The 56,664-nt window shown below is 66.5% G+C and carries 47 protein-coding genes, 1 tRNA gene and 9 pseudogenes (2 of these 57 only partly in view); 34 read left to right on the top strand and 23 right to left on the bottom strand.

Annotated features, from left to right (window positions below; translation table 11 throughout):
- The 7 genes from FHU13_RS18530 to FHU13_RS18500 form a co-directional block, all read left to right on the top strand.
- A protein-coding gene (locus FHU13_RS18530) for an IucA/IucC family protein (protein WP_183437325.1) crosses the window boundary here: on the top strand, window positions 1–771 show its 3' end. 1,017 nt of this gene lie to the left of the window's left edge; the window shows 771 of its 1,788 coding nt (coding positions 1,018–1,788); its start codon lies beyond the left edge, outside the window; it ends in the stop codon at window positions 769–771.
- A gap of 4 nt (window positions 772–775) precedes the next feature.
- A complete protein-coding gene (locus tag FHU13_RS18525; protein WP_183437411.1) occupies window positions 776–3,736 on the top strand; it encodes an IucA/IucC family protein in 2,961 nt (986 codons plus the stop codon).
- 20 nt (window positions 3,737–3,756) lie between these two features.
- Complete coding sequence (locus tag FHU13_RS18520) at window positions 3,757–5,082, top strand: DUF6005 family protein (RefSeq protein WP_183437324.1); 1,326 nt, start codon at window positions 3,757–3,759, stop codon at window positions 5,080–5,082.
- The gene (locus FHU13_RS18515; protein WP_183437323.1) at window positions 5,079–5,915 is read left to right on the top strand and encodes a sugar phosphate isomerase/epimerase family protein; all 837 of its coding nucleotides are present in this window, start codon (window positions 5,079–5,081) and stop codon (window positions 5,913–5,915) included. The genes FHU13_RS18520 and FHU13_RS18515 overlap by 4 nt, the downstream gene beginning before the upstream one ends.
- Window positions 5,916–5,945: 30 nt before the next feature.
- A complete protein-coding gene (locus FHU13_RS18510; protein ID WP_183437322.1) occupies window positions 5,946–6,224 on the top strand; it encodes a DUF2218 domain-containing protein in 279 nt (92 codons plus the stop codon).
- Window positions 6,225–6,274: 50 nt separating this feature from the next.
- Window positions 6,275–6,802, top strand: coding sequence for a GNAT family N-acetyltransferase (locus FHU13_RS18505; RefSeq protein ID WP_183437321.1), 528 nt, complete (start codon window positions 6,275–6,277; stop codon window positions 6,800–6,802).
- 160 nt (window positions 6,803–6,962) lie between these two features.
- Complete coding sequence (locus FHU13_RS18500) at window positions 6,963–7,640, top strand: DUF4142 domain-containing protein (RefSeq protein WP_183437320.1); 678 nt, start codon at window positions 6,963–6,965, stop codon at window positions 7,638–7,640.
- A gap of 930 nt (window positions 7,641–8,570) precedes the next feature.
- Here the strand turns inward: FHU13_RS18500 and FHU13_RS18495 are convergent.
- From FHU13_RS18495 to FHU13_RS18480, 4 genes are all read right to left on the bottom strand, one after another.
- Complete coding sequence (locus FHU13_RS18495) at window positions 8,571–9,350, bottom strand: TetR/AcrR family transcriptional regulator (protein ID WP_183437319.1); 780 nt, start codon at window positions 9,348–9,350, stop codon at window positions 8,571–8,573.
- Between the two features lie 71 nt (window positions 9,351–9,421).
- A complete protein-coding gene (gene proC, locus FHU13_RS18490) occupies window positions 9,422–10,252 on the bottom strand; it encodes a pyrroline-5-carboxylate reductase (protein ID WP_183437318.1) in 831 nt (276 codons plus the stop codon).
- Window positions 10,253–10,315: 63 nt separating this feature from the next.
- Entirely contained in the window at window positions 10,316–10,822 is a 507-nt protein-coding gene (locus FHU13_RS18485; RefSeq protein WP_003607101.1) for a YbjN domain-containing protein, read from the bottom strand.
- Between the two features lie 348 nt (window positions 10,823–11,170).
- Window positions 11,171–11,452 carry an accessory factor UbiK family protein gene (locus FHU13_RS18480; protein WP_183437317.1) on the bottom strand — a complete coding sequence of 94 codons (282 nt, stop codon included), beginning with the start codon at window positions 11,450–11,452 and terminating at the stop codon, window positions 11,171–11,173.
- Window positions 11,453–11,695: 243 nt separating this feature from the next.
- Here FHU13_RS18480 and FHU13_RS18475 point away from each other — a divergent pair, with 243 nt between their 5' ends.
- A complete protein-coding gene (locus tag FHU13_RS18475) occupies window positions 11,696–12,418 on the top strand; it encodes a response regulator (protein WP_183437316.1) in 723 nt (240 codons plus the stop codon).
- Complete coding sequence (locus FHU13_RS18470) at window positions 12,415–13,932, top strand: ATP-binding protein (protein ID WP_183437315.1); 1,518 nt, start codon at window positions 12,415–12,417, stop codon at window positions 13,930–13,932. The genes FHU13_RS18475 and FHU13_RS18470 overlap by 4 nt, the downstream gene beginning before the upstream one ends.
- Window positions 13,933–13,969: 37 nt before the next feature.
- Here FHU13_RS18470 and FHU13_RS18465 read toward each other — a convergent pair whose 3' ends face one another.
- Entirely contained in the window at window positions 13,970–14,626 is a 657-nt protein-coding gene (locus FHU13_RS18465) for a glutathione S-transferase family protein (RefSeq protein ID WP_183437314.1), read from the bottom strand.
- Window positions 14,627–15,005: 379 nt separating this feature from the next.
- Here FHU13_RS18465 and FHU13_RS18460 point away from each other — a divergent pair, with 379 nt between their 5' ends.
- Window positions 15,006–16,220 carry a polyhydroxyalkanoate depolymerase gene (locus FHU13_RS18460; RefSeq protein ID WP_183437313.1) on the top strand — a complete coding sequence of 405 codons (1,215 nt, stop codon included), beginning with the start codon at window positions 15,006–15,008 and terminating at the stop codon, window positions 16,218–16,220.
- Between the two features lie 325 nt (window positions 16,221–16,545).
- Window positions 16,546–16,854 carry a 30S ribosomal protein S21 gene (gene rpsU / locus FHU13_RS18455; protein WP_108941567.1) on the top strand — a complete coding sequence of 103 codons (309 nt, stop codon included), beginning with the start codon at window positions 16,546–16,548 and terminating at the stop codon, window positions 16,852–16,854.
- A gap of 109 nt (window positions 16,855–16,963) precedes the next feature.
- Here rpsU and FHU13_RS18450 read toward each other — a convergent pair whose 3' ends face one another.
- Window positions 16,964–17,353, bottom strand: coding sequence for a response regulator (locus tag FHU13_RS18450; protein WP_183437312.1), 390 nt, complete (start codon window positions 17,351–17,353; stop codon window positions 16,964–16,966).
- A gap of 283 nt (window positions 17,354–17,636) precedes the next feature.
- On the opposite strand from FHU13_RS18450, the gene FHU13_RS18445 reads away from it, so the two are divergent.
- Together FHU13_RS18445 and FHU13_RS18440 are read left to right on the top strand one after the other, a co-directional pair.
- On the top strand, window positions 17,637–18,422 hold the full coding sequence (locus FHU13_RS18445; RefSeq protein WP_183437311.1) for a class II glutamine amidotransferase: 786 nt from the start codon (window positions 17,637–17,639) through the stop codon (window positions 18,420–18,422).
- Between the two features lie 149 nt (window positions 18,423–18,571).
- Window positions 18,572–19,363: a TSUP family transporter gene (locus FHU13_RS18440; RefSeq protein ID WP_183437310.1), complete on the top strand. Its 792-nt coding sequence runs from the start codon at window positions 18,572–18,574 to the stop codon at window positions 19,361–19,363.
- Between the two features lie 28 nt (window positions 19,364–19,391).
- On the opposite strand, the gene FHU13_RS18435 is transcribed toward FHU13_RS18440, so the two are convergent.
- Window positions 19,392–20,438: a MaoC family dehydratase gene (locus FHU13_RS18435; RefSeq protein WP_183437309.1), complete on the bottom strand. Its 1,047-nt coding sequence runs from the start codon at window positions 20,436–20,438 to the stop codon at window positions 19,392–19,394.
- A gap of 198 nt (window positions 20,439–20,636) precedes the next feature.
- A complete protein-coding gene (locus FHU13_RS18430; protein WP_003604312.1) occupies window positions 20,637–20,927 on the bottom strand; it encodes a YggT family protein in 291 nt (96 codons plus the stop codon).
- A 123-nt stretch (window positions 20,928–21,050) separates the two neighbouring features.
- On the opposite strand from FHU13_RS18430, the gene FHU13_RS18425 reads away from it, so the two are divergent.
- Window positions 21,051–21,126 (top strand) — tRNA-Ala (locus FHU13_RS18425).
- Window positions 21,127–21,298: 172 nt separating this feature from the next.
- Here the strand turns inward: FHU13_RS18425 and FHU13_RS18420 are convergent.
- Together FHU13_RS18420 and FHU13_RS18415 are read right to left on the bottom strand one after the other, a co-directional pair.
- Window positions 21,299–21,555 (bottom strand): annotated as a pseudogene (locus tag FHU13_RS18420) (transposase); the annotation flags it as partial.
- 715 nt (window positions 21,556–22,270) lie between these two features.
- Complete coding sequence (locus FHU13_RS18415; RefSeq protein WP_183437308.1) at window positions 22,271–22,999, bottom strand: hypothetical protein; 729 nt, start codon at window positions 22,997–22,999, stop codon at window positions 22,271–22,273.
- Between the two features lie 322 nt (window positions 23,000–23,321).
- On the opposite strand from FHU13_RS18415, the gene FHU13_RS18410 reads away from it, so the two are divergent.
- Together FHU13_RS18410 and FHU13_RS18405 are read left to right on the top strand one after the other, a co-directional pair.
- On the top strand, window positions 23,322–23,636 hold the full coding sequence (locus FHU13_RS18410; protein ID WP_183437307.1) for a hypothetical protein: 315 nt from the start codon (window positions 23,322–23,324) through the stop codon (window positions 23,634–23,636).
- 4 nt (window positions 23,637–23,640) lie between these two features.
- On the top strand, window positions 23,641–25,518 hold the full coding sequence (locus FHU13_RS18405; RefSeq protein WP_183437306.1) for an SUMF1/EgtB/PvdO family nonheme iron enzyme: 1,878 nt from the start codon (window positions 23,641–23,643) through the stop codon (window positions 25,516–25,518).
- Between the two features lie 160 nt (window positions 25,519–25,678).
- On the opposite strand, the pseudogene FHU13_RS18400 reads toward FHU13_RS18405, so the two are convergent.
- A pseudogene (locus tag FHU13_RS18400) lies at window positions 25,679–26,005 on the bottom strand (transposase); the annotation flags it as partial.
- Here FHU13_RS18400 and FHU13_RS18395 point away from each other — a divergent pair.
- Together FHU13_RS18395 and FHU13_RS18390 are read left to right on the top strand one after the other, a co-directional pair.
- A pseudogene (locus FHU13_RS18395) lies at window positions 26,005–26,189 on the top strand (IS630 family transposase); the annotation flags it as partial. The pseudogenes FHU13_RS18400 and FHU13_RS18395 overlap by 1 nt on opposite strands.
- A 9-nt stretch (window positions 26,190–26,198) precedes the next feature.
- A pseudogene (locus FHU13_RS18390) lies at window positions 26,199–26,381 on the top strand (IS3 family transposase); the annotation flags it as partial.
- A gap of 4 nt (window positions 26,382–26,385) precedes the next feature.
- Here the strand turns inward: FHU13_RS18390 and FHU13_RS27860 are convergent.
- Window positions 26,386–26,964 (bottom strand): annotated as a pseudogene (locus FHU13_RS27860) (WD40 repeat domain-containing protein); the annotation flags it as partial.
- A 258-nt stretch (window positions 26,965–27,222) separates the two neighbouring features.
- On the opposite strand from FHU13_RS27860, the pseudogene FHU13_RS18380 reads away from it, so the two are divergent.
- A pseudogene (locus FHU13_RS18380) lies at window positions 27,223–28,202 on the top strand (IS630 family transposase).
- Window positions 28,203–28,218: 16 nt separating this feature from the next.
- Here FHU13_RS18380 and FHU13_RS18375 read toward each other — a convergent pair.
- Both FHU13_RS18375 and FHU13_RS18370 read right to left on the bottom strand, forming a co-directional pair.
- A complete protein-coding gene (locus FHU13_RS18375) occupies window positions 28,219–29,262 on the bottom strand; it encodes a GTP-binding protein (RefSeq protein ID WP_183437409.1) in 1,044 nt (347 codons plus the stop codon).
- Window positions 29,263–29,425: 163 nt separating this feature from the next.
- Window positions 29,426–29,611 (bottom strand): DUF1289 domain-containing protein, encoded by a 186-nt coding sequence (locus tag FHU13_RS18370; protein WP_183437304.1) that lies wholly within the window; start codon window positions 29,609–29,611, stop codon window positions 29,426–29,428.
- A gap of 90 nt (window positions 29,612–29,701) precedes the next feature.
- Between FHU13_RS18370 and FHU13_RS18365 the strand changes: the two genes are divergently transcribed.
- From FHU13_RS18365 to FHU13_RS18335, 7 genes and pseudogenes are all read left to right on the top strand, one after another.
- Window positions 29,702–29,980, top strand: coding sequence for a metal/formaldehyde-sensitive transcriptional repressor (locus FHU13_RS18365; protein ID WP_183437303.1), 279 nt, complete (start codon window positions 29,702–29,704; stop codon window positions 29,978–29,980).
- A 264-nt stretch (window positions 29,981–30,244) separates the two neighbouring features.
- Window positions 30,245–32,482 carry a TonB-dependent siderophore receptor gene (locus FHU13_RS18360; RefSeq protein WP_183437302.1) on the top strand — a complete coding sequence of 746 codons (2,238 nt, stop codon included), beginning with the start codon at window positions 30,245–30,247 and terminating at the stop codon, window positions 32,480–32,482.
- 12 nt (window positions 32,483–32,494) lie between these two features.
- Window positions 32,495–33,253, top strand: coding sequence for an ABC transporter ATP-binding protein (locus FHU13_RS18355; RefSeq protein WP_183437301.1), 759 nt, complete (start codon window positions 32,495–32,497; stop codon window positions 33,251–33,253).
- Window positions 33,250–34,644 (top strand): DUF3526 domain-containing protein, encoded by a 1,395-nt coding sequence (locus tag FHU13_RS18350; protein WP_183437300.1) that lies wholly within the window; start codon window positions 33,250–33,252, stop codon window positions 34,642–34,644. Before FHU13_RS18355 ends, FHU13_RS18350 begins: the two co-directional genes overlap by 4 nt.
- A complete protein-coding gene (locus tag FHU13_RS18345) occupies window positions 34,641–36,146 on the top strand; it encodes a DUF3526 domain-containing protein (protein ID WP_183437299.1) in 1,506 nt (501 codons plus the stop codon). The genes FHU13_RS18350 and FHU13_RS18345 overlap by 4 nt, the downstream gene beginning before the upstream one ends.
- 248 nt (window positions 36,147–36,394) lie before the next feature.
- Window positions 36,395–36,574, top strand: a pseudogene (locus FHU13_RS18340) (transposase); the annotation flags it as partial.
- Between the two features lie 197 nt (window positions 36,575–36,771).
- The gene (locus tag FHU13_RS18335; RefSeq protein WP_312889612.1) at window positions 36,772–36,993 is read left to right on the top strand and encodes a DUF2934 domain-containing protein; all 222 of its coding nucleotides are present in this window, start codon (window positions 36,772–36,774) and stop codon (window positions 36,991–36,993) included.
- A 243-nt stretch (window positions 36,994–37,236) separates the two neighbouring features.
- Here FHU13_RS18335 and FHU13_RS18330 read toward each other — a convergent pair whose 3' ends face one another.
- The 7 genes and pseudogenes from FHU13_RS18330 to FHU13_RS28415 all read right to left on the bottom strand — a co-directional run bounded on the left by FHU13_RS18330 (window position 37,237) and on the right by FHU13_RS28415 (window position 45,783).
- Window positions 37,237–39,405 (bottom strand): TonB-dependent receptor, encoded by a 2,169-nt coding sequence (locus FHU13_RS18330; RefSeq protein ID WP_183437298.1) that lies wholly within the window; start codon window positions 39,403–39,405, stop codon window positions 37,237–37,239.
- Between the two features lie 172 nt (window positions 39,406–39,577).
- Entirely contained in the window at window positions 39,578–40,030 is a 453-nt protein-coding gene (locus tag FHU13_RS18325) for a Fur family transcriptional regulator (protein WP_183437297.1), read from the bottom strand.
- 772 nt (window positions 40,031–40,802) lie between these two features.
- Window positions 40,803–41,192, bottom strand: coding sequence for a TIGR02300 family protein (locus FHU13_RS18320; protein ID WP_183437296.1), 390 nt, complete (start codon window positions 41,190–41,192; stop codon window positions 40,803–40,805).
- Between the two features lie 288 nt (window positions 41,193–41,480).
- Window positions 41,481–42,026, bottom strand: a complete 546-nt coding sequence (locus tag FHU13_RS18315; protein WP_183437295.1) for a hypothetical protein — start codon at window positions 42,024–42,026, stop codon at window positions 41,481–41,483.
- 226 nt (window positions 42,027–42,252) lie between these two features.
- Complete coding sequence (locus FHU13_RS18310; protein WP_183437294.1) at window positions 42,253–44,598, bottom strand: TonB-dependent siderophore receptor; 2,346 nt, start codon at window positions 44,596–44,598, stop codon at window positions 42,253–42,255.
- A gap of 665 nt (window positions 44,599–45,263) precedes the next feature.
- Window positions 45,264–45,413, bottom strand: a pseudogene (locus FHU13_RS18305) (transposase); the annotation flags it as partial.
- Window positions 45,388–45,783, bottom strand: coding sequence for a hypothetical protein (locus tag FHU13_RS28415; protein ID WP_312889618.1), 396 nt, complete (start codon window positions 45,781–45,783; stop codon window positions 45,388–45,390). The gene FHU13_RS28415 and the pseudogene FHU13_RS18305, both read right to left, overlap by 26 nt.
- Between FHU13_RS28415 and FHU13_RS18300 the strand changes: the two genes are divergently transcribed.
- Window positions 45,676–45,954 (top strand): DUF930 domain-containing protein, encoded by a 279-nt coding sequence (locus FHU13_RS18300; protein ID WP_312889617.1) that lies wholly within the window; start codon window positions 45,676–45,678, stop codon window positions 45,952–45,954. The two genes, FHU13_RS28415 and FHU13_RS18300, sit on opposite strands and share 108 nt — an antisense overlap.
- A 292-nt stretch (window positions 45,955–46,246) precedes the next feature.
- Here the strand turns inward: FHU13_RS18300 and FHU13_RS18295 are convergent, their stop codons facing one another.
- On the bottom strand, window positions 46,247–47,260 hold the full coding sequence (locus FHU13_RS18295) for an IS110 family transposase (protein WP_183437292.1): 1,014 nt from the start codon (window positions 47,258–47,260) through the stop codon (window positions 46,247–46,249).
- A gap of 626 nt (window positions 47,261–47,886) precedes the next feature.
- Here FHU13_RS18295 and FHU13_RS18290 point away from each other — a divergent pair.
- The 7 genes from FHU13_RS18290 (at window position 47,887) to FHU13_RS18260 (ending at window position 56,218) form a co-directional block, all read left to right on the top strand.
- The gene (locus FHU13_RS18290) at window positions 47,887–48,546 is read left to right on the top strand and encodes a sensor histidine kinase (RefSeq protein WP_183437291.1); all 660 of its coding nucleotides are present in this window, start codon (window positions 47,887–47,889) and stop codon (window positions 48,544–48,546) included.
- Between the two features lie 456 nt (window positions 48,547–49,002).
- Window positions 49,003–49,884, top strand: a complete 882-nt coding sequence (locus FHU13_RS18285) for an AraC family transcriptional regulator (RefSeq protein ID WP_183437290.1) — start codon at window positions 49,003–49,005, stop codon at window positions 49,882–49,884.
- A 163-nt stretch (window positions 49,885–50,047) separates the two neighbouring features.
- Window positions 50,048–52,345, top strand: coding sequence for a TonB-dependent siderophore receptor (locus FHU13_RS18280; RefSeq protein ID WP_183437289.1), 2,298 nt, complete (start codon window positions 50,048–50,050; stop codon window positions 52,343–52,345).
- Between the two features lie 4 nt (window positions 52,346–52,349).
- Window positions 52,350–53,225, top strand: coding sequence for an alpha/beta hydrolase (locus FHU13_RS18275; protein WP_281411623.1), 876 nt, complete (start codon window positions 52,350–52,352; stop codon window positions 53,223–53,225).
- Window positions 53,225–54,331 carry an ABC transporter substrate-binding protein gene (locus FHU13_RS18270; protein ID WP_183437287.1) on the top strand — a complete coding sequence of 369 codons (1,107 nt, stop codon included), beginning with the start codon at window positions 53,225–53,227 and terminating at the stop codon, window positions 54,329–54,331. The genes FHU13_RS18275 and FHU13_RS18270 overlap by 1 nt, the downstream gene beginning before the upstream one ends.
- Window positions 54,328–55,407 carry an iron ABC transporter permease gene (locus FHU13_RS18265; protein ID WP_183437286.1) on the top strand — a complete coding sequence of 360 codons (1,080 nt, stop codon included), beginning with the start codon at window positions 54,328–54,330 and terminating at the stop codon, window positions 55,405–55,407. Before FHU13_RS18270 ends, FHU13_RS18265 begins: the two co-directional genes overlap by 4 nt.
- A complete protein-coding gene (locus tag FHU13_RS18260; RefSeq protein WP_312889611.1) occupies window positions 55,397–56,218 on the top strand; it encodes an ABC transporter ATP-binding protein in 822 nt (273 codons plus the stop codon). Before FHU13_RS18265 ends, FHU13_RS18260 begins: the two co-directional genes overlap by 11 nt.
- A gap of 228 nt (window positions 56,219–56,446) precedes the next feature.
- On the opposite strand, the pseudogene FHU13_RS18255 reads toward FHU13_RS18260, so the two are convergent.
- Window positions 56,447–56,664: pseudogene (locus FHU13_RS18255) on the bottom strand (transposase) (its annotated part continues 79 nt past the right edge of the window); the annotation flags it as partial.

Raw genomic sequence — 56,664 nt, 5'->3', positions numbered from 1 at the left:
CCCGACCGCGAGGAGAGCGGATTCGAGACGGTGCTGCGCGAGAACCCGTTTCGCGGTGGCGCGGAGCGCGGGATCGCCACGCTGGCGGCGCTGACCGCCGAGCCGCTGCCCGGCCACCCGTCGCGGCTGGAGTCGCTCCTGCGGAAAGTCTGTCCGGAGGGTGCGGCCCCGCGCGCGCAGGCCGCCCGTACTTGGTTCAGACGCTATCTCGACTGCATGCTGGAGCCCGTGGTCGCGCTCTACGACGCGCAGGGCATCGCGCTGGAAGCCCACCAGCAGAACGCGCTGCTCGACGTCGCCACCGGCTGGCCGCAGCGGGGTTTCTACCGCGACAACCAGGGCTTCTACCTCTCGGAATCCGCCCGCCCCCGTCTCCTGCGCGACGCGCCCGAGACCGGCGCCATCGCCTCGCTCTACTTCCCGGACGGCGAGATCCGCCGACGGCTGGCCTACTATCTCGTGGTCAACCAGATCTTCTCCGTCATCGCCCGGATGGGCCATGACGGGCTGGCACGCGAGGAAACGCTCCTCGACGATCTCGGCCGCCGCCTGGAGGCGATGGTGCGCCGACTGACCGGCGCCGGCCGCGCCTTCGCCCGCTCGGTGCTGGAGGGGCCAACGCTCTGCACCAAGGCCAACCTGCGGGTGCGCCTGTCCGACCGCGACGAGCTCGCCTCGGGCGATGGCACCGGCAACTACATCGACATGCCGAACCCGCTCACACTTCGTGCGGCGGCGCGGGGCGAGGCCGGCCGTGCCCTCGCGTCTTGAAGCCATGGAGCAACCGGAAGCGCGCGTCCTGCGCCAGCTGGCGGAAGCGGTCCTGTTCGAGGGGCTGGCCGACTGCGAGCCGGCCTACGACGGCTCTCGCCGGATCGCATGGCGCCTCGGCTCCCGCCGCTTCCGCGCAACCGGCGCCGTCGGCGCCTTCGGCCGTCCTCGCCTCGACCCGTCGTCGGTGGAGATGGCGAGCGGGGAGGGTGCCTGGATGCCTGCCGATCTCGCCGCCCTGGTAGAGGTCCTTCCCGCTGCCGGCGAACACACGGTGCGGCTGCGGGCCGAGCTTCGGCAGACGATCGAACTCTGCCGCTGGAACGTCCAAAATCTGTCGCCGCCGGAGCGCCGCGCCCTGCCTTTCGCCACGCTCGATGCGGCTTTGTGGGAGGGCCATCCCTACCATCCGAGCTTCAAGGCGCGCACCGGCTTCACCCTGGAGGATCACCGCCGCTACGGGCCCGAGGCCGCTGCGCCGTTCCGCCTGGAGTGGCTCGCCGTGCGCCGGGACACGATCGCCCTCGCGCTGCCGGGCCCGGAGGCCGCGTTCTGGCGGGCCGAACTCGGCGGGGAATGGAACCTCCTCGCTCACCGCCTCGGCGAGGCCGGACATTCCCTCGACACGCACGCGCTGCTGCCGGTCCATCCCTGGCAGATGCGCCGGCTCGAAAGCGAGGCTTTGCGCCCCTGGCTGGCGGAGGGCCGCGCGGTCGCGCTCGGGATCGCCGGCCCGCGCTACGTCGCCAGCCAGTCCCTGCGCACGCTGCACAACCTCGACGATCCGTCGGCTGCGAGCGTGAAGCTGGCGCTCGGCGTCGTTTCGACCTCGAGCCTGCGCATCCTCGATCCGCATTTCGTGCTGACCGGCCCAGCGCTGTCCAACTGGCTCGCCGGCCTCGTCGCGGACGACCCCAAGTTGCGCGACCGGGTCACGGTGCTGCGCGAATACGCCGCCGCGCTCGCCGACCGGGACGGGCCGCTCGCCGGACAGCTCGCCGCGATCTGGCGGGAGAGCCCGCGTCTCGCGCCCGGCGAGGCGGCCGTGCCCTTCAATGCCCTCGCCGTGTGCGAGGCGGACGGAAGCAGCTTCGTCGCACCCTGGCTCGAACGCCACGGCCGCGACGCCTGGCTCGACCGTCTGGTTGAGGTCGCGGTGCTGCCGGTCTGGCACCTGCTCGCGGGCCACGGCGTCGCCCTGGAGGCGCACGGCCAGAACATGATTCTGGTCCACCGCGGCGGCTGGCCGGAACGGGTGATCCTGCGCGACTTCCACGAGAGCGCGGAATACGCGCCCGACTTCGTGACAAACCCGGAGCGCGTGCCGGATTTCGGGGCGATCGACCCCGCCCATGCCGGCCCGGTGGATGACCGCTTCCACGCCATGCGCTCGGCCGCGACGCTCGCCGAACTCGTCACCGACAGCCTGTTCGTCTTCAACCTCAGCGAAATCACCGCCCTGCTCGCGCGTCGGCACGGCCTCGACGAGACGGCGTTCTGGCGCCGCCTCGGCCGGCAGTTGCGGCGCCACGCGATCGCACATGGGCTGGAGGAGTGCTTCGCCCGGCTTCAGGTCGAGGCGCCCCGGCTGCGGGTCGAGGCGCTTCTGTCCCGCAAGCTCGGGCTCGGTGAGGTGCGCGGCAGCCTCCACGCGCCCAACACCCTGTTCCATTCCCCTGACGCCCTTTTCGGAGACCGCATGATCGAGATCGACGGCCGCACCATCACCGCGGACGCGATGGAGGCCGCCATCCGGCGCGTCGAGGACGCGGCCGGGCTGAGCGGCGGCAGCGGCGAGCGCGTCGCCGCGCGCTTCCGCGACACCGCCCAGGGTCTCGCCTTCATCCTCGCCGCCCGCCGGTGCGGCGCGAGCCTGCTGCCGATCCATCCGGCCCTGCCCGACGAGGGTGCGCGCCGGCTCGCGGAACGCGCCGGCTGCCACCGCCTGTTCCTCGACAGCCTGGAGGGCGCGGCGCTGGACGGCGCCGCCCCGCCGGTTCCGGGCGAGGGCGAGCTTCTCCAGATGAGTTCCGGCACTACCGGCGAGCCGAAATGCATCGCCCGCCCCTGGAGCGCGGTGGAGCGCGAGATCGAGAGCTATGTCGGCGCCTTCACCGAGCCGGACGGCATGACCCCGGTCATCGCCTGTCCGATCACCCATTCCTACGGGCTGATCTGCGGCCTGTTCGTGGGACTGCGCCGCGGCCGCGTGCCGGTGATTGTCGACACCACCAACCCGAAATACCTCCTGCGCCGCCTGCGCGAGATCGAGCGGCCGGTGCTCTACACCGCACCGGCCATGCTGCACACGCTGGCCCGGCTCCTGCCCGGGGATGAGACCATCCACGCGGCGATGGTCTCGGGCACGCTCCTGCCGGCACCCTGGTTCGCCGCCATCCGCGGGCGCGTCACCCACTTGTTCCAGCAATATGGCTGCTCGGAAGCCGGCTGCATCGCGATCAATCCGGATCTGCGCCGCGCCGACGCCATCGGCCGCCCGCTGCCGCATCACCGCGTCCGGGCGGGAACAGGCCCAGAGGCCCCGGCGGAGATCGTGGTCGAGGGGGAGGGCGGGACGATCCACACCGCCGATCTCGGCTATCTCGCCCCCGACGGCATGCTGATCTTCGTCGCGCGCCAGGACGACACGATCAACGTCTCGGGCCTCAACGTCTATCCCGGCGAGGTCGAGGACGTGGTGATGGCCATGCCCGGCATCACCGACGCCGTGGCCTTCGCCCGGCCCGATCCGTTCGCGGGCGAGCGGGTGACGCTGCTGTTCAGCGCTGAAGGTCCCGTGCCGCCCCGCGCGCTTCAGGACTGGTGCCGCCGCTGGCTCGCCGGCCACCAAGTGCCGGTCGAGGCGGTGCAGGTCGGCGCGATCCCGCGCGAAGCCAACGGCAAGATCTCTCGCCGCGCGGTGGCTGCGCAGTACCGGGGCGGCAGCCTGGAGGCGGTGGCATGAACTCCGGCAAGAGTGCTGGCATGAGCAGTGAAGCGCTGGTCACGGCCATCGGCACGGTGCTGCGCGAGGAGATGCGCCACCCCCATCTCGACGGGTTCGGGCCTGAGGCGCGGCTGAACGAGGACCTCTACCTCGATTCCGTCCAATTGCTTCAGCTCATCCTGTCGCTGGAGCTGACGCACGGGGTGTCGGTACCGGAGGAAGCGATCAACCGGCAGGACGTCTCCACCGTCGCCGACCTCGCTCGGCTCCTGGCGCCGGGCGCGGAGCCGGCCGCACCGGTCGCCGCCGAACTGGCGGCGCCCTCCGAGGGCGTCCACGGCGCGATGCCCTACGACCTGAAGATCCACTGCTTCGTCAGTTGCGTCTGCGACGGGCTGAAGACGCGGGGCATCGACCATCGCCCGTTCTACGCCCTGATCTGGGACGCCGAGTTCGCCATCACCGACGGCTCGCGGCTCGCCTACCACTCGGACGCGATGGACCACGAGTCGTTCCGCTACTGGTTCGAGCGGCTCTACGGCGTGCCGCTCGTCTCCTGGTACGACCATTCCCGCTCCAAGGAGGAGAACGTCGCGACCCTGCTCGACCTGATGGAGCGGCGGGAGCCCGACACGCGCATCATGGTGATGCTCGACATGTTCCACCTCCCTGAGCGGGAGAACAAGTTCAACCAGAACCCCTTCCCGCACTACCTGATGGTGTCGCTCGGCGACGACCCCGACCTCTGGCAGGTGCGCGACCCCGACTTCCGCTGGGAGGGCGTGATCGAGCGCGAGCGGATGCTGAACGCCATCCGCCAGCCGAGCGTCGCCGGCGGCTACCGCTTCGACCCCTCGCTCGCGCATCCGCCGGCGGACACGGATCTCGCGGCCTTCTTCGATGCCTGCTTCCGGTTCGACACCAACCCGCTGATCGACGCGGCGCGTGCCATCGTGCTCGCCCATGCCGAGGGGCGCGGCGGCTTGAGGCTGACCGATCTCGGCGAGGCGCTGCGGGAACTGCCGGTCATCACCATCCGCAAATGGGCCTACGAGCACGGCTTCGCCTTCTTCTGGCGGGCCCTGCGCTGGCCGGATCCGGAGTTCCAGCGGATCTGCGACGAGATCGAGGCCTTGGTGAACGGCCTCACTGCCCTGCACTACGCCGTGCTGAAGCTTGCCCGGACCGGCGTGGCCCGAGAGGACACAGCAGGGGTCGCGCCTGTCCTCGCGCGGCTCGACGCCCTCGACGCGCAGGAATTCGCGATCAAGCGGCAGCTCGCCGCGGCCTACGCCGCGTGGCGGCAAGCGAGCCCGGATCTCGGACAGGCCGCCGTATCCTCCCGCGAAAGGCTTTCCGCATGAGAATCGCGCTCTGCACCATCAGCTTTCGCCACCATCTCGTCTCGATCGGCGAGCTCGCCCGCTTCGCCCGCGGCCACGGCTTCGACGGCATCGAATTGTGGGGCGTGCATGCCCGCAATCTCGGCCCCGGCGACCATGCCGAGTGGCTCGCCGCCTACGGCCTGCGCGTGCCGATGTTGAGCGACTACCTGCCGCTCGACGCAGCCCCCAAAACCCTGACCGAGCGGGCGGCTGAACTCGCCCGGCTCGCGGGGAGCTGGGGCGCCCCGCGGCTGCGCACCTTCGCCGGCACGAAGGGCAGCGCGGTCGCCGCACCGGAGGAGCGCACCCACGTTGCCCAGCGCCTGCGGATGGCGGCGGGCCAGCTCGCCGACGAGGGTCTACGGCTGGTGGTCGAGACGCATCCCGGCACGCTCGCTGACACCACCGCCTCACTCCTCGACCTGCTCGACGCGGTCGATCACCCGAACCTCCGGGTGAACTTCGACACGCTCCACGTCTGGGAGGGCGGCGACGATCCCCTCGCGGCCCATGCCCGGCTCGCTCCGCATATCGACTACTACCATCTCAAGAACGTGCGCAGCCGCGCCGACCTGTCGGTGTTCGAGCCGGCCAACGTCTACGCCGCCGCCGGACGGCGCGAGGGCATGACTGCCTTGTTCGAGGGCGCACTGGATTACGGCGCCTTCCTGAAGACGCTGCCGCCGCAGGCGGAAGCCTCGCTCGAATGGTTCGGCGACGCCTCCTTCTCGGTCCTGCCGACCGACCTTTTTCGCGTGCGCACCGCCACTGCCGGCCGCCGCGGCACCGGCCCCCTCCATGCCGCGCGCTGAGCGGGCACACCGGACACCCAGGAGATCGACATGCCCGACAGCCACGCCGTCGTCAGCACCCCGCATGCCAGCCGCTATCTCCAGCAGCTCTGCAAACACTGGGCCCACCGGTTCGAGACCGAGTTCAGCGCGACGAACGCCCGCATCGCGCTGCCGCTCGGCGAGACGCGGCTCTCCGCCGATGCCGAGACCCTGACGATCGACCTGACCGCACACGAGGCGGCGAGCCTGCCCGATCTGCGCGATGTGGTCGTGCGCCACATTGAGCGGTTCGCCTTCCGCGAGACGCTGCGCTTCGAGTGGACGTGAGCCCGCCTTCGCAAAGACCGAGAAGCACTTCGCAGGAAGCAGAGAGTGGAATGAGCGGCATGAGACATGACGGGGACGTGACCATACGGGCCATGCGGGACGACGACGCGCAGGATCTCTTCGAGATCTACAATCAGCCCGCCTTCCGCTTCGGAACCCTCGCTCTTCCCTACGAGTCGTTCGAGGCCGTGAAGAAGTGGGCCGAACCCCGCTCGCCGCGGGATCTGCACCTGGCCGCGGAACGGGACGGGCGCGTCGTCGGGGCGGCGGCCCTGCGCCCGTTCTACGGCCGGCGCGCGCACGCGGCGGAGTTCTGGATCGCGGTCCACGAGGATTTCGCCGGTCACGGTATCGGCTCGCGGCTCCTCGCCGCGGTGATCGACACCGCCGACAACTGGATCAATGTTTCGCGGATCGAGATGACGGTTTTCACCGACAACACGCGCGCCATCGCCCTCTACGAGAAATTCGGTTTCGTCATCGAGGGGACGCACAAGGCCGCCTCGTTCCGCAACGGGACCTTTGCCGACGTGCACTGCATGGCCCGCCTGCGCCCTCCGAGCGGACACGGAATCTAGCCCGAAAGGCCGGCGTGGAACGCCCGAGCGTCTTCGATTGTCACAGCTCCCAGCTTCCAGGAACATTGCCGATTTTGCGAAGGTTTCGCCCGTCAGACTCCGGCACCGCTCAAGAAAATCGGCGCTCGGGTGTCGTTTCCACACCGGGAGATCCGATACCATGCATCGGCGTGATTTTCTGACGACTCTGCTGACCGCAACGGCTGCGCTGGCCGTCACCCGCACAGCCCTCGCCCAACCGGCGCCGGCCGGTGCCATTCCGGCCCCCGTCTACCTCGCCATGGCGACGAAGGGCGGCCTCTTCCTCGAGAACACGGCGCGCGACGCCTACGCCAAGAGCCGCAATCCGCGCATCAAGGCCTTCAGCCGGGCGGAGGTGACCGAGCAGGTCAACCTCGCCCGCAAGCTCGACCCGTATGTGGGTGCAGCGGCACCCATGGCAGGTGCGCCCGCCGGTCCGGGCGGCCTCGTCGGCGGCTTGGTCACGGCGCCTCTGGCGGTCGCGGGCGCGACGGTCGGCGCGGTCGGCGGGGTCGTCGGCGGCGCCCTGGGTGCGCCTGGCGGGAACGGTCCCGGCGCCATGACCACGGACGAGCAGAAGGCCCAGATCCTCTCGCAGCTCTCGGGGATGCAGCCCGGCCCCGAATACGACGCGATGTTCGTCAACGCCTCGCTCCAGGGCCACCAGGAAGCCTACCAGATCCACGGCTCCTACGCGCAGGCCGGCGATGACCCGGCCCTGCGCCGCATCGCGGCGGGCGCGATCCCGCTGATCCAGCGGCACATCGCGCAACTGTCGCGGATGCAGGCGATGATGGGCGGCGCGCGGCAGGGATAGGCCGGGATCGCGGCGCACCGTCCCGAATGGCGATCTTTGAGACGGTGCGCGTCGACGGAGCGCACGCTGCCCCTCCTGCAACGCATCCGCAAAAGGGGAACTGAAAGCTTCGACCTCCCGTTCTTAGACACCAGCCACTGGAAAGGCGCAGTCTATGAACGCCGAAGCGATCAAGAGCCGCGACGAAGCCCTGGCTCTACTCGATGCCGACCTGATCACGATCCACGACTTCATGACATTGTGCGACCTGAAGGGGTGGGATCGGTAGAGACTGCGAGGCCGGAGCGTCATCTCCGGCCTGTTGCGACCCCTCTAGCCGCCGGAGCCTCGGCACCCTCGCGCCGACGAGTTCCGGCCGCGTCTGTTGCAGAGTGCAGCACCGACAGCGGCAAAAGATCCTTACAGAACGGCTAAAACAGCGGCCGAGCGCGAGGTTGCGCCGGAGGAGGACGGACTGACGACGGGTCTTTGCCGTCAGCCGCCATCGTGCGGATCGCCTCCCAGTAGGCTCTCAACCAGCACCGGGGCCTGGATCACTCCGAAGGCGGCTCCCACCAGCGCCCCAGACGTGGCGCACATGACAGCCTTCGACGAATCCCGCAGATACTCGTCAGGTTCGGGTCCCTGTCGAATCATCGTGCCTATTGCCGAGGCAACGCCCACAATCATGCCGCAAACAGCCGTCCCGACTAGGATTGTTGCGAATTTCCTGTGCTTGAACTGCAAGGGCGAGCCATCCCACTGAAGAACTCACCCCTAAGAATCATGACCGCGCGACAAACCCGTTAAGCTAGCTATTCCTCGGCGAGAGTGACGCACACTGAGTTGGCGGCCGGTGCTTCTGGACCGACCGGATCGATGTTGATCGACCAGAGACGGCAGACCCGCTCCGTTCCCGCCCCGAAATCCCCCTACCTGAAAGCCGGTCTCTCAGATCGCCGCGGCTGGGTCGCGATCCTCTGCATCGCCCGCGGGCGGCGTCCGGTCGCGGCGGGAGCGGCGCTCCATCAGGGCACGACCGAGAGCGCGCAGCGGCGCGGTGAGGCGGCGAGCATCGTCGGCGCGTTCCATGATGGTCTCGCCGCGGCGGATCTCACGGTCGAGCTTGGCCATGGTCCGGGCGAGCGCCGGGTCGTCGTCGTCCAGCCAGACCTCGACGGTGCGGGCGAAGGCGATCACGGTGCCCTGGAGCTTGAGCCGGCCGAGCGGCCCCTCCGTGTCGATGCCGGCGGCGGCCAGCATGTAGCGGTGCGAGTTGAGGGCAACGCCGTTGAGCGCCAGCATGGACAGGACATCGCCGCGTAGCGCGAAGGCGATGCGGCGCAGGGCCGGCTTATAGGGCGTCATCGCGTCGAGCCGGCGCATCAGCACATCGAACAGGCGCTCGCGGGCCGGCTCATCGGCGAGGTCGGCCGTGTCGACGTCCAGCACCTTACGATCGATGATCCGCGACAGGCCGCCGAGCACGGCCCCCTTCGAGGGGAAGAGGTCGCGCAATTCGGCGAGGGTCAGGCCTGCTTCGCGAGCGATGTCGCCGACCTCGATGTCGTTCCAGGGCTGCTCGGCCGCGAGCCGCATCAGCGCCTCGACCGCAGCCTCGCGCGGGTTGGGCCTGGAAGCGCCGGCTTGCGGCTTCTCGGAATGCGACGAACCGGACTCTCCACCGGTTTCGAGCTTGCCGCCGGTCTCGGGCTCGGGGGCCGTGTCCATGATCCGTGCTCCGTGTTCGGTTCGACGTCTCATGTAGGGGCGGAACCGTCGGGTTGCACCCGTCGCCCGCCTCAGCCGGACAATTCCCCCGCCCGCCGCTTCGCCGCACCCACCGCCTCCCGCATCAGGTCGGGCAGGGCACCCTCACGCATCAGCACGGCGAGCGCCGCCGCGGTGGTGCCGCCGGGCGAGGTCACGTCCCGGCGCAGCTGCCCGGCCTCGCGGGCATCGGCATCGAGCAGGGCACCGGCGCCCGCGACGGTGGCGCGGGCGAGCTGCTCCGACAGCTCCGGCGGCAGGCCGGCCGCCACGCCGGCCTCCGCCAGCGCTTCCGCCAGCAGGAAGACATAGGCCGGGCCGGAGCCCGAGACCGCGGTCACCGCATCGATCAACGCCTCGTCGTCGAGCCAGGCGACGAGGCCGGAACGGGCGAGCAGCCTTTCCGCCGCCGCCCGTGCCTGCGGCCCGACCTCGGGACTGCCGACGGCGCCGGTCGCGCCCCGGCCGATGCTGGCGGGCAGGTTGGGCATGACGCGCACCACGGCGCGAGCGGCCGGCAGGCGGCGCTTGAGATCGGCGATGGTCTTGCCGGCCAGGATCGAGACGACGAGGGTATCCGGGCCGATCCAGGCCCCGAGCGCCGGGGCTGCCGCGTCGAGGACCTGCGGCTTGATGCCGAGCACCAGGGCTCCGGCCGGAGAAGCGGCATCAGGGTTGAGGCGCAAACCCCGCTCGGCGCAGAGCACGGCGATCTCGGGGGAGGGCTGCGGATCAATGACGGTCACGGCGGCAGGGTCGAGGCCGCCCGCGAGCCAACCCCGCAGCAAAGCCGCCCCCATCTTGCCGGCACCGGCCAGAACCAGGGGCGTGGGGAAGGCGGTCGAGGCTTGGTCTTGCGTCATGCCCTCTCGATTCCACCGCCGCGGCGCCGGATCAAGGGGCTTGGTCCTCTCGAAACCGGACGGTCACGCCTCGCCTTCGGTCTCGAACAGCACCGCGTCGAGGGCCTCGCGGGCGCTCTTGCCGGCCCAGAGCACGAACTGGAAGGCCTGATAGTAGCGCTCGCAGGCGTCGGCAGCCGTCTTCATCATCATCGCGCACTGCCCTTGCGTCGGCGCGATGCCGTCGGTGAGCAGCAGCGAGTGGCGGAACATCACGACGCTGTCCGACGACCATAGGTCGAAATGGCCGATCCAGAGCTGCTCGTTCACGAGCGCGACGAGGCGCAGCATCTCGGCCCGGCGCCGCTCCGGCACTTTCAGGTCGAAGGCGGCGGCCACGTGCAGCGACTCGACTTCCTCGATCCACGTGAAGGCGACGTGGTACTCGGCCCAGCGCCCCGACACGGACACCGACATCTCGTCGGTCTCGATCCGATCGAAGATCCAGTCCCGCAGCGAGGCGAGGCGCTCGACGACATCGAGCGGGTGCTCCGGCCGGTCGCTGTCTTCGATGAGGCTAAGCTGGGTCATGGCGATCCAAGTTGTCGACCCGGTCGATGGCTCGATCGGGCCGGCGGGCAAAGCAGGGCCGTGACGGGAATCGAGGCGACACCCGTCGATCTCCGTCCTGCGGAGGGGTTCAATCCAGATTTCACCGCCCCGGGGTTTGGTTCCACCTTTCCGCCGGGGCGAATCAACTTCGGATCGTTTATAGCCCGCGCCGCCCGCGGGCTTCAAAGCGTCGCCCCGGCATCAGCGGTGGGCAACGCGGCTATCCACCGATGCTTCCTGTGCAAAGAAATCCAGATTCCGCGTTTTCCCTCAAGGGTGAGTCTTTGGTGAGTCGTTGGTGAGTCTCGGCCGACTCCGCGCCGCCGCTCAGACCGATTCCGTGCTGCCGGCGCTCCCCGTCTCGGCACCGAGCCGGGCCTCCAGGGCACTCACCCGGGCGGCGAGCGCGTCGTTCTGGCTGCGCAGAGCCGCGACGAGGTCGCGCAGCACGTCCACCTCCTCGCGGGTGGCGACATCCATGTCGCGGATCAGGCGCTCGACCTGGCCCTTGAACATCGTCTCCGCCTCGCGGCGCACGCCCTGGGCGGCCCCGGCGGCATCGGTGAACAGGCGGGCGACATCGTCGAAAAGGCGGTTCGAGCCTTGCATGGGGATCTCCTCCCGCGCCCGGACCTGTTTCGAGCACGTTCCTACGACATAAGAATCGGCGGCCGGCAGGGCAATCGAGGGGCGTTCACGAAACGCCTCGGCCGCCGACGCCGGCGGAGAGCGGGAACCGGCCCGGATTGTTGCCGCAGGTCTCAGATCCGGCAGCGGAAACGTGCGGTTACAATCTTCACGGTCGGCCATACTTTCGGGCAGGGCGCACGCAGGCGTAAGACTCTCCTCGTCATGACCACGAACCCGCCGACGCCCCACATCCTCGTCGTCGAGGACGACCGCGAGATCAGCGCCCTCGTCGCGCGCTACCTGCGCGCCAACGAGTGCCGTGTGAGCCTCGCCGGCGATGGGCGCGAGATGGACCGGGTGCTGGCCGATGCCCGGGTCGATCTCATCGTCCTCGACCTGATGCTGCCCGGCGAGGACGGCCTGAGCTTGTGCCGGCGTCTGCGGGCCTCGTCGCAGGTACCGATCCTGATGCTCACGGCCAAATCGGAGGAGATCGACCGGATCGTCGGGCTGGAGATCGGCGCCGACGACTATCTCGGCAAGCCGTTCAACCCGCGCGAATTGCTGGCGCGCATCCGGGCGATCCTGCGGCGCAAGGGCGCCGAGCCGCAGGACGGGGAGAGCACGCGCCGCTTCCACTTCTCGGGCTGGACCCTCGATGTGGGTCTCAGGCAGGTGCTGAGCCCCGAGGGCGCGCGCATCGCCATCACGGGGGCCGAGTTCGACCTGCTCCACGCGCTCTGCCTGCGGCCAGGCCGTGTCCTCTCCCGCGACCAGCTCCTCGATCTGACGCAGGGGCGGGCGGCGGGCCCGTTCGAGCGCAGCATCGACGTCCTGGTCTCGCGCATCCGCCAGAAGATCGAGCGCGACCCGCGCAATCCCGAGATCATCCGCACGATCCGCTCGGGCGGCTACCTGTTCGCGCCGGAGATCGGCCGCTCATGAGCACCGTGAGAAGCACCTTGAGAACCGCGGCTGAGCCTCCTGCCACGGCTGCCCCCGTACAGTCCCGAACCCGGCCGCGTTTGTCTTGGCCACGCTTGTCTTGGCCACCTTTGCCTTGGCCACCTTTGCCTTGGCCGCGCCCGCAAAAGGCCGCCGGGCAGATCGCCCTCCTCGTCGTCGCGGCCCTGCTCGCCGCCCACGTGCTGGCGGCGGTCACGATGCTGGCCCTGCGCGAGCCGTGGCGGCCGGACGAGCGGCCCGGCGTCGCCGCGACCCGGCTCTCCACCGTCGCGCGGCTGCTCGACGCCGCCGAGCCGAGCGAGCGCGACGGGATTCTCCGGGCGGCGGCACGCAGCCTGCCGACCCTGCGCATCGCCCCCTGGGACGGCGCCGTGCCGCCCGTGGGGCAGGGCGATGCGGAGGACGAGATCGGGCACCATCCCCTGATCGAGCGCCTGCGCGACGGCTTCGGGCGGCCGCTGCCGGTGACCGACCTCTCCCCCGGCCACGACCGGGGGAAGACCGGCCTCCTGCAGGTCGGCCTCACGACGCCGACCGGCGCCCGGCTGCGGGCGGTGCTGCCCGACGATTTCCCGCGCCCGCCGGCGCAGGGGCCGATCATCTTCACCTTCGTCTTCTTGGGCGTCAGCCTCACGCTGCTCTCGTTCTGGGCGACGCGGGCGCTGACCGCACCGCTCGCCGGGCTCGCCGCGGCGGCGGAGGCCTTCGGCACGGCGGAGGAGCCGCCGCCGCTGCCCAAGCGCGGTCCGGAGGAGGTGCTGGCGCTCGCCCGCGCGCTGGACCGGATGCGCACCCGCCTGCTGCGCCTGCTCGACGACCGCACGCAGATGCTGGCCGCGATCAGCCACGACCTGCGCACCCCGATCACCCGCCTGCGGCTGCGGGCCGAGTTCATCGAGGACGAGCGCGCCCGGGAGATGACCCTGCGGGACCTCGACCAGATGAACGGGCTCGTGGAATCCGCGCTCTCCTACGTCCGGGACGGGCAGGGGGCGCCGGGCGAGGGCGAGACCACGCTGATCGACCTCGCCTCGGTGGTGCAGACGGTCTGCGACGGGTTCAGTGACATCGGCGCGGCGGTGAGCTTGGAGCGGACCCGCCACGTCCTCGTGCGCGGCCGCCCCGACGACCTCCAGCGCGCGATCACCAACCTGGTCGACAACGCCGTGAAATACGGCGGCGGCGCCCGTCTCGTCATGGGACCGGCGGGCTCGAGCGACCACCCCGGCGTGGCGGTGGAGGTGATCGACGACGGCCCCGGCATCCCGGATGCCGAGCGCAGCGCCATGCTCCAGCCCTTCGTGCGCGGCGACCGAGCCCGCAACCTCGATGCGGCGAGCGGCTTCGGCCTCGGCCTGTCGATCGTGCTCGCCATCGTCGAGGGGCATGGCGGGCGCCTGCGCCTGGAGAACCGCCCCGGCGGCGGCTTCTGCGCGCGCATCGAGCTGCCGCTCGCCGCCGGGCGGACGAAGACGGAGGAAGCCTCCGCCTGACGGGGCCGGACCGGCGGACGCCCTCCGCCGTCCGTCCTCAGAACTCCATGTCGAGCTCCTCGATCTCCTCCGGCTCAGCTTCGGCGAGCGCTGCCCACTCGTCCATCAGATCCCAGGCCAGGATCGTGTCGCGGTAGGTGGCCGAGGTGAAGGGGAGGGTGACATCGTAGGTTCGGAAGCGGGTGCAGACCGGGGCATACATCGCATCCGCCAGGGTCGGCCGCGCCCCGAACAGGTAGGGCCCGCCCGAGCGCGACAGACAATCCTCGAAGATCGTGCAGATGCGCTCGATGTCGCCCTTGGCGCCGTTGAAGATCTTGAAGCCGCGGTGGAGGCTGCGCAGGTTCATCGGCAGGGCCGAGCGCAGGTTGACGAAGCCGCCATGCATCTCGCCCGACACGGCACGGCAGCGCGCGCGCTCGGCGGCGGCCTCGGGCAGGAGGCCGGCTTCCGGCCGGATCTCGTTGAGGTACTCGGCGATGGCGAGCACGTCCCACACCACGATCGCGCCGTGCTCCAGCCGCGGCACCAGGAAGGACGGCGACAGGTGGAGCAGTTCGGCCCGCGTCGCGGCGTCCGAGCCGGACAGCACCTCCACCGAGAGGTCGAGCCCGGCCATCCGGCACAGCAGCCAGCCGCGCAGGGACCAGGACGAGTAGTTGCGACTGGAGATCGTGAGCGTCGCCTCGGCCATGGCTCTCCCCCGGATACGCGTTTGCCTGAGCCGACGGCCCAAAGCTCTCAGCCGACATCCAAGACTCGTGCCGGATCTCGTGCCGGATCTCGTGCCGAGCTTCGTGCCGAGCCGCGCGCGGAGAGTTCCACTTTCCCGGCAAGAGCATTCATCCTCTCGCGGCAGGCGCGCAAAGTGATGCATCCACATCACAGCGGCGCGGGATATCCATTTGATCGGTTGCGCCCAATCCAGAACCGCTTAGCCTGCTACGTCCGGCATCGTCTCGTGAGGGCGGCAGAGGCGATGCGGGGAGCGAAGCGGGCGAATCCGGGCCATTCGGGACGTTCGCGAGAGAGTGGCGCGTGCAGGCACCTTGCGCGCTTGGAGTTTGGGCCCGATGCTCTACCAAGCCTTCGATGTCCAATCGGACATCGCCCGGCAGACCCGCCAATGGGGCCGCCTCCTGCAAGAAGCTTCCGCGCCGTGGTTGCGGACGCCCTGGCACGACGCCGCGAAATGGTGGTCGGCGGGCGCGCGCATGATGATGCGGGCCGGCCTCACCTTCGCGCGGCCGGCCTACGGCATCCATGCCGTCAGGGTCGGCAACCGCGACGTGCCGGTGATCGAGGAGCCGGTGCTCGCCACACCCTTCGGCACCCTGCTCCGCTTCCGCAAGGACATCGACACCGTCCAGCCCAAGGTCCTGGTGCTCGCTCCCCTCTCCGGCCACTTCGCCACCTTGCTGCGCAGCACCGTGCGCACGCTGCTGCCCGACCACGACGTCTACATCACCGACTGGCACAATGCCCGCGACGTGCCGGTCTCGGAAGGGCGCTTCGGCTTCGACGACTATGTCGATCACGTCGTGCGCTTCCTGGAGACCATCGGCGAGGGCGCCCACCTCATGGCCGTGTGCCAGCCCGCGGTGCAGGCGCTCGCCGCCACGGCGGTGATGGCGCACACCAAGAACCCGGCGCAGCCGCGCAGCATGACCCTGATGGCCGGGCCGGTCGATTGCCGCGTCAGCCCGACCTCGGTGAACAGGCTCGCCATCTCGAAGCCGATCGAGTGGTTCGAGCAGAACCTGATCGAGACGGTGCCCGGCCGCCACAAGGGCGCGGGGCGGCGGGTCTATCCGGGCTTCATGCAGGTGTCGGCCTTCGTCTCGATGAACGCCAAGCGCCACTCGGACGCGCATACGGACCTGTTCTGGCACTACGTGGACGGTAGCGCGGACAAGGCGCAGGCGATCGAGACCTTCTACGACGAGTATTTCGCCGTCCTCGACCTGACCGCCGAGTTCTACCTCGAGACCGTCAAGACCGTCTTCCAGGACTACACGCTCGCCCGCAACCAGCTCACCTATCGCGGCGAGCCCATCGACATGGGCGCCATCCGCCGCACCGCCCTGATGACGGTGGAGGGCGAGCGCGACGACATCTGCGCGGTGGGTCAGACCATGGCTGCCCACGACCTCTGCTCGGGCCTGCCGCCGCATATGAAGAGCCACCATCTCCAGGCAGGGGTGGGCCATTACGGCGTGTTCTCGGGGCGCAAGTGGGAAGCGCAAACCTACCCGATCGTGCGTAACTTCATCGCCTCGCACGCGTGAGACCGTCCCTGCAGGCGGCCTGATCGTCTGAGCATCCCTCGCCGCGCTCGCGGGGAGAGGGAAACCCGGCCGATATCCGGACACCAAAGTCAGAAGCCGTTCCGCGCCTGCTCAAAGCGCAAGAGGCTTTCCTGCACTTCCAACACGAACCTGTTTCGTGTATGCCGCGCGCTCAGGTGCAATTCTTTCGCACCGATTCGGCTGCCGTCACGACGCTTCCTCCGGAATGAGACCGGGGCAGGGGCGCCTGACGGCTTTTTCCCGGTTCCGCCGGGAATCCGAGGCCGGTGCGGTTCGAAACAACAGATCCTAGGGGTTGATTCCGTTGCAGGTACTCGTTCGCGATAACAACGTCGATCAGGCGCTCCGCGTCCTCAAGAAGAAGATGCAACGCGAGGGCATCTTCCGCGAGATGAAGCAGCGCAAGGCCTACGAGAAGCCCTCCGTGCGCAAGGCTCGCGAGAAGGCCGAGGCCGTCCGCCGCGCCCGCAAGCAGGCCCGCAAGACCGCGATCCGCGAGGGCCTGATCGCCGCGCCGAAGCCGAAGCCCCGGACCGGCGCGCCGCGCCGCCCCGGCATGCCGAGCTTCTCGCAGCAGCCGGCTGCCGTCCAGGCGCCCGCCGCCGCCTCCTGAGACCCACCATCTGAGACGCGCCGGCCCCGGAGCGGGCCGCGCGATCCGGATACGAAAAAGGCCCCGCCGGCTCGACCGGCGGGGCCTTTTTCGTGGAGAACGACCCGGCTCAGGCGGCGCGCGCGGTGAGCGTGGCGCGTTCCGCCTGCCGCAGCAGTTCCAGGGGCAGCCAGGGCTTGCGCATGTAGACCGCATGCGGCGGGATCTCGGTCCGGCGCTCCTCGCGGGCCTCGGAGGTCACCACGAGCCGCACCTCCGGCCAGCGGTCCTCGACCGCGCGCGCGAGCGCCGCGCCGTCCATCGCGCCCGAGAGATGCGTATCGGCGATCACCATCGCCACCGTCACGTCGCCGCGTTCGAGCACGGCCAGCGCATCCTCGGCGCTCGAACAGGCGATGACGTCGAGGTCAGTCTCCTCGATCAGGACGGTCGCAAGGTCGCGGGCGGCCTCGTCCTCCTCGACGACGAGCGCGACCGGGCTGTCTCCGGAATGAGCCATGATGTCTCCCTGAAGCTGTGCGAGCGGTTCGGAAGCGGCGGCCCGGCCATGGGCGCGCCGCGGCGGAATCGGCGGCGCCGACGATGCTTGCCCTGCGACAACAAGTTCGGGGATGATCGGTTCAGCGAAATTGTGCCAGCCCGAACCCTTCCGATCGATCCCTCCCTTAACGGGCTGTTCATCACACGAGACGAATTGTTACAGTCCGGCGACGCGGGGCGGTCCGAACGGACTGATGCTTGCATAGCTCGCCCTGGACCGCAAAGGAGGCTCTCGTCCCGCCATGTGCCGCTTCCTCGCCTATCTCGGTGAGCCGGTCTTCCTGAACGAGCTGGTCTGCGCCCCGACCCATTCGCTGGTCCATCAATCGCTGCACGCCTCCGAGGCGAAGACCGAGATCAACGGCGACGGATTCGGAATCGGCTGGTACGGCGAGCACGCCGAGCCTGGCCTCTACCGCGACATCTGCCCCGCCTGGTCCGATGAAAACCTCGTGAACCTCTGCCGGCAGGTGCGCGCACGGACGTTCTTCGCCCACGTGCGCGCGGCCACCGGGACGGCGACGACGCGAGCGAACTGCCATCCCTTCGCCCATGGCCGGCACCTGTTCATGCATAACGGCCAGATCGGCGGCTATCACCGGATCAAGCGCCGCCTGGAGGCGCTGATCCCGGACGAATTGTACGACACCCGCCGCGGCTCGACCGATTCGGAGGCGCTCTTCCTGCTGGCGCTCGCCAACGGCCTGGACTCCGATCCGGTCACCGCCATGGAGGCGACCTGCGCCACCGTGCGCGGCCTGATGCAGGAGGCGCGCGTCACGGACGCCTTCCGCTTCACCGCCGTGCTCACCGACGGCGAGAGTCTCACCGCCTTCCGCTGGGCCTGCGACGGCCGCCCGCCGAGCCTGTACTACCGCGAGAGCGAGCGCGGCCTCACCGTCGTCTCCGAGCCGATCGACGGCTGCAAGGAGGGCTGGAAGGTCGTGCCGAAAGGCGGAACGCTGCGGGCCAACCGCGGCAGCCGCGCCGTCGTCAGTCTGCCGCGCACGGAGCGCGCCGCCGCCTGAAGCTTGCCCAGGCGGGGCAGCCGTGGTCAAGGATTCGAAAGGACGAGTCCTTGTCAAAGGTGCAGGGCAGGGCCCTGCATTCGGCTTCGCCGGCTTCAGGGCCCTGCCCTGACAACCCGCCAAAGGGCTGCAAGCCCTTTGGGATCCCGATGAGCATTGAGTTCGAGACGGTCGCCGGCCTGTTCGGCGTGGCCGTGGTGGCGGGCGCCATCGACGCCATCGCCGGCGGGGGCGGGCTGATGACCCTGCCGGCCCTGCTGCTCGCCGGGCTCGATCCCGTGAGCGCGATCGCCACCAACAAGCTTCAGGGCAGCGCCGGCTCGGTCTCGGCCACGATCGCCTTCGCCCGGCGCGGATTGATCCGCTGGCCGGAGGCGGCCCCCGCAGCGCTCGGGGCCGGCCTCGCCTCGGTGGCGGGCGCGCTCTGCGTCAGCCTGCTGCCGCGCCCGGTGCTCGACGCGCTGGTGCCGCTGATGCTGGTCGGGATCGCAGGCTATTTCGCCACTGCGCGGCGGATGAGCAACGAGGACGCGGCCGCGCGCATCACGCCCGGCCTGTTCGCCGTGACGCTCGCGCCCGCAATCGGCTTCTACGACGGCGTGTTCGGGCCCGGTGCCGGCTCGTTCTACATGATCGGCTTCGTCACCCTGCTCGGGCTGGGCGTGGTGCGGGCCACCGCCCACACCAAGCTCTCGAACGCCGCGAGCAATCTGGGAAGCCTCGCCCTGTTCACGCTCCAGGGCGCGGTGATCTGGCCCGTCGGGCTCGCCATGGCAGCCGGTGCCTTTCTCGGCGCCCAGGTCGGCTCAGTGCTCGCCGTGCGCCTCGGCGCCCGGCTGATCCGCCCGCTCCTCGTCGTCATCGCCTGCGCGATGGCGCTGCGCCTCCTCTCGAACCCGGCCAACCCGTTGCGTCAGGCTGTTGCCGGGTTCTTTTCGTAGGGGCGTCAGCCTCTTATGGGCCGACGTTTCAGCGCGGGATGAAGGCCCAGTAGTCGAGATCGAGGATCACCGACGGGTCGTAGCCCTCGCCCTGCCTGTCCGGATAGGCGCCGCAGGACTGGTTCTTGGCCGCCACCGTGCGCAGGCGCAGCGCGCCGATATCGCTGCGGCCGGGGAGTTCGGCGGTCTCCAGCACCTCGGACCAGGCGTAGACCGTATCGCCCGCAAACAGCGGGGCGACGTGGCGGCCGGCATTGATGCCGCCGATGGCGAAGGCGTTGGCGAGCCCGTTGAAGCTGAGCGCGCGGGCGAGCGAGATGACGTGGCCGCCGTAGATCAGGCGCTTGCCGAACTTGGTCTCCCGCGTCGCCACCGCGTCGAAATGGACCTTGGCGGTGTTCTGGAACAGGCGCGTGGCGATCTGGTGCTCGGCCTCCTCGACGGTCATGCCGTCGACGTGATCGATCTTCTCGCCGACCGCGTAATCCGCGAAGCGATGCGGGCTGCCGGCCAGCGCGTTGTCGTAGGCGGCGGGATCGAGCGGGGGCAGGGCGTGGGCAAGGTCGGCCGGGTTCACGACCTTGGCGAGCTGCGGCACGTGCTCCTCGGCAACCTTGGCATCCGGGTCGCGCTTGCGCACGAGAACCCAGCGGCAATAGCTCAGCACGGTCCGGCCCGAGGCATCGGAACCGGTCGAGCGCACGTAGACCACGCCGGTCTGGCGGTTGGAGCTTTCCTTGAGGCCAATCACCTCGGAGACGGTGGAGAGCGTCTCGCCGGGATAGACCGGGCGGTGGAAGCCGCCCTCGGCGTAGCCCAGATTGGCCAGCGCGTTGAGCGAGACGTCCGGCACGGTCTTGCCGAACACCACGTGGAAGGTGAGCAGGTCGTCGAGCGGGCTCGCCGGGTAACCGATCGCCTTGGCGAAGGCGTCCGAGGATTGCACGGCGAAGCGCGGGCCGTAGAGGGCGGTGTAGAGCGCCACGTCGCCCGTGGTGACGGTGCGCGGCGTGGCGTGGCGGATGGTCTCCCCGAGGCGGAAATCCTCGAAGAAGCGGCCGGGATTGGTCTTCATGGCGCGCGCGTCGCTCCCTGTGCGGCTCTTGCTGGCCGAGCCGGGCACCGTCTTGAATACCGTATTCAAAACGAGGCCCTAAACTTCTGACGTTGCATCGGCTTTTCGGCCGAACCGATGCCCGACCGCCTTAGCAACGAGCCCGGCGCCCGCGCAATGCCGCGCTTGGCGCCGGGCTGGATGGCGCCGGATGCGGGCTCAGAAGGCGAGCTGGACGTAGAGGTCGGTCGCAAGCTTCTGCGCAAACAGCAGGAGCAGGATCAGGATGATCGGCGAGATGTCGACGCCGCCGAGATTGGGCAGCAGGTTGCGGATCGGCCGCAGCACCGGCTCGGTGACGCGATAGAGGAATTCGCCGATCTGCGAGACGATCGGGTTGCGCACGTTGACCACGTTGAAAGCCACGAGCCAGCTCAGCACCGCGCTCGCGACGAGGACGTAGATGTAGAGCTGGATAATGGTATTGAAGAGCCAGAGCAGGGCATTCATGCGGGGGGTATCGGTCCTCGTCGCCCCAAACGCACGCCCGGCGCGGAATGCGCGGAGCGCGGCGGGGAATTTCCTGAATTGACAGGCCGAAGCGGACAAGCCTACAAGGCCCTCGCCTCGGACGGGGCTGTAGCTCAGATGGGAGAGCGCCGCAATCGCACTGCGGAGGTCAGGGGTTCGATTCCCCTCAGCTCCACCAGGTTTCTCGACGGACGAAATTCTCGTTTGTTGCCAGGACCTTGGTGGTCGCGCTAATTTTCATGCGTACCCCAGAACGTACCCCAATCACGTACCCGGAAAATTCGATTTTTGGGTCCCATTCGGTGCTTGACCAAGCCTTGGGGCGATCGTGTACCGCCGCTGTGGCTTTTTCGCAGGTGGGCCTTGTGCTTGGCGAAGGCTTCCTCGATCGGATCGAGGTCGGGCGAGTAGGCCGGGAGGTAGAGGAGCCGGGCTCCCACTGCCTCGAAGCGCTTGCGGATCCTGCTGATCTTGTGAGCTAGCGGGTTATCCGTGACGACCGTGGCACCGGACTGGGGGCCGGAGCGAGCACGTCCGTCACGTAGGTGCGGAAGGTCTGCCCGTTCATCGCTCCATCGAGCAGCCAGGGCGCGATGATGCCGCGGGCGCTCGCCGGTGGCTGGTATGGACGAAGAGCTTGACCGGGAGCGGTGAACAGAGGGCGAGGTTCTCGCTTTCGTACGAGATGGCCGATCGTAGGACGTGGCAGCGACGAAAGCTGGACAAGCGTTGGGAGGCGGCCTCGCCGAGCGGGCCGCGCATACTTGGAGGACGTGAGGAGGGTGACGGGGTGTAAAGCGGGCGCGTCAGCTCGTGCCACGCCCAGCGTTGTTGGAGGCCGGTCTCCCAGCATTCCTGGGAGCTTTCCCCGGCATCCTCCCGATCCTCAATCGCGACGACCATTCCTGTCGAGGCACCGAATCGGCTACGCTGCTTCCGCACGAACGGATGAGGCAAACGATGATGGCTGACCAGCAGCCTATGAGCGACGCCGACCGAACCGGGGATCGGGACACCCTCGCAGAGAGGATAGCGAGGCTGGAAGCCGAGGCGTCCGTCCGCTAGGAAATGGATCGACACTTGGTCGACGAGGGCGTGGCCAGGGCCGTCCAATCAATTGGCATAGTGGTAGACTACCTGACCGACCGCGGGCTCGTCGACAGAAAGAATCTCCGTGAGCATGTCGAACGGCACTTCGCGCTCGCGACGGGCAGCGAAGCGCCGGACCGATCCGGACTTGCCATAGATATCTATGGCTGGCTCACCTGGTCCGAGGCAAGCAAGCTTCGGGTGAGCCCCTCCCGCTGGCTCGGAGAGGGCTGTTATAGGCTAGGAGCGGGTGGGGCGGAGCCGAGCTTGACCTCATAGTCTACGCCAGCGGGGAGATGCAGGCGGAACTGGATATTGCTCAGAAGGGAACCGCACGCCGACCGCGCCACACGCGCCGCATCAGTGATTGCCTTGTGGCTCTGGGCATGCTGATTCGTCCACTTACCTTCCCTGTGGGCAAGCGATTGCAGCATGTCGAACTGCGTGCGTGCCATTCCGTCGCCCCTGGCTTGGCACGCAGGTGAATCCCACTCCTTCATCAATTGCGCCGCTGCGAGAGTGGTCACGCACAGCCCGAGGCAAGCAACCGTTCCGACGGCAAGAAACCGAAGGTGGAGAGGGTTCTCCAGATACGCTCCGGCGAATCTGAATCTCAACTCGTCCGGGTATCCTTCCGCATGCGGATCGAACAGGCGAAGACGACCAATCAATTGCAAAAGCGCTCGGAAGGCCTCGTCGCTGGGCCTGGCCTGCAAGGCGCGACTTAGCGCGCCCGCCGACGCAGCCGGGACTTGGTCCAGCGATTCTTTTTCCAGTACCCACCTTCCATAGACGGCGGTTGCGACAATCAGCGCACGGCATGCCGCTATCCTGACCAGCTCGTCGGCAAAGTCTCCGATGCCCAGGAGATCTCCGCCGCGATTGACGGCAAACCCAAAGCCGACCGGCCCTTCCTTGAGAAGGCCTATGAGCGCGTCGGAGTCGTCGGGAGGCAGGTCCACGTATGCGATCCCGGTCCGATCCCAGGTTGCCTATGAGTAGGGTTCATCTGGTGCAACCGGGAACACGTCGGTCAAGAAGGAGGGTCTGATCGCCGGCATACTCGAAAGATCGAGACCACGTTGGCGCCGTTGCCCTCGACGGGCAGCACGCGGGCGAAACGGGGGACGCAGTGCGATGGCGAGGCCGAGTGGTTGCTAAGACCAGGAGGGTGGCGTTGCCGCGCGGACGGGTTTGAAATGCATTACTGTACGGCCGATTCTGCGTCCGGCGAGGCCGCGGCTGCGATTCGGGGGGACGTGCGGCGTGCTTCTAGACAGCTTGGTGGCCCAGATCTCGGTCGCGCTCCTCGGGGGCGCGGCGGCGGAGACGCTGCACTGGTATGCGCTTTCGCGTAAGCCGGAGGCCCTGGCCCAGTACCAAGCCGGGCCGATCTACTGGGCGGCGACGGTCGCGATGATCCTACTGGGCGGTGCTATGCCGCTTCTCTACCTGCAGGGCTCGTCATCGGCCTTGCTCTGCTTCCATCTCGGTGCGGCAACGCCGGTGATCGTGCAGAAGCTCATCGCCAACGTGCCGTCGGCAACTGCCCGTCAGGGCGAACGCACGGTTTCGTTGAAGGACTTCTTGCGGTGGTGAACCGATGGAGGACCTGACCCAGCTGAGTTTCGTCCCCCTCGACGGGGAGGCTCCGGCCGATCTTGGGCTCGAGGCGTTGCCCAATGCGCACGGGGTCCTGAGCCGCGTGAGGTCGGCCTTCGACGCCTTCTGCGCCGGCGACCTGCCGGTGGAGATGGTAAGCGCGACGGCCGTGCCGGGAGCACCGGCGCGCGGCATCCACCTGATCTATGCCTACGGCCACGCCTGGCTCGTCCAAGGAGAGCCAACCACGGCCTCCCGCTCGGGGAACGAGACCGTGGTCGAGGGGGCGGGGAAGCTCCTCTCCAGGCTTGTCCGGCCAGAGGCGGCGGATCGTACCGTGCTGGTCCTGGACTGCTGCCACGCCGGTGCCTTCGACTCCTGTCTCGGGTCGGCCGCCGTCACCCCGCGGCTCACGGTTTATGCCTGCGGACCGGACGAGAAGGCGATCGCGTTGATCGGCGACAACGCGAGCCGTCTCAGCATCGGGCTCGCGAAGCGCCTGCGTGGCGCCGGCGCGGTCGCCGACCTGGTGGAGGTCGTGTCGGCGGTCTGTCGGGATCTCGCGGCGGACGGGGTGATCGCCGGGCAGGCGGTCGACTACCGGATGAACGGCCGGCCCTTGCGCTTGTCGCGGCACGGCCCGTCGAGTCGCGGCCGCCGCGAGCGAACGGTGGCCCTGGTCCGAAATGCACTGCTCGGCGTGGGCGCCCTCCTCGCCCTCACGGTCATCTGGCTGGCTTGGTTCTATCGCGGCCACGCGCTTTTGGACGTGGATCTCGCAGGCCTGCCGAGCATCGCGAGCGACGTGCGGTTGACCGTGACGGAGGAGGATCCCGGAAGCAATGCGAGCACCCTTTACGCGGAGGTGAAGCCGTCGGGAGGACGTGTCAGGTTGTGGGTTCCGGCCGCAGACATCATCGTGAAGGTCGAGGCTAGGTACGTTGACGGCGCCGACCGCAGGCTCGGATTCCATCTCCTGCTGAGTCCGGGCTTCGACCCGCTCGGCAAGGCTTTGCACCTCACGTTGCCGGACGCGCGGGAGGTCCAGGCACATCCAGGAATGGCGCACGTACCGGCAGCCCGGTGGGTGCACGGGCTCGACCAGGAGCTCCGGGCAAACCGCAGGCCTTACTGGATCGACGTGCGCCCCCCCACCGTCGAGGAGTACCTCCCAAAGGTGCGCGCCATGCTCAAGGCGGGGCGCATCAAGCGCGAGAATTCGTTCATGCTCACGTTCCTACCGCGCCGGTCGGCAATCGATCAGGTCGGTGCCGGGCAGGTCCGGGAACTCGGAAGGGACCTGGGGGCGATCTTCGGGAAGATCGATGCCGGGACCTCGCCGCGGGTGTCGGCACCGGGCGACATCGTGGTCGGCACCGGCGAGGTGCCGTGCGCGACCTGTCCGCCTCCGATGACCCAGTTCGAGGCCCGCGCCTATTGCGCGTTGCGCGGGATGCGCCTCCCGACCGACCTGGAATGGGAACTCGCGACCCGCGGAGTGGACGGACGCGCATATCCCTGGGGCAATCGGTTCGACGAAAAACGCGCCAACGTCCCTGGCCTGCCTGCCAAGGGGCAGCCGTCGCCCGCGCTCAAGCCGGTGGACGCCTACCCGGGCGAGCGCAGCCCCTTCGGCCTGCTCGACACGGTCGGAAACGCAGGGGACTGGGTGGAGAACGAGTCCGGATCCTACGAAAGCGTCTACATGGGCGCGACGTACCGGTTCAACCCGGAGGACGCGACGGCCTTCCGCATGCTGCCGGTCACCGACGCGGACTACCTCGTCCGCGAGATCACGACGCGCTGCGCGGTCGATGCGGTGCCCGCCGCGGCCGGGGAGGGGCCCGGCGCTCGGCCGCGCGGCGAGGGTCCGCGATAGGAACCCGCGGCATCCCGTGAAGATCGCGAGGCCGCCATCAGGATCCCGTGGCTCGGGCAGCGAGCCAGCGGACCGCCAGCGCCTTACCGCCCCCTGGCGGGTCGCGCCCAGGATGCTACATCCACCGACAGTAAGACGAAGCCCAACACGCCGAGCTTGCTCACTTTACGTTCTCACGTCTGTCGTGTCTGGACAATCCTGTCGAGGCACCCGCGCAGCCGGCTGCAGCGAGGCAGTTGCGGCACTCGTTGGCCGTGACGCGAGCGAAGGCCTGCCGGATAGTGTGCCACAGGTCTGGGACAGTGCGGGCAGCCGCGGTTCGGAGCAGTCCCTTCAACTTGGCGAAGATCTGCTCGATCGGATTGAAATCCAGACTGTAGGGCAGAAGGTAGAGCAGCTTGGCCCCGGTGGTCTCGATAGCCTCGCGCACACCCGCCCCCTTGTGGGCCTGCAGGTTGTCGAGGATGACGGTGCCGCCGGGCCTGACTGCACGAGTTGCGCGACGCCCTGGTCCAGCACGGCGTGCAGACCAGCACGAGCAGCCTGTCCCGTTTCTTCGCCCGGCACGGCATCACCCGTAGAAAGGTTCGATCCACGCAGCCGAGCAAGCGCGCGAAGACGTAAGTGCGGCTCGCGAGGCTTGGTTCGAGAATCAGGACGCCCTCGATCCCAGCTGGGGGCGGATCAAGCTGATCCATCGCCGTGGACCATGGCGCTCCTTCGAGGCGGTCGAGTTCGCCACCCTCGAATGGGTCGATTGGTTCAACACCCGCCGATTGCTCGAACCGATCGGCAACGTGCCTCCCGCCGAGGCTGAGGCGCGCTACTTTGCTCAGGCCGAGGTGCAAGCCTTGGCCGCCTGACCCAAACCCAACGGCCTCCGGGAAACCTGGGGCGGTTCACAGACCAACTTACGTCGATGTGCGAGCCTTTCCAGGAGATTACCTCAGGTGCAGCGTCCAGGTTCGGGTACCAGAGGCTAACGCCATTGTAGTGCGCGACCACGAGGCGATAGCCCTTGGGTGCAAAGGCGAGGCCGCGAGCCGTAGAGGGGGCCTCGAAGATGCTCTCATGGCCCTTGGCATCTCGCGCGACGACGCGACGCCCAGCTGAGAAGGCAAGACTACCATCCCGATGCAGGGCGAGTGCATCGATCCAAGCGGTACCCTTTGCCACCGCTTTCTCACTGATCGCGCCGTCGCGCCTGATTTCGACGATGCGCCCATCATCACCGCCGGTAACGAGCCGGTCGGCGTCTCCTGCTGCGACGAGGATTGAACCTTCTGGATGAGCTGCTATCCGCGCAACCTCTCCCTCCCGTTCTAGGACCACATTGCCGTCGCTCAGTGCCAATGCCAAAGTACTGCCGACCCAGTGCACTGCTGTCACGTGCGCGCCAGTCTCGATTTTGGCGACGTGGTCCATCAGAAATACGGGTGTACTCATGCGCAAATCCTACCGGGCAAACCATGAAAAACCTACGCACTGCCCTATCGGCGGATAGCTTCGCCAACACGGTAGTGTGCAATACTGCATGCATTTCCTGGATGAAGCGGGGTGGCCATATAAAGACCACCGCCACCGTCAGGCTGCTACCTTACAGTACAAACACAGCTGCAGACGCCAGGCAGCTATCTTAGAGCTGCGCCCGACCGATCTGCAACGGCATTTAGGGAGAGGCGTTGACGGGCTGAGGAGGCGCCGATGCCGTCAGCCTTATCGGTCGATCTGCGTGCGCGTCGTGGCCGCGATGGCGGCGGGGGCCTCCTGCCACGGCGCAGCCGCCCGCTTCGGGGTGAGCGTGTCGAGCGCCAGCCGCTGGGCGGGTCGCTTGCGGCAGGACGGTCAGGTTGCGCCCCGAGCGCGCGGGGGCGATCAGCGCTCCCGGGCCATCGAGGCGCACGCCGACCTGATCCAGGCCACCTACGAAGCGCGGCCCACGATCTGTCTGCACGAACTGCGCGCTGCCTTGGCCGAGCGCGGGGTGGAGACCAGCACGAGCGGCCTGTCGCGCTTCTTCGCCCGGCACGGCATCACCCGCAAAAGGGGGCACAGCACGCGGCCGAGCAGGAGCGGTCGGACGTGAAGGCCGCCCGGGAGGACTGGTTCGCGAACCAGGATGCCCTCGACCCGGGCCGTCTGGTGTTCCTCGACGAGACCGCGGCCGCCACCAACATGGCTCGTCGCTACGGGTGGGCACCGCGGGGCGAGCGCTGCCGGATGAGCGTGCCCCAGGGCCACTACAAGACGACCACCGTCACTACAAGACGACCACCGTCACCGCCGCGCTGCGCGCCGACGGCCTGTGCGCGGTCGATCTAGCCGACGGCGCCACGAACGGCGGGCGCTTCCGCGCCTACATCACCGACACCTTGGGCCCCGTGCTGCGGCCCGGCGACACCGTGATCCTCGACAACTTGGCCGCTCACAAGGTGGCAGGCGTGCGCGAGGCGGTCGAGGCGACGGGCGCGCGCCTGCTGTACCTCCCGCCCTACAGCCCGGACTTCAACCCGATCGAGCAGGTCTTCTCCAAGCTCAAGCGCCTGCTGCGGACGGCAGCCGCTCGCACCGTGCCCGAGCTGTGGGCAGCTATCCGGCAGGCGCTCACCCGCGTCACCGCCCAGGAGTGCCGCAACTGCCTCGCCGCGGCCGGATACGCAGACGACAGGGCCGTTGCTACATGATCGGGCGCGGCTCTAGTTAAGCTACACATGCTTCGAACCCAGCACGCAAGTTTTGAGCATCGAGGTTGCGTCCGATAAGGACTAGGCGCGACTCCCGCCGCTCGGCTGCTTCCCATGCCCGCTGCGGCTTGCCGTCAATCAGCATATGGACGCCTTGGACCACGAAGCGGTTGTCGTCGTTCTTGAAGGCCAGAATGCCCTTGGAACGAAGAATATTTTGACCCTCGCGTTGGGTAAGTTCGGAAAACCAGGGAATGAAGCGCTCGGGATCTAGGTCGCCGGCAACGGAAAGGGCCACGGATTGCATGTCTTCGTCATGGTGGTGCACCAATCCACCTTGGCGATGAACGCTGTGTCCGTGGCCATCGCTTTCGGTATGTTCAGCCTCGCCGTGGTGATGGTGGTCGTGGTCTTCATCCTCCAGGAAATGAGGTTCCAAAGTCAGTATACGGTCTAACTCAAATGCACCTCGGTCTAGCACCTCAGCGATCGGGATCTGGCAATTGGTCGTGTGATGGACGCGGGCGTAGGGATTGATGGTGTGTATCCGACTTGCGACAGTCTTCAAATCCTCCGCTGATACAAGATCCGTCTTGTTGAGCAGGATCACGTCGGCGAAGGCAATCTGGTTCTTAGCTTCAGGAGCGTCGCGCAGGCGATCGAGAAGCCATCTCGCGTCGGCCACAGTAACGATCGCATCTAGGGCTGCATTGCTGGAAACATCATCATCTACGAAGAAGGTCTGGGCGACCGGAGCAGGGTCGGCGAGCCCCGTAGTCTCGACGATGATCGCGTCGAACCGGCCACGACGCTTCATCAATCCGTCGAGAATGCGGATCAGGTCGCCACGAACGGTGCAGCAGATGCAGCCATTGTTCATCTCGAACACTTCTTCGTCGGCGCCGACCACGAGGTCGTTGTCGATGCCGATCTCGCCGAACTCGTTGACGATCACGGCGTAGCGCTTGCCGTGCTGCTCGGTGAGGATGCGGTTGAGCAGTGTCGTCTTGCCGGCTCCGAGATAGCCGGTGAGCACGGTCACAGGAATCTTTTCTGACATCATTATCTCCAATGAACGATAGCCGATCGGCACCCCATGCACCGCAGCAACGTTATAATGATACATGGCGCGCGAACGACTCTCCGACAGATCGTTTGCTGCCTGCTGGCACCATGGGGGCGAGTTTGATTGCCTTGTCAGCAGAAAAGCGGCGCAGACGACCTTAACGAATGTCTTGTTTCGTCACTTGCTGTATACGACGTTGTAGCTCACGAGATAGTGCAGTGCGTCGGTAAGGGGTCATCTTCCGCCATGCTTTGATCTCGCTCATCGTTCGGCCGCATCCTGCACACCATCCAGTGCGATTGTCGAACTGACAGACCCCGGTACAGGGATCATCCTTCTTCATGGCAGGACCTTTGCGCCATGTCGGGCGATCCCGCTCAGCAGATGGTAGGGTACCCCCCTATGCCCTGTCACACAAGCGAAAGTCGCTCTGATGGCTCATGCGATCAAGGATAAGGCGAAGGTGCTGGCGCGCGTTCGTCGGATCAAAGGACAGGCGGAGGCCGTCGAACGGGCTTTAGGGGCTGAACTCGGCTGTGCCGATGTGTTGATGCTCGTTGCCTCAATGCGCGGCGCCATCAACGGCCTGACTAGTGAGTTGATAGAAGACCATATTCGACATCATGTTGTAAATCCGGACAATGAGGCCGATCCTGCACGAGCGAAAGGAGCAGCCGAACTGATAGAGGTCGTGCGCACTTATATGAAATAACGCAATATTTTCTCGACAAACAGCGAGTGAGACTATTCTAGATATGAGGTCGCGCACGGAGCGGCAACATATCAGCCACCGTGTGCGCACCGCCCACGTCTACTTCCATCCGGCCGTCACCCGCTCCTGGAGGTTTACTGCTCCGAGCAGCGCTGTCTGGGCCGTAGACGGCACTCCGAAGTGAGGCACTTGTAACATTATAACGTTACCTTTAAGGACTGCATGGATCGGCGCGGATCGCGCCCGGACGGTTGATTTCTTGCGATGCCGACACAGAAGCCCCTCGCCAAGCCATTCGGCTGGTCGCTCCGTCAGCGTTCGCGCCTACCTACTGTCCTGCTCCTAACTGCCAGCACTGTCGCTCTCACCTCAGACAATGCGGCCGCAGAAGAGCGGGCGGAAAGCGCTGATCGGGGACACGCTATCTCTCTGGATGAGCTTGCCGTTTCTGGCTCAGGATCAGGGACCCGGCTGCTAGCTTCGGCGCCTTACACTGCGGCCCCAACTGGCCTGAACCTCACTACGCCGAGCCGGAGCGCTAGCCGCCTCGACCTGTCGCCGCTGCAGACGCCCGCCAGTATCGAGGTCATCCCGGGTCAGAAAATCCGTGAGCGCGGGCAACAGACCGTGCAGGAGGCGATCACACAGAACGCCGCCGGTATCACGACGATCAGCTCGCCCGGCAACGGCTTTGGTGCCTACACCTCTCGCGGGTTCTCCGGGGTGAACTCGGTGATGCAGCTCTACGACGGCACCCGGCTTTTCGTCGGCGTCAACACCACGACCTATCCGTTCGATACCTGGAACGTGGACCGGATCGAGGTGCTGCGCGGTCCGGCTTCCGTGCTCTACGGCGACGGCGCGATCGGCGGCGTGATCAACGTGGTGCCCAAGAAGCCGGTCGCCGTGCCAGTTAACGCTGCCCGCGCCGCCCTCGGATCGGACGGCGTCAAGCGCCTTGCCGTCGACAGCGGCGGACCGATCGGTGAGAACCTGTTCTACCGCCTCAACGTCAGCGGCAACCAAGTCAATGGCTGGCTGAACCAGAATGGAGAGTTCGCGAACCTCGCCGTCTCCGGCTCACTGCTCTATCAGGCGACCCCGGATCTCGCCGTCACGCTCTCGCACGATTACGGCTACCAAGAACCCTTGCGCTACTTCGGAACACCCCTGATCGGGGGACGCATCGACCCGCGCCCGCGCTTCCAGAACTACAACATCGACGGCAGCCGCATCGCCTTCGAAGACAACTGGACCCAGCTGAAGGTGGAGTGGTCGCCGAGCGACGACATCGTCATCCGCAACACCGCCTACCGCCTGCTCGCAGACCGGCACTGGCGCAATCTCGAGAGCTACGCCTTCGTCCCGAGCACAGGCCTCATCCGGCGCAGTAGCCCGATCGAGATCTTCCATCACCAGGAGCAGATCGGCAATCGCTTCGACGCGACATTCAAGGGTACGCTGTTCGGCTTCCGAAACGAGTTCGTGGCGGGCTTCGAGGTCAACCACATCGATTTCCGCCTGCGCAACAACTCGCCCTATCGCAGCGAGAACACCGTGAACCCATTCTTCTTCGATCCGGGCTTCTTCAGCAGCCTGGACAGCGTCCGGCCGCTCTACGTGTCGAGCACGGATCAGTACTCTCTCTTCGCCGAGGACCGGCTGATCCTATCCGACCAGTTCTCGCTGATCGCCGGGGTGCGCTACGACGCGCCGACGGTGCGCCGGGAGGACCTGGTTACGCCGTCACAGAGCTTTACCAAGGATTTTAGCGCGCTCAGTTACCGCTTCGGCGCCGTCTACAACCCGACCCCGGATAGTTCGATCTACGCAAGCTACGCGACCGCTGTCGATCCGGTGAACTCGCTGATCACGGTGCCGATCGCTCAGAAGGACTTCAAGCTCTCCGCCGGCGAACAGGTCGAGGTCGGCTACAAGCAGTTGTTCTGGGAAGGACGCGGCGAGTTCACCCTGGCCGGCTACCGCATCAACAAGCGCGATCTTCTGACCGTGGATCCGCTGCGGCCGCAGGTTTCGATCCAGGTCGGCAGCCAGTCGTCCCACGGTGTCGAGGCGTTCGTGTCGCTCGGATTGTGGGAGAACTGGCGGGTGGAGGGCAATCTCGCCCTGCTGCACGCGCAGTACGACGACTTCCAGCAATCCGTCGGCGGCGTCGCGGTCAACTTCGCCGGCAACCAGCCGATCTCGGTGCCTGAGCGCATCGCCAACCTCTGGCTGAGCTGGGCCTTCGCGCCGCGCTGGGAGGCGCGGGTCGGCGTTCAGTTCGTCGGTGAGACCTTCAGCGACTTCGCCAACACGGTGCGGCGCCCGGACTACGAGGTCGTCAACGGCAGCGTCGACTACCGCGTCAGCGATAATTCCCGTTTCAGCGTCCGCGTCTACAACCTGCTCGACAAAGTCTACCCCGTGACCGGCAGCGCCAACACTTGGCTGCTGGGCCGGCCGCGCTCGGTCGAAGTCGCCTACAACATTGCCTTCTGAGGGCGTCAGCGCATGTATCGCGAACATAGCGAACTTTCCGAGACACGGGCAGACGATCCGGTGCTGGCGATCCGGGCGACGATAAAGCGCTTCGAGGCACGCACCGCCCTGGACGGCCTGGACCTGACGCTGCAGGCCGGCGAAGTCTTCGCCCTGCTCGGACCGAACGGAGCCGGCAAGACCACGACGATCAACCTGATCCTCGGCTTCCTGAAGCCGGATGCCGGCTCGGTCCGGGTCTGCGGGATCGAGGCCGGCGCCGACCCAGTCGGTGCGCGGAGCCACGTGGCCTACATCCCCGAGCAGGTCGCCCTCTATCCGGACCTCTCGGGCCTCCAGAACCTGCGCTACTTCGCAACGCTCGCCGGTCTCGTCCTGCCCGCAGACGCATCGCGCCGGCTGCTCACTGAGGCCGGCCTGCCCAACGAGGCTCATGGTCGGCCCGCCGCGTCCTACTCGAAGGGCATGCGCCAGAAAGTCGGGATCGCCGTCGCCCTCGCCCGCCGGGCGCGGCTCCTGCTTCTCGACGAACCAACCTCCGGGCTCGACCCGAGCGCGGCGGCCGACTTCTCGGTCACAGTGCGCCGCGCGGCGGAGCGGGGCACCGCGGTGCTGATGGCGACCCACGACCTCTACCGGGTGCGCGAGATGGCCGACCGCGTCGGCGTGCTGAGCCGCGGCCGCATCGTCGAGGAGGTTGATCCGAAGACGCTCGACCATGTCGCGCTCGAACGCCTCTACATCGAGCGTCACGCCGAGATCGCGGCATGAAGCGGGTCGCGGCTGAAGTCGCGCTGATCCTTCGCGACGCGCGCGTGCGTTGGATCGGCGCTGGGCTGATCCTGCTCCTGGCTGTGACGGGCTTCGGCGCGTGGCGGGAGGCCCAACGCTATACGGGTCAGGCGGCCCAGATCACGGCAGCCGAGCGTGAGCGCTGGCTCGGGCAGGACGCCAAGAACCCGCACTCGGCCGACCATTTTGGCCTGTGGCTGTTCCGGCCCTCCGCGCCGCTCGCCGTGCTTGATCCTGGCACCGAGCCCTATACCGGCCGCATGGTGCGGGTGGAGGCGCACGTCTTCAACGATGCGGTCTACCGCGCCGTGCAGGATGCCGGGCCACTCGCCCGCACCGGCCTCGGCACCATCGCCGACATCGTGCAGCTTGTGGTGCCGCTCGTGGCGATCCTGCTCGGCTTCTCCGCCTTTGCTGCTGACCGGGAGCGCGGAACCCTTCGTCTTGCCCTGGGCAATGGTGCCCCGCCGGACCGCCTCTTCGCCGCCCGCTTTGCAGCACTTCTCCTCGTGCTCATCCTCGTCGTCGGCTGTCCGCTCCTCGCGATCGGGGGCTTTGTAACGGCGGGCCAGAACGGTGCAGGCTGGCAGGTGCCGGCGCGCCTGCCGGCCTGGGTCGCCGTGCAGATCGCTTATGCCAGCGTGTTCCTGCTCCTGGCGATGCTGGTCTCGCTCGTGGCCCCGACCGCCCGCGCCGCGCTCGCGGCCGCGCTCGTGGCCTGGGTCCTGCTCTGCGTCGCGGCACCGCGCCTCGCGACGGCCGGTGTCGATGCTCTCGTGCCCACACTCTCCTACCGCGAGGTCCGGGCACGCATCGATGCCGGCTTCCGAGAGTACAAGACGGCGGAGGCGAGCGACGAGCGCGCCCGGGAGGTACTGGCCCGCTACGGCGTCGACGACGCGCGCGAGCTGCCCGTCGATCTCGACGGTCTCATGATGTTCGAGAACGAGAGCCACAACTTCGCGGTCTACGATCGCGAACTCGGCGCCTTCTTCGAGAGCCTCGCGAGCCAGGAGCGGGCGTTCGGCTGGGCCGGCCTGCTCTCCCCGCGGGTCGCCCTGCAGGCTCTCTCCCAGACGCTCGCCGGCACCGACTTCGCTCAGCATGCCCACTTCGTCTGGAATGTCGAAGCCTATCGCCGCAGGATCTCTGAGCGCATGAACGGCGAGATCCGCGATCATCCGCAGCACGGCAGGGGCCGGCTCATTGCCGGGGCGGAGCTGTGGCAGCAAATCCCGCCCTTCGTCCACGCCCCGCTGCCGTTGACGCGGTCCCTGGCGGATGCGGGCGTGCCGGCCCTCGTTCTCGCCCTATGGCTCACGCTGCTCGCCGGCCTGAGCCTGCCGATGATCCGGAGGCTGAAGCCGTGAGCGTTGCCCGCTTCCCCCGTCTGCTCGGTGCCGAACTGCGGCTCGTCCTGCGCGAACGCCTGACCTGGGCCATCCTCGCCGTGCTCTTCGCCGCCCTCTGTCTGGCGGCCTGGACCGGGGCGGAACGCGTCGCGCGCGAGCGCACCGCGATCGCCGCGGCGGCCGACGACAGCGCGCGGGCCATTCGTGAGGCTAGAGCCGCCCATGAGCGCTATGCACGGCCCAGCCCGATCAAGGTGAACTACTGGCAGGATCCGACCGACGCGTTCGGCTTCATGACCTACTTCCTGGCCGCCTACGCGGTGAAGCCACCGCCCCCCCTCGCCCTCCTCGCCGCCGGCCAGTCCGACGTGCAGCCCGCAGTGACGAAGGTCAGCTTCGGCTTCAGCACGGTGTTCGACGACACGGCCTACGAACTCGGCTCGGCGGCCAGACTCAAGCTCGGCCCCTTCGACCTCGCTTTCGTCCTGGTCTACCTTGTGCCGCTCGCGGTGATCGCGCTCGCCGGCACCCGCCTCTCGGCCGAGCAGGATGCTGGGATCCTGCGGATGATCGCGGCGCAGCCCGTCGGGCCGCTCCGGGTTGCCGCGGCGAAGTTCGGCGCGGTCGCGCTAGTTGCCGTCACCGGTGTCGTCGGTGGCACGGGCTTGGCGCTGGTCCTTGCCGGCGGCCTCAGACAGCTCGCCGGCTGGGAGACCACGCTGGCGCTGCTCGCCGCGGCACTCGCGACCTACGTCTTGCTCTGGGTTGCGGCCTGCGCGTTGGTGGCAAGCCTCTGGCAAGGGGCGGTCGCCGCGCTGGCGATCCTCGTGCTGGCCTGGGCCGGCATCACCGTGGTGCTGCCGACGGGGCTCGGCATCGCGCTCGATGCCGTCGCACCGATGCCCTCTCGGATCGCAGCGATCGACGCCAGCCGGCAGGCCCAGGCTCTGTTCTCGACCGGTGAGAAGGGTGCACGGATCACGGCGGCCTGGGCTGCCCGCAACGTTCCGGACACCGCACAGCGGCCAGACCTCGTCGAAGCCCCGGAGATCAAGCGTCTGGCCCGCGACGCGTTCTACGATGAGGCGTTGGCCGACCATCGGGAAGCCGTGCGCGAACATGCTCTGGCAGCATCGGCCTGGAGCCAACATCTGGCGCTTCTGTCGCCCGCCACGATCCTCGCCATCGCGCTTGAGACCGCAGCCGGCACCGATGCGGGACGGCATGTAGACTTCCTGACGGCCGGCGGCACCTATCGGCGCCAGCTGCGTGCCTTCTTCGAGCCGCGCATCCTCGCCCAGGCCATGAACCCGGTTCCCGTCTGCGCGGGGTGCCCGGCCCGCCTCAACTTCGACGCCTACGACGCCGTGCCCGCGTTCGCACCCTCGATGCCGCGCGCGCGCCGAGCGTCAGGCCCTGGTGGCGCTCGGCTCCCTCTTGGCCGGCGCCCTGCTGCTGATCGCGCTCGCTTCCCGTCGGCTCACGGAATGGCCGTCGTGATGCTCTCGCATCAGAGCTAGGGTCTGCCACGGGTTGGCAGCAGTGGTTGTAGCATGCCAGGAAAACGTTCGGACCCTGTTGGCGAATTCCGAGCGGTCGTGGGCTGGGTGTAGGGTGGCCGTCCCGCCCGGAGGCCGCTCATGTCGCTCCGCCCGCAATCCGCGCTCCCGCCGGTGCCTGAGGACACGGCTCGGATCGCTCGAACCGCGTTCCGCCGCGGCAATCCCTACCTGCTGCTGCGGGATCACCTCGGTCCCATTTTCGCCGAATCTCGCAGGGCGTGCGCAGCTTCGGCCTGCGCCGAGCCCGCTACCGTGGACTGGCGAAGACGACCTTCCAAGGGGTGGCCACGGCCGCTGCCCTCAATCTCGATCGTCTTGCCGCTTGGTTCGGGCACAGACCCCTGGCTTCGGCGCACACCTCACGCTTCAGCGCTCTCGCCGCATAGCCATCGACTTCGCCAACAGTGTCCGGTCGTTTTATGGACATAGCGTAGCGCAGGTTTTAGTTGTGAGTTGTTAGCGTGGAAACACAGGAGCAACGCCTCAGGGTGATGCTCATCACTGCTGCGTTATGAGTCGTTTGCTAGGGCTCGCCGCTCTGATCTAAGCCGGTCCCATGTGTCCCACTGCCGACACCGGCTGAATGGGTCTGGCCGCAGTTTGCAGGTTTCTTGTCCCAATGCCGCAGGCCGAGCCGCCAATCACGCCAGCTGAGATCCGGCAGCGAGCCTATGATTTGTGGGAACGCAATCATCAGCCGGATGGCTTTGAGGTCGAGTTCTGGCTCCTAGCTGAGCGAGAGCTGCGCGCCGAACGGCGAGCGAAACAGCCCCAGCAGACAACGCCCAACAACTTTACATCATGATCCACGCAGCCGCGCTTCAGATGCCGCATGGAAATCTGAACGCATTAAAGCCGCGCTGATCCACGACAAGGCTGTGCCACGAGTCGAAAGCAGGCATGGCTCACAACTGCGGCGCTCATAACTCGGATTAGAAGCACGGTCCGCACACAAAAGGACCATGCAGGCTGCGGGCACGCCAGCTGTACCGGCCACGGATAAGACCCTTGGCCCGCCTCTACTTTTCTAGCAGAGGCGGGCGATACATCAGAACCGCGCCGTCAGGAACAGGCGGACGTTGCGGCCCGGCAGCAGGATCTCGTCCTTCTTGAATGAGGCCGAGTTGCGGATGTCGTCGTCGAGCAGGTTGCGGCCCTGCAGGCCGAGCGTCACCTCGGTGGCGCCGTAGAGTGCCGGATCGAGCGCCTGGGTGTAGGCGAGTTCCGCGCGCAGGTCGTTCCAGCCCTTAGTCGGCGTCTCGAAGGAGGCGATCTCTGTGTGGTCGAAGGCATGGAGCAGGTTGATGCGCGCGAACCAGCCGTTGGCCGCGACGAAGGCGCCGCCGCCGAGCCGGTGCGGCGGAATGCGCGGCACGTAGGAGCCATCGTCGAACTGGGCGCGGACGAAGTCGTACTGCGCCTCCAGGCCCGCCCAGCCGTCGCCCACGGGCAGGAGGTCGAGCTGCGCGGCGATCTCGGCGCCGTAGAAGATGGTGTTGGCCTGCGAGTAGACGACCTGGCGCAATTCGTCGCCGGTGCCGCAGGAGCCGAAATCGTCGTCGCAGCGGTTGCCGGTGTCGCGCCGGTAGATGAAGCCGGTGTAGCGGGTGTAGTAGCCGGTAGCGTCGATGCGCAGCGGCCCGATACCCCGGCGCAGGCTTAGCTCGACCGTACGGGCGCGCTCCAGCCGTAGGGCCGGGTCGCCGATCTCGAAGGTCGCGGAGGCGTGGTGCGGCCCCTGCGAGAACAGCTCGTAGCCGGTCGGGGCGCGCTCGACATAGGAGCCGTTGAGACTCGCCACGAAGCCGTAGGGCAGGTCCTGCAGCGCGCCGATGCTCGCGCTCTTGGGCGCGAAGCGGCGGGTCCGGGCGTAGCTGAAGGGCTCCCCGTCCGTCGGCAGGTAGCTTCCCGGAAACTGCGTCGCGATGCTGTTGAGCCGGTCGCCCTCGATGCGGCCCGCCGCCTGGAAGCGCAGGCCTCCGCCAACGGCCAGTTCCTCGAACAGGTAGGCAGCCAGCATCCGCGACTCGGTCGGTGGCAGGAAGGCCTCGAGCTGCGTGTTGAGCACCCGCCGGCTCGCCTGCACACCGACCGCGCCCGTGAGCGTGCCGAGTGCCGTGAAGACCGGCACGTGCTGCGCCTCGAAGCGCGCCTCGACCTCGCGGTTCTTGAAGATCGCCTGCACGCCCTCGGCCCCGCCGCCATGGGCATGATCGTGGTCGTGATCTTCCCCGTGATCGTGATCGTGGTGATCGTGCCCGATGCCGATCTCCTCGTGGCGGTAGACCGAGTAGCCCGCCCAGAAGCGCAGCACCTCGAAGGGGCCGTCCAGGGGCCGGTACTCGCCGCGGGCGAGCACCCGATCCTGGTTCGGGGTCAGCCGGGTGCGCGCCTCCTCCGCCTCGCCGCCGGGGATCTGATAGAGCGCGTTGAAGTGGCTGTAGGAGATGCCGAGGAAGCCGCGGTCGCCGATCGCCGAGATGCCGACCGAGCCCCCTTGCGTCTCGGTCGCCGAGTTGCGCTGGATGCCCCCGGGGATGGCGTAGGAATCGGTCGCGGTCGCGAACCCGTCGGCATGGACCGCGATGCCGTTCGCGCCCGCATCGATGCTCGCCGCCCCGAGCCGGCCGTTGTCGACGGTGGTGTAGCCGGTCGTGACCTGCCCCGTGATCCCGCGGGCGGGAATGAAGGTCGGCACCTGATTGTTCTCGGCCGAGACCACGCCGCCGATCGCCCCCGAGCCGTAGCGCAGGGTCGCGGGGCCGCGGATCACCTCGATCCGGCTGGCGTTCAGCGGGTTGACCGGCACCGCGTGGTCCTCGCCGAGATCCGACACGCCGCCGTTGACGATGCCGTTCTCCTGGATGCGCACCCGCGCCTGGTCGAGGCCGCGGATGATCGGCCGCGAGGCCGCCCCCGGCGCGTAGGTCGAGGCGGAGATGCCGGGCCGGTCGAACAGGGCGTCGCCGAGCGTGCGCGGCTGGTCGCGGGCGATCCGCTCCTGGGGCACGACGGTCACGGGGGAGAAGGTGTTCGTCGCCACAGGCAGCACCTCGGCCGCTCGCGCGAACGGCACGGCGGGGGAGGGGGTCGCCGGGGCGGGGGACCGCGCCTGGACCGGGCTCACGGACGTGACGCTGATCTCCTCAAGCGTCGCCGCCGATTGAGCACGGGCATCGCAGGACATGCCGACGAGCAAGGGCACCGCAATTAGCATGGTGCTCGAAAGAGCGCAGGCACGCAGATGACGTGACATAAGACCAGACTGCCAGTTGCAATGTAACAATGTAACGTATGGCTTGGCAGCTACGACCTAGGCAACAAGCGCGACGGTACGCGAGAGCGTTTGGACCGGTATGTAACGTTATTACAACATGAGGTGTGGGGGCTCAGGCTGCAGAGCGGCATTCCGTGCACCGGCCCGTGATCTCAATGAAACGAGAACCGGGATCAAATCCATGGGAGGAGGATATCTGGGTGATCACGTCCTGCAGCGCTCCTGACGCGACCTCACTGACGTCGCCGCAGTCTGCGCACATCAGCAGCGCGACGGGTCCGTTCACGTCCGGCAGTTCGCTGCAGATGTAGGCCTTGTGCAGAGCGATGTATCGCACGAACCCGGCCTTGATTAGAAACTCCAAGGCCCGGTAGACAGTTGGCGGTCCGACCGGCTTTCCGGGGGCAAGTTGGCGGACAAGCGTGTAGGCCGGAACAGGTGCACGTGAAGCTGCCAGCAACTCCAAAACGCGGCGTCGGATCGGGGTAAACTTCAGGCCACGAACGCGGCAGACAAGTACCGCGCGCTCAACGACCTTCGCCTCCCTAGCAGCCTTCGCCGTCATCGTCGCCTCGCGAAGAGTCACGCTCGCCATTGACATTGCAACGTTATAGCGTCTCGATCAACGGCAATGGTGTAACATCAGCCATATATCCCGTTATCGATGCCTGCTCACCACGCTCGCCTGCCTGCGATCATGTTTCCCAGCCTCCTTGGTGCTGGCAAGTCAACCCTGTGTTCCAGTCGCTGAAAGCATTGCGCCCGTTCCACAGTCCTGACGGAACGGCGTGCCCAGCTGAAGGCAGCTCTCACGGACACCCAGCAGCTTGATGATCAGGACTCCCTGCAAGTTACCGAGATCACCTGCCCAGACCCTGACGGTGCCGACTGCATCCCTATTCTGCTGGGGATGCGTGTCGAGCAGGCGCTGGAACAGATCACTGCAGAAGACTGCCTGCGCATCACCGCGGAGGATAGTGAAAAGCGAGCCAATGCCCTGCCGTAGCTGTCGCAAGCGTCGCCCCCATCGCAGTATCCACCGAGTGCGGGCGGGCGCCATAACGCTGGATCAACCGAATGGTTGCTGATCTAACACTCTGGGACCTCGTCACCGAGGAGCGCATCGCCATTGAGGATCTGGGGAGTGCCATCGACGCCTATCTGGCCGATCCCGAAACCGGAGAGCATCAGATCGATGCCCACTACACCCTTGATCTGGCGGCCTCGATCGCTCGATATGCGACTAGGCGCCAGCTGACAGAGCTGAACGACACGCACACGCCCTCGCGGCGCATCGCGATACGCTCAGCTCTGCTCATGGCACGTCCTGTTAGACGTCAATCCTCGTCGTCGTTCTCGAGGTCGACAAGATCGCTGGTGTTGTCGTCATCCTCGTCTACGATGAGTGTATCATCAGCGGCGTCGTCAGCGTCGTCTCCGATGGTAAGGTCGTCGTCGCCTTCGGCATCACCGTTAGGATCCGCGTCAGCCTCCTCGCTCTCGACCTCATCGAGCGAAACGAGTTCGGCACCCTCCACCTCAGGCTCGTCCTCTTCAGCATCTGCTTTCGAGAGGGCTGGCGCTGCCCCGCGCGTGAAGGGCACTCCAGCAGAAAGGGGCACGACTTCGCCTGTGTAGGGCGAAATCACAGGATCACGGTTGAGATCATAGAACTTTTTGCCAGTGGCTGGGCAAATCCGTTTGGTCCCGCGATCGAAACGGTCCATGCACACCTCCGTGTAACAATGTTGCACTCGCTGAGATGCGCCCGCCACTGAAGCGTGTCAATCGCAGCGGTTAAGGTGATGAGTGGGATGCCTCTCGCTCGCTGTATCTCACGTTCTCGATTGCTAGGCGAGCGTACAAACATCCTGAACATGTGCGTATGAGATACCGTAGTACGAAGACATGCGGTCACGACATCGGCCTGTCGTGCTGTTTCCGCCAAGGGTAGGCAGAGTCACACTGCCGCTTTCTCCACATACTGAAAGGGGCTGACCTTCCAGCCGATGTGCTCACGCTGAACCCTCCGCCTGCGCGGTCGCACGTGCCGTGTACTTGTAGGCGCCGACGAGTGCGAGCAGGGTCGCGATGATGTCGAGGCGCCGCGGGATCTCGGGCACGTAGACCATTGCGGCGTCGGCGAGCACCAGCACCGCGAAGGCCGTGGCCCAGACGAGGCTGATGCTGCGGTTGATTGCAAGGAAGCGCGGATTGTCCCAGACCTCTCGCGGCGCCCCCTCACGGGCGTACTGAAGCGTGAACGGCCGTCCAACCGCGAGCGAGGCGAGCACGATCAGGAGGAGGCCCGCGTCGACGACAAAGCGCACCGACGGGATCGTCCAAGCCTGTCCGGTCGCTCTGGTGTAGAGGGCAAGGGCCGCGAACAGCGCGAGGGTACCGACCTCCAGGATCTTGAAGGAGCGGCCCAGCACGAGGCAGTCGCGCAGTAGAAGCGCGCCGGCGACGAGGGCTCCGGCCCAGAGCGCGGCTTCGACGTAGCCGAGATGGATGAGCACCGCGAAGGCGAAGAAGGGTGCGAAGCTTAGGAGCAGGTTCATCGCAGCACCGCACATTGAGGTCAGCATCCGCCAGATCTGCAAGCTTTGCTGTACATCTTTCCGGCGGTTTTCGCACTCCATTCCAATGCTTGCAATCGGTCGGAAGCGGCTGCCCGCGGATGTCACCTAAACGGTCATTTCTGAACACAGCTGTCCGACTGTTTTGATTGCAGCCATCGATGTGACCAACCCCTGGGTGAGATCTGCCGAAGTGGCGTGCAGCTTATCACCAGCGATAGCGCAAGGCGCCGTAGACCGTCCGCGGTAGGCCGTAAAAGCAGGTCTGATAGCTGAAGCAGCCGGTCACGTAGCGATCATCGAGCAGGTTCTGGGCGTTGACCTGCAACTGAAAGCCCTGGAGCGTCGCGTCGAGATGCTTCAGGTCGTAGGTGAGCAAGGCATCGACAAGAACACTCGCGGGCACCTTGAAGGTGTTGGCCGGATCGCCCCAGGAGGGGCCAAGGTAGCGCACTCCGCCGCCAATCCCGAGGCCGAGCAGCGGCCCTTCGGCGAAGCGGTAATCCACGAACAGCGAGGCGGTGGAGTCCGGCACCAGCACTGGGCGGCGGCCGACGAGTGGCACTGGCTGTCCAGTTAGTTCGTTGGTGGTGTTGGTGATGTCGCTCACGTTCCGGGTATCGAGGATCGAGAAACCGCCGATGAGATTCAGGTTCTCGGAGACGTTCACGCGCGCTTCGAACTCGATACCTTGTACGCCGACCTCCCCGGTCTGCACGACAAAGCCTTGTCTGTTTGGGGTCGGGTCCGGCTGTGTCGCATTCGAGCGCCGAATGTCGAAGGCTGCTGCCGTGAGCAGGATGTCAGTGCCGGGGGGCTGGTACTTGATACCGGCCTCGTACTGGTTGCTGGAAATCGGGTCGGGAATACGCCCGACTGTGCCAAAGGTTGGGTCAAAGATGCGCCCGCCGGTGATCGGCTCGAATGCCTCACTGTAGGAAACGTACGGAGCGACGCCGTTGTCGAACAGGTAGAGGAGGCTTGCCCGCCCGGTGAAGGCGTCCGCCGGGGCATTCTGGATCGCAAGCGCACCGGTGGCCAGTGTGCGCGTCGGACCACTCTGCCGGGCGATGTCGTAGCGCCCGCCCAGCGTCAGGACGAGCCGGTCGAACTTGATCTGATCCTGGAAATAGACGCCGGTCTGCTCGGCCGTGATAGCCGCTTCGGTGGAGAAGGCCGGGAAGTTGATGTTCATCTCGTAGTTCGGGAACAGCACGTTCAGATCGGGCGCCCGAGGGAAAGGTGTCGCCAGCGTCCGCGTGCGGAACGTGCGATGATCGACGCCGAGTAGAGCGGTATGTGCGACCGGGCCGGTGTCGAAGTTGGCCACGAAGTTGTTGTCCATCGTCCAGGCGTCGATGCCAACCTGAGTACCGCCCTGCGAACGGCCGAGGATCGGCCCGCTGGACGCGGTCACCGTGTTGAAGGCGCCGTAGACGCTGCGGTAGTCGCCTTCGCTTCTCAGGTAGCGCCCGGCCGAATGGAAACGTAGGTGCTCGTTGATGCGGTGATCGAACAGATAGCTGATCGAGGCCTGGTTCCGGTCGGAACGCTCGATGTTGCGGTCGCCATCGTAGAAATCGACCGGAAGGCGCCCGACAGTGCCATTGCCGAAGTTGCGCGGGAATACGGTGCCGATCGCTGGGAAGCCGCCGTAGAAGCCGGAGAACGGATCGCGCTGGTAGTTGCCTATGATCGTGAGTTGCGTATCCGCGTCGGGCCGCCACGTCAGGCTCGGATTGATGAAGAAGCGCTCGACCTCGGTAGTTACCGCCGGCCCGTCGCCCTTCCATCCCAGGCCGATCACCCGATAGGCGAACTGATCTGCGACCCCGCCGCTGCCGTCGCCGACCGGCCCCCCGACGTCGAAGCCGCCGCGCACCTCGTTGAAGCCGCCGCCCTGGACGAAGATCTCACCGTGGCGGACGAATTGCGGCACCTTCGATACGAGGTTGACGATGCCGCCCGGGCCCGACTGCCCGTAGAGCACCGAGGCCGGTCCCTTGATGACATCCACACGCTCAAGCCGATAGGGATCAACAGTCGGGAAAGCGTCACGGCTACCGGGCAGCGATAAGCCATCCAGGAAAAGCGGGGCGGTGAAGCCGCGGATCGAGAATTGCTCCAGTCGGGTCGAGCCGGCGCCGCCGCGCTGCTCCGTCGTAACGCTCGGGGTGTAACGCAGGGCTTGGTTGATGGTCAGCGCATTCTGATCCTGGATCTGCTCGCGGCTGATGACCGAGATCGACTGCGCGGTCTCCAGGATCGGCGTGTCGGTCTTGGTACCCACCGTGCTGCGGCTCGCGACGTAGCCCGGGACCGGTCCCGAAGCCCCACCAGGACCGTACAAAGCCCCGCCAAGCGTCGCGCCGCGCCCCTCGCCGGTTACGCTCAGTTCGGACAGTTCAACGGCGGACTCGGCAGCCGGCTGCGCCAAAACTGGCAGAACAGCACAAAAGGTGACCGCACCGGACAGCATGGTCGAAGCAAGCAAGTGATGACTCAATCGCGGGCGGAGAGCCAACCATATGGGCTTCGCAGAAATATCGTGCATGACCATCTCCGTATATTGAGCGGGCATACTTATCCGGTATCTAGAAGTCGACCTTGAGAGACGACCCCTCGCTCAGGAAGTCGGCTGACAGTATGATATTTACAACACTAGTTTAGTATTATTCTCGATTATGATTGATGCAATTTTTAGCGCAGAAGTTGTTTCGCGAGCCAAGCGCTTCCTTATGAGCGATAATCGCCTACGCTGAGCGCAGCAAACATGATCTCCCACTATGTGAGATCGAGGGGCGGCGCGAATTGGGACAAGCAGGATGGGTGCAGGTAGATGTCGAGCTAGCCCGATCCCCGGATGCTGACCAGCAGCTGCGTTGCGTATTGGCTCTCCGCCGTATGGACACGGCGCGGCATGCCCGCCAGCCCGTGAGCAGTTCGGGCAGCGGGGCTGGTCACTGATTGTTAACCATACCGTCTCCATCTCAGGGACATGCCGATCGCGATCCTATCGCTCGATCGGACGCGGCCACGATGCTGGGATTGGGGTGACGCCGGATGAACGCGCACTTTCGTTCCGGCTCCCGTGGCCGCTCTCTTTTCAGCACTTCCCTGCCCTAGGCTGCTGCTAGCTGCCAAGCCTGGAATCATTCGTTTAGAGCACGAGCACGCCGAAGGCGGCCCGCCATGCTGGTGGGTGCTGCACGTGACGTGCGGATCGGCCGCCGCCTGCTTCACCCACCGGTGCAGCATCGTCTCGTGAACGTCGAGGTCGCGCGCTGCCTGCGCGACGCTGACCCCGCGTTCCCGAAGCAGTTGAACCGCCTCGATCTTGAACTCACGCCCGAACTTGCGATGCTGCATGGAGCACCTTCGGCTTCACCATCACATCTAAACCGAGTGTCTGTGAAACCGGCAGCAGACCGATCGCGGACCTCGGCGCCACGCCAGCAAGCTTGGCCATAGACGTGCCTAAATCGCCGCTCAAGCAAGAGCCATGATCCGGACAACCGTTCTCACCCTTGCCGTAGCCTGCGCCGTGAGTTCTGCGCATAGCGTAGCCGAGGCCGGACAGTCGCCCGAGGCGCGGGATCGCCTGATGCTCAAAGTGGAACTCGGAACCCGGATCGAGCAGCGGTGTGACGCGAGAGCCGGCGGCGAAGTCTCGCGCCAACATCCAGGCCTCCAAGCCGACAAGGTGATTGCTTACGCTCTGGCCGATCCACAGGAGCACGGAACGGAAGTCGTCGCACCGGGTGCGGTTGTCAGGAGCCGAGGCCGTTGGTTCCGCCTCTCCTTCCGCTGCAGGACCACGCCCGATGGGCTCGGGATCGTGGCGTTCGAGCACACCCTCGGCCCCGAAATCCGAGGCTGGGACATGAGCAAGCTCTACCGCGGCGACTGAACGCTGGGGACGATTGCTCTTACTGAAGGCTACAGCCGCTTCCAACCGATTTCGTTCTCTAATGGGTCAATGGGCGGCAGCTCGATCCAGAGCGTTCGACGCTTTCGGATGCCTGCGTTCTCTACGTGCTCGTGCGGCACTTGATGGGGTCAGCTGGGTGCGGGGCGGCTCGGTTGAAACCGCAGTCGGCACGAGGCCGCATGCTACAGTATCGGCGCCGTCCTCCACTCCCTCCCTCGGGCGTCGCTCCCGCTCGGGAGCTCGGTTCGGCCTCCTAGCCCACGACAGGCACTTACGCGGGCTTCAATTCGGTCCCTTGCCGCAGCATCGCATGCATGATGATCGCCAGTCGGCGCGCGAGCGCGATGCGCGCCTTGCGCATCGTCGAGCGTTGCGCGATGGCCAGGGCCCACTCCTTCAGCTTCAGAGGCCGCCTGCAACGCGTCAGCATCACGTTGGCGGCTTCGTACAGCAGCGTTCTGACCCGCCGGTCGCCGCACTTCGAGATGCTGCCGGTGTAGTCGACCTCGCCCGATTGGTAGCGTCGCGGAACAAGGCCAAGATACGCACCGACGTCGCGCGAACGCCTGAAGCGCTCCGGATCATCGATGGCTGCCGCGAAGGCGAGTGCGGTGAGCTGGCCGACGCCGGGGATCGTCATCAAGCGCCGGCAGGCATCCGACGCGCGGACCATCTTCTTGATGTCCGCGTCGATGGCTGCCACGGCCGCCAGCACAGCGGCTGGCGCGCCGATCAGGCCGCGCATGGCTGCGGACAGCCCGGCGATCCCGTCGCTTGAACGCAGAGCCTGCTCGATGAAGGCAGGGCTGAGGGCCCGCGGCAACCGAACCCCGAACACGACGGCAAGGCCGCGGATCTGGTTCTCCAGCGTGACTCGCTGGCCGACCAGCTTCTTGCGCGCGAGGATCAACGACCGCACGGCGTGGGCTGGCAGCGACTTGACGTGCACCGACTTGAAGAAGCCCGTTCGTGCCAGGTGAGCGAGACCGCGCGCATCGTTGCGGTCGGTCTTGTGCGTCGTGAGCGACTTCAGCGCTTGGTGAGCCTGCCGGCTCTCGACGCAGACGACCGGCACACCGGGTTCAGCCAAGCCGTGGAACAGCATCGGAGCCATCCGGCCCGTCTCGAACACAACCCGACGGCAGGCGGGCGCCTTCTTGAGTTCCTGCGCAATGTTGGCAGGCGTAGAGGCCACCTTCGACTGATGGGTAATTACTCCGTCGCGGTCGAGCACGCAGACGTGCGTCTCCTCCATCGAGACATCCAGGCCAGCGAAATACTCCATGATCAGCCTCCTCTTCCGGCAGCGGAGCCGATCCTATCGACTTCCGCGGAAGAGCTGCCGCCCATTACCCGATGTTGAAAAACTCGGGATCGGCCCGATGCAGCACCGCTAGCCGCAGTTCTTGGAGAAGATCCTACCTCCAGATCGCCCAGGATGCGCGACTATCGTGGCGTCGCATGATTGGAAAGAGGCGAACATTCTCCAGCGACCTATGCTGGGCGACGCTTGGCGCATTGCCCCGGAGTTTTTCAACAAAATCAACCTTTAGCGGACAGAGACCCTGAACTCAGCCGCATCGCCCGTTTGTAAGACTCGCAAGTTCGCGTTTGACGCCGCTCTGGACAGGAGGTGCGCTACCTACCGGTGTGAATACGACGTCATCCCCACGCTCAGATGCTCGCAAATCTTTGAGACTAAGTTGTCCGATGTACTCTATAGTTGATGCTATCTCTGCTGCAAGCTGGCATATTTTCGTGACCTTCTCTGCGCCAATGTCTATGCGATACAATCCGTTTAGCAGCGCGATGTAGTAGATGCTGTTCAGGTTATCGGCATATACGGGCCCGCCCGAGTTCAGCCAGGAAGACGTCCAGTTTCTGCGCACCTATGCTAGCATTCTTGGGCCGGTGATCGACCGCCTGCACAAGGTGCATGACCTGCAGGTCGCGCTCGATGCCAACAAGCACCTGATGCAGGAGCTGCAGCACCGCATCGCGAACCATATCGGCATCATCACCTCTCTCGTGCGAATGCGGGCGAAGGAAACGAGTTCGCACGAGGCGCGCCAAGAATTGACGGCGGTTGGTGAACGGGTCGAGACGCTACGGCTCGTTCACCAACAGCTCTACGCCGCCAACACGGCCGAGCGCCTGCGCCTGCGGCCCTATGCGACGCAGTACGTCGAGAACCTGTGCCACCTGCACGCGGACCAATCCGGCCCCGTGCGGCTGGAAATCGAGATCGAAGAAGTGGACCTTGGGCCGGATACGGCGGTGCCGCTCGGCCTGATCCTGAACGTGTTCACCACCAACAGCCTGAAATATGCCTTCGGCGGCCAGGGCGGTGTGATCGCGATCAGCGTCGAGGCGCCGGAGCAGAGTACGTTTCGTGTGCGCCTAAGCGACAACGGCAAGGGGTTGCCGCGCGAGCCTCAGGCCGCCAAGCCCGGTTCTGGCACGGGCATGCGCCTGATCGAGGCGCTGGCCCGTCAGATCGGCACAAAGCCGCACTGGTCAGCGGCGGGCGAGAGCGGCACCGAGCTGTGCCTTGTGTTCACCCTGCGCTGACAGCGACCGCACACCGCCGCGGTCGCTCAGGCGCGATGCGTAAGGAAAACCTTCGCTTTTTACACGCACGCGATCGCACAACCAGAGGGCTGCTCCGGCCGGTGAGCGGCAGTTCACTTGTCGCGAGATGGAGGTCGGTACTGCGGGCTAAAGCGGACAATTCGTGTCAGGATCGAGGTTGGCGGGGTCACGATGCTTGGTCGTCATGCCCTATCGCGCCTGAGCGGAGAGAGACACCATCAGGGCGGACTTGAGCCCATATATTCTGGCATTGTTGCGTCCGGCGAGCGATAAATCCGCCTCTATACACCACTGTTTTTATGCAGTATCGGGGATTAAGTCTTAATGTCTATGGCGAGAGAGGCGTCTCATACCCCATCTAATTTTAAAGTATTATTACTAAAGACATTGTCTCCGCATTTCCTTCCTGTAGTGGCGGGCGAAGAACAGAGAACGATGGCGAACTTGGTCCACGGCATCCTGCTGCCAAAGCAATTCGTCTCTCTGCTCGCGGGGGGCTTGGTCATCTCGACTGGCGAGAACGAGTTCTCCGAAGAGCGACGGGTGATCGAGCCATTCAAGCGGGGCTTGACCGCTGCCGTCACCCTCGAAGGGCGCATGTCATGCCGGATCGACGACCGGTCACCCATCCAGATTGAGGCGCCGTCCGTCAGCCTCATCCTGAGTGCCTCCGAGCATCGCCGCGAGCAGGTCTTCTCGCCGGGCCAGACCTTTCGCTACGCCCTCGTCCATCTTTCAATCGGGATTGCCGAGTCCCACACCGGCATCGGTTTCGAGGCGCTGCTCACGCGTGCGATGCAGCGCAATGGCGGCCATGCACCCGTCTTCCTCACCACGGCGGCCGATGCTGCCGTCCGCTCGATCGCCTCGCAGATTATGGTCTGTCCGGTCCAAGGGGCGGCCCGCGACCTTTTTCTCCTGGGTAAAAGCCTGGAGCTCGTCGCCTGTGCGATCGACAGCTGCCTGCCTGTCGACGCCCTGTCGGAGGTCGGAAACGGGCTGTCCTCGGGTGAGATAGAGCGCATTACCGCCGCGCGTGACATCCTGGTGCGCCGCTACGCCGAGCCGCTCGTCGTGTCGCAACTCGCCGCAATGGTTGGCCTGAACGCAAAGGCGCTGGGCATCGGCTTTCGGCGTTTATTCGGGACGGGCATCCCCGACTTCCTGCAGGAGTATCGGTTGCAGCTCGCCTACAACATACTCGCGGCAGGAGAGGCCGGCGTCGCCGAGACAGCCTACCGGGTCGGTTACACGCCGGCGTACTTCTCGACGTTGTTCCGGAACCGTTTTGGCCTCTCGCCACGAGAGCTCCGCTGAGCTCAGATCGTAATTGTTCCAGATAAGACCGAAAAGGAAAGTCTCGATCTCGTAAGTTCGTGCGATTGCTCGCCTCAGCCTAATCTTCCTATGAGCGAACGCGTTCCCCGAGGGAGTTCGAGCGTTCCTGCGCTCCCGGGGATGCCTTCCGGGACCGAAAGTCGTGCTCAAGATCTTGCATTCCCGCCGCGAGCCCTGGTCGTCACTGCTCCTGCTCGGCGGCACTCTCGTATCCATTTCCGGCACGGCCTCCCAGGCCGCGCCCGGCATCCGGACTGGCGCCACGACCGAAGAAGTCACTCTCGACGCCCTCTCTGTCGAGGGTTCAGGCGGCCCTGGTGGTGGGCCATCCGCCGGCTACGCACCGGCTGTGACTGCAACGGGAACGAAGACCGCGACGCCGATCGGTCGGACGCCTCAGTCGATTACGGTGGTGCCCCGCGCACAGATCGAGGCGCAAGCCTCGCTCAGCGTCAGCCAAGCCCTGCGCTACGAACCTGGCCTGGCCGCCGAGACGCGCGGCGGTAATCGGTCTGACAGCGTCTTCATCCGTGGCTTCGGCGGCTTCGGCGGCAATGCCAGCTACGTACAGTTCCTCGACAACCTGCGCCTGCCGAAGGGCGTCAACTACGCCATCCCGTCGATCGAGCCTTACCTGCTGGAGCGCATCGACGTCCTGCACGGGCCGGCTTCCGTGCTCTATGGCCAGTCCAATCCCGGCGGCTTGGTCAATCTCGTCGGCAAGCGTCCGCTCGCAGTCCCCTATAACGAGGTCATCACGCGGATCGGCAATTACGGACATGTGGAGGGCGGCTTTGACCTAAGCGGCCCCGTCGATCCGGAGGGACACCTCCTCTACCGCTTGATCGGCCTCGGGCGCGACACAGACACCGCCGTCAAGGACAGTTCGAACCAGCGCATGATGATTGCGCCGATGCTGACTTGGCGCCCAGATGCCGCCACGACCCTCTCGGTCCAAGGCCTGTATCAGCGCGATCCCAACAGCTTCCACTCGAACTGGATGCCGGCCCTCGGCACGCTGCTGCGCAACCCGAATGGGCAGATCCCCTACACCTTCCAGAGCGGCAACCCGCTCTACAACAGCTTCAGCCGAGACCAGGCCGCTTTCAGCTACCAGTTCGAGCACATCTTCGACGACACGCTCGCGGTGCGCCAGAACTTCCGCTACTTCCATCTCGATACCGACTTCAAGGCCTTCTCGGTGCCCGCGGGCGGCAGCCCTTACGCGGCATCCTCCCTCTGCGGGGGCCGAACTTATCTGTGTCTTGCCCGCACGCCGCAGCGCTACGTCGAGAGCCTGGACGCGATCGCCCTCGACAACGAGGCGGAGGCGCATTTCTGGACGGGGCCGCTGAAGCACACGGTGCTGACCGGCCTCGGCTATCTCTGGACAGGTCCGACAGCCAAGTACGGGACGGGTACGACGAGCTACGTCAACTACCTGACCGCTGCCTACGGCGCCTTCACCGTGCCTGGCCTGACGACCGAGCAGCGACAGGATAACAGTCAGCTCGGCCTCTATGGCGAGGACCAGATCCAGTGGGGCAACTGGAACTTGCAGGCGGGCATCCGCCACGACTGGGCCAGGAACTGGTCGCAAACCACGACCCTGTCGACAGGCCGCTCGACGGTGGCCGAGACCAACAGCGAGGCGACGACGTGGCGTGTGGGCTTGCTCTACCAATTCGAGAATGGCTTGGCACCCTTCGCGGATTACGCGACTTCGTTCGAGCCGCAGGCAGGCACCGGTTACGGTGGGACGCCATTCCAGCCGACGACGGGTGAGCAGTACGAAATCGGTATCAAGTACCAGCCGCCGGGCGTCGATGCGCTCCTGCAGGTCGCCGCCTTCGACCTCACGCAGTACAACGTTCTGACGACCGACACCGCCCACACCAGTACCAACACGGCGGTGACGGGGTGCAGCGCCACCGTGTGCCAGGTTCAGACTGGTGCGATCAACTCGAAGGGCGTCGAGTTCAGCGCCAAGGCATCTCCCTTGCCTGGCCTCGCGCTGATTGCTTCGTACGGATACGCCGATGTGAGAGTCACGCGCAGCAGCGTGGTCACGGATGGCGTCGCCGTTCAGGGAAAGCGGCCGGTGGGCGTACCGGATCAGACGATCGCCGGCTGGGGCGACTACACCTTCCAGAGCGGGGAGCTGCGCGGTTTCGGCTTCGGTGGCGGCTTGCGCTACATCGGCGCTTCGTTCGGAGATGCGGTCAACTCCGCCGCTTACAAGGTACCGGGTTACCTGCTCCTCGACGCGCAGGTTCACTACGATTTCGGGGCTATGAACCCCGCTTTGAGAGGGCTGACTGCGGCGGTGAACGCTACCAATCTGTTCGACAAGCAGTACGTCTCTGCATGCGCCTCGGCGAACCAGTGCTTCTACGGGACGAGCCGCACCATTCTCGCCACCGTGTCCTATCGCTGGTGAGCCCATGCTGACGAGAGTCCGTTCGGACTTCCCGGTCCCTGTGCGCCTGCCTAACACCGAGCAGTGGGATATCCCTTCGCGGGCTGGCCGACCCTATCGCATCTTGCTGGGCTGGCCGGATACGCCGATGCCGCGGGAGGGCTGGGATGTCGTTTACCTGCTCGATGGCAACGCATGGTTCGGCACGCTGCTCGACAGCCTACGCATGCGAGCGCGCCGGCCCGATGTCACGGGCGTACGCCCTGCCATCGCCGTCGGTATTGGCTATCCGATCGACGATGTCGTGGACGTCGCGCGCCGCCGCTATGATCTGACACCGCCACGCTCCGGCGGCGCGGCAGACGATTGCGATACCGGTGGCGCGGACGCCTTCCTCGATTTCCTCACCGACGAGCTGAGTCCTCTGATCGATGCACGCTTCGGTCTAGCCAACCAACGCCGCGTCCTGTTCGGGCACTCGTTCGGCGGTCTGTTCGTCCTCCACACCGTCTTGACGCGGCCCTGGGCCTTCGCGGCCTACGCCGCCGCGAGCCCATCGCTCTGGTTCGACGACCGTGCTCTGCTACGAACCTGTGCGGCAACGCCTCTCGCGCTGTCGGTCCCTCTGATGATCGCGGTCGGTGCTCTCGAAGAGCGAGTGGCTCCAGCGTCTTGTCGCGCGGAGTGTGAGCCTCCGGACCACGCTGCGCTGGATCGGGAAGCGCCGGACCGTGCCATGATCGCCAACGCCCGGGCGGTGGCCGGGCACCTCGGACACTCAGCAGGCGCGGACCGCGAAGTCCAGTTTCACATCTTCGAGGGCGAGAACCACGCCTCGGTGGTGCCTGTCGCACTCGGTCGCGCCCTTCCCTTCCTCCTCGCCAATACAGGAGCTGCCTGATGGGCCGGCTCATACGCGCGCTCACGGCCGCCGTTCTGCTGCTCGGGGCGGCCCCAGCGATCGCGGCACCTATAACGGCAACGGACAGCCTCGGCCGCACGGTCACGCTGGAGGCGCCGGCCCGGCGCATCCTCCTAGCCGCTGGTCGCGGCCTCCCGGCTTTGGCCATCCTCGACCGGACCGTCGTCGATCGTCTCGTGGGCATCGGGCGCGATCTTCAGCGGCAGAGCCCCGACATTCACAAGGCCTACGCCGCTTACTTCCCGCGCCTCAGCACGCTGCCGGTGATCGAGACAGGTCCTGGCGGCTTCCCGACAGAGCAGGCGATCGCGCTCGCACCCGATCTCGTGATCCTCGATCGCACGCAAGCCGGTGGCGTCGCCTCCGATGGGGTAAACCCGCTGCTGCGCGCGCTCGCTGCTGCGGGCATCCCGGTTGCGGTGATCGACTTGCACGGTCACCCCCTGCGCGACACTGGACCAGTGATGCGGCTGCTCGGACGTCTGCTCGAGCGAGATCAGGAGGCGGAAGCCTTCACCAGCTTCATTGGGGCGCATCTTGCCGCCGTCGCGGCCCGCTTGCAGGATCGGAACACGCAGCCCGTCGTCTTCCTGCACGCCCATGCCGGGGCAACGCCCTGCTGCTTCTCTCCGGGCCAGGGAACCTTCAGCGACGACATCCAAGCCGCCGGAGGGCGTAATGCGGCGGCCGCGCTTCTCCCGGGTGCATCTGGGCAGGTCAGCGCCGAGGCTCTTCTCGGCCTCGATCCGGCGGTCTATGTCGCGACCGGTGGCACCCACCTTGCCGATAAGGGCGGACTGGTGCTCGGCACCGGCGTCGACCGCGAGACGGCACAGGCCGCACTCGCAGCGGTCCTTCAAACGCCCAGGCTCGCGCAGCTCTCCGCAATCCGCTCCGGCCGGGCCTACGGCCTGTGGCAGGGCTTCAGCGTCTCTCCGGTGAACGTGCTGGCGGTCGAGGTCCTGGCCAAGTGGCTGCACCCGGACCTGACGCGCGACGTTGATCCGGACGCCACACTAGCCGAACTCAACACACGCTTCCTCGCTGTCCCGATGGATGGGACCTACTGGATTTCCCCGCAATGAGTTGGTCCCGTACGGAGAGCGCCCTGTCCGGAACAACCGTGCACGACCTGACTGCACGTTACCGCCGAACCCAGTGGCGGCGGGCGGCCTGGTTGATCCTCGCCGGCCTGTGCGTTGGGTTGGCCTTCCTGCTCGACATCGGCACGGGTCCCGCACTGCTGTCACCAGGCCAGGTGCTGCGTGCGCTCCTCGATCCGGCGGGTGTGACGATCGGCGAGGCGACGATCGTGCGTGCGATCCGCCTTCCCCCAGCGGTTACGGCGATCCTGGTCGGCGCAGCGCTGTCGCTCGCCGGCACGGAGATGCAGACGGTCCTCGACAACCCGCTGGCAAGCCCCTTCACCCTCGGCTTGTCCTCCGCCGCAACCTTCGGCGCGGCCCTTTGCATCGTGCTCGGCACCACGCTCCCCTTCCTGCCGCAGACCTGGATCCTGCCGGTCTATGCCTTCGCGTTCGCGTTCGGCGCTGCCCTGCTCCTCCAGGTGCTGTCGCGGCTTCGAGGTGGGCGCGACGCCGTCGTGCTGTTCGGGATCGCGCTGTTCTTCTCGTTCAACGCACTCGTTGCGCTCCTGCAGTTCGCCGCGACGGAGCAGGCGCTGCAGCAGCTCGTCTTCTGGACCATGGGCAACGTGAGTCGGACCGATTGGCCGCAGATTGGAGTCTTGGCTCTGGCGCTGGCTGTCGTCGTCCCGCTCTCCCTACGCTCCGCCTCGGGGCTGACGGCGCTCAGGTTCGGATCTGAGCGCGCGCGAACGTTTGGGGTCGACGTCGACCGTCTGCGCCTTGCTGCCATGCTGCGGATCAGTGTGCTGACCGGGGTAGCGGTCGCATTCGTCGGGACGATCGGCTTCGTGGGGCTGGTCGGCCCCCATCTCGCGCGGCTGCTGACGGGCGAAGACCACCGCCTTCTCCTGCCGATGAGCCTCTGCACGGGCGCGCTTCTTCTGTCCTTGGCCTCGACCGTCAGCAAGCTCATCGTACCAGGGGTCGTGCTGCCGATCGGCATTGTTACAGCCTTGGTCGGCGTGCCGTTCTTTCTCGCGCTCATCCTTCGCCGGGGCCGTCGTGACGCTTGAACGGGAGCGCGGTCTCGTCGTCGAGGGGATGCGCGCGCGATACGGACGCCGCACAGTTCTGGCAAACCTGACGCTGCCAGCGATCGAGCCAAGTCGGCTGACGATTGTGGCGGGGCCGAACGGCGCCGGTAAGTCGACCTTCCTGCGCGCGCTCGCAGGACTGGTGCCGGTCGAGGGCTCCCTTCGTCTCGACGGGCACGAACTGATCGGCGCCCGACCGGCTGAGCGGGCGGCGAGCATCGCCTTCATGCCGCAAACCCTGCCGCATGATCTCGGCTTCACGGTGCTGGAGGCCGTCGTGCACGCCTGCCGGTCCGGCGAGGCGCGGCGGCTGGCACCGGTCGAGACGGTCGCGCAGGCCGTCGCGACCCTTGACCGTCTCGGACTTACATCCCTTTCCGATGTTCCGCTCGATCGCCTATCGGGCGGTCAGAGGCAGTTGACGAGCCTTGCACAGGCTCTCGTGCGCCGACCGCGCCTCCTGCTCCTCGACGAGCCGCTCAGCGCACTTGATCTGCACCACCAGCATGCCGTCCTAACCTTGTTGCGCAGGTTGAGTGAGGAGGGTTTAATAGTGGTTGCGGTGCTGCACGATCTCGGCCTCGCGGCATCCTGGGCCGACCGGATGATCCTAATCCGGGATGGGGCCGTCGCCGCCGACGGGACACCCGAAATGACGGTCACGTCCGCGACGTTGGCGACAGTCTACAACGTGAGCGCAATTGTCCACCGTCACGCGGACCACTCGTTCAGTATCTCAGTGCAAGGCTTTGGGGATCACAAGAGATGCTGCCCTGATGAGATACTTTGATTGATGGTGAAGCTGGGCCTGGTGCTGAAGCACCCGGGTGCCCTTACGGTGTGGGCCAGTCAGCGACCAAGTCGAGCTGAGCCAAGGCCACTGGGCGACGTTGGGGTGTTGGCAAAGTGCAGGTCTGCTTGAGCCGGACCCACCCCGCGCTAGGAGCCCGTCTGAGTAACGGGTTTGCGTGTTGAGATTGGCATGAGAATTTCGACGATCAGGTCGTTTGCCCTGGTCTCAACTCCCGACCTTCGCCAGCTTGAGGAGGTTGTGGGCAGTGCAGATCATCGCCCATTCACCCCGGACCTGATCGAGGCCTCTGAGCAGGAACTGCCGGAAGCCTCGGGCCTGCTTGATCTGCCCGAACACGGGTTCGACCACCTGCTTCCTGAGGCGATAGCGACTGCGGCGGCCAGCCCGCTTCAGGCGCGCAGCCATCGCGCTCATCAACGGCA

The sequence above is a fragment of the Methylobacterium sp. R2-1 genome, from assembly GCF_014191355.1.
GTDB lineage: Bacteria > Pseudomonadota > Alphaproteobacteria > Rhizobiales > Beijerinckiaceae > Methylobacterium.
Note: the sequence above shows the minus strand (reverse complement) of the source record. Positions and strands in the feature narration are given on the sequence as shown.

Excerpts from the sequence above, each read along its gene's own strand:
- FHU13_RS18475 (WP_183437316.1), top strand. The coding sequence starts at position 11,696 with ATGACCACGAACCCGCCGACGCCCCACATCCTCGTCGTCGAGGACGAC.
- FHU13_RS18495 (WP_183437319.1), bottom strand. The coding sequence starts at position 9,350 with ATGGACACGGCCCCCGAGCCCGAGACCGGCGGCAAGCTCGAAACCGGT.
- FHU13_RS18370 (WP_183437304.1), bottom strand. The coding sequence starts at position 29,611 with ATGAAGAAGGATGATCCCTGTACCGGGGTCTGTCAGTTCGACAATCGC.
- FHU13_RS18510 (WP_183437322.1), top strand. The coding sequence starts at position 5,946 with ATGCCCGACAGCCACGCCGTCGTCAGCACCCCGCATGCCAGCCGCTAT.
- FHU13_RS18440 (WP_183437310.1), top strand. The coding sequence starts at position 18,572 with ATGAGCATTGAGTTCGAGACGGTCGCCGGCCTGTTCGGCGTGGCCGTG.
- FHU13_RS18520 (WP_183437324.1), top strand. The coding sequence starts at position 3,757 with ATGAGCAGTGAAGCGCTGGTCACGGCCATCGGCACGGTGCTGCGCGAG.
- FHU13_RS18310 (WP_183437294.1), bottom strand. The coding sequence starts at position 44,598 with ATGCACGATATTTCTGCGAAGCCCATATGGTTGGCTCTCCGCCCGCGA.
- FHU13_RS18505 (WP_183437321.1), top strand. The coding sequence starts at position 6,275 with ATGAGCGGCATGAGACATGACGGGGACGTGACCATACGGGCCATGCGG.
- FHU13_RS18350 (WP_183437300.1), top strand. The coding sequence starts at position 33,250 with ATGAAGCGGGTCGCGGCTGAAGTCGCGCTGATCCTTCGCGACGCGCGC.
- FHU13_RS18325 (WP_183437297.1), bottom strand. The coding sequence starts at position 40,030 with ATGACGGCGAAGGCTGCTAGGGAGGCGAAGGTCGTTGAGCGCGCGGTA.
- FHU13_RS18515 (WP_183437323.1), top strand. The coding sequence starts at position 5,079 with ATGAGAATCGCGCTCTGCACCATCAGCTTTCGCCACCATCTCGTCTCG.
- FHU13_RS18460 (WP_183437313.1), top strand. The coding sequence starts at position 15,006 with ATGCTCTACCAAGCCTTCGATGTCCAATCGGACATCGCCCGGCAGACC.
- FHU13_RS18525 (WP_183437411.1), top strand. The coding sequence starts at position 776 with ATGGAGCAACCGGAAGCGCGCGTCCTGCGCCAGCTGGCGGAAGCGGTC.
- FHU13_RS18360 (WP_183437302.1), top strand. The coding sequence starts at position 30,245 with ATGCCGACACAGAAGCCCCTCGCCAAGCCATTCGGCTGGTCGCTCCGT.
- FHU13_RS18275 (WP_281411623.1), top strand. The coding sequence starts at position 52,350 with ATGCTGACGAGAGTCCGTTCGGACTTCCCGGTCCCTGTGCGCCTGCCT.
- FHU13_RS18480 (WP_183437317.1), bottom strand. The coding sequence starts at position 11,452 with ATGCAAGGCTCGAACCGCCTTTTCGACGATGTCGCCCGCCTGTTCACC.
- FHU13_RS18355 (WP_183437301.1), top strand. The coding sequence starts at position 32,495 with ATGTATCGCGAACATAGCGAACTTTCCGAGACACGGGCAGACGATCCG.
- FHU13_RS18285 (WP_183437290.1), top strand. The coding sequence starts at position 49,003 with ATGGCGAACTTGGTCCACGGCATCCTGCTGCCAAAGCAATTCGTCTCT.
- FHU13_RS18445 (WP_183437311.1), top strand. The coding sequence starts at position 17,637 with ATGTGCCGCTTCCTCGCCTATCTCGGTGAGCCGGTCTTCCTGAACGAG.
- FHU13_RS18465 (WP_183437314.1), bottom strand. The coding sequence starts at position 14,626 with ATGGCCGAGGCGACGCTCACGATCTCCAGTCGCAACTACTCGTCCTGG.
- FHU13_RS18470 (WP_183437315.1), top strand. The coding sequence starts at position 12,415 with ATGAGCACCGTGAGAAGCACCTTGAGAACCGCGGCTGAGCCTCCTGCC.
- FHU13_RS18485 (WP_003607101.1), bottom strand. The coding sequence starts at position 10,822 with ATGACCCAGCTTAGCCTCATCGAAGACAGCGACCGGCCGGAGCACCCG.
- FHU13_RS18320 (WP_183437296.1), bottom strand. The coding sequence starts at position 41,192 with ATGGACCGTTTCGATCGCGGGACCAAACGGATTTGCCCAGCCACTGGC.
- FHU13_RS18435 (WP_183437309.1), bottom strand. The coding sequence starts at position 20,438 with ATGAAGACCAATCCCGGCCGCTTCTTCGAGGATTTCCGCCTCGGGGAG.
- FHU13_RS18375 (WP_183437409.1), bottom strand. The coding sequence starts at position 29,262 with ATGTCAGAAAAGATTCCTGTGACCGTGCTCACCGGCTATCTCGGAGCC.
- proC (WP_183437318.1), bottom strand. The coding sequence starts at position 10,252 with ATGACGCAAGACCAAGCCTCGACCGCCTTCCCCACGCCCCTGGTTCTG.
- FHU13_RS18295 (WP_183437292.1), bottom strand. The coding sequence starts at position 47,260 with ATGGAGTATTTCGCTGGCCTGGATGTCTCGATGGAGGAGACGCACGTC.
- FHU13_RS18450 (WP_183437312.1), bottom strand. The coding sequence starts at position 17,353 with ATGGCTCATTCCGGAGACAGCCCGGTCGCGCTCGTCGTCGAGGAGGAC.
- FHU13_RS18335 (WP_312889612.1), top strand. The coding sequence starts at position 36,772 with ATGGGTCTGGCCGCAGTTTGCAGGTTTCTTGTCCCAATGCCGCAGGCC.
- FHU13_RS18265 (WP_183437286.1), top strand. The coding sequence starts at position 54,328 with ATGAGTTGGTCCCGTACGGAGAGCGCCCTGTCCGGAACAACCGTGCAC.
- FHU13_RS18430 (WP_003604312.1), bottom strand. The coding sequence starts at position 20,927 with ATGAATGCCCTGCTCTGGCTCTTCAATACCATTATCCAGCTCTACATC.
- FHU13_RS18500 (WP_183437320.1), top strand. The coding sequence starts at position 6,963 with ATGCATCGGCGTGATTTTCTGACGACTCTGCTGACCGCAACGGCTGCG.
- FHU13_RS18405 (WP_183437306.1), top strand. The coding sequence starts at position 23,641 with ATGGAGGACCTGACCCAGCTGAGTTTCGTCCCCCTCGACGGGGAGGCT.
- FHU13_RS18315 (WP_183437295.1), bottom strand. The coding sequence starts at position 42,026 with ATGAACCTGCTCCTAAGCTTCGCACCCTTCTTCGCCTTCGCGGTGCTC.
- FHU13_RS18365 (WP_183437303.1), top strand. The coding sequence starts at position 29,702 with ATGGCTCATGCGATCAAGGATAAGGCGAAGGTGCTGGCGCGCGTTCGT.
- FHU13_RS18270 (WP_183437287.1), top strand. The coding sequence starts at position 53,225 with ATGGGCCGGCTCATACGCGCGCTCACGGCCGCCGTTCTGCTGCTCGGG.
- FHU13_RS18330 (WP_183437298.1), bottom strand. The coding sequence starts at position 39,405 with ATGCTAATTGCGGTGCCCTTGCTCGTCGGCATGTCCTGCGATGCCCGT.